The 57,671-nt window shown below is 52.2% G+C and carries 54 protein-coding genes and 1 other annotated feature (1 of these 55 cut by a window edge); of the genes, 37 read left to right on the forward strand and 17 right to left on the reverse strand.

Going from position 1 to position 57,671, the window contains the following annotated elements; all coding sequences use genetic code 11:
- Positions 1–48 precede the first annotated feature (48 nt).
- Complete coding sequence (gene arcA / locus FOB24_RS05360) at positions 49–765, reverse strand: two-component system response regulator ArcA (RefSeq protein ID WP_001194359.1); 717 nt, start codon at positions 763–765, stop codon at positions 49–51.
- 95 nt (positions 766–860) lie between these two features.
- On the opposite strand from arcA, the gene yjjY reads away from it, so the two are divergent.
- From yjjY to thrC, 6 genes are all read left to right on the forward strand, one after another.
- Positions 861–1,001: a YjjY family protein gene (gene yjjY, locus FOB24_RS05365; RefSeq protein WP_042998021.1), complete on the forward strand. Its 141-nt coding sequence runs from the start codon at positions 861–863 to the stop codon at positions 999–1,001.
- Positions 1,002–1,399: 398 nt separating this feature from the next.
- Entirely contained in the window at positions 1,400–2,086 is a 687-nt protein-coding gene (locus FOB24_RS05370; RefSeq protein WP_150344638.1) for a tRNA/rRNA methyltransferase, read from the forward strand.
- Positions 2,087–2,292: 206 nt separating this feature from the next.
- Positions 2,293–2,419 (forward strand) — a sequence feature (Thr leader region).
- Positions 2,298–2,363 (forward strand): thr operon leader peptide, encoded by a 66-nt coding sequence (gene thrL / locus FOB24_RS05375; RefSeq protein ID WP_032337689.1) that lies wholly within the window; start codon positions 2,298–2,300, stop codon positions 2,361–2,363. Its footprint overlaps the feature before it by 66 nt.
- A gap of 23 nt (positions 2,420–2,442) precedes the next feature.
- Complete coding sequence (thrA, locus tag FOB24_RS05380; protein ID WP_069324093.1) at positions 2,443–4,905, forward strand: bifunctional aspartate kinase/homoserine dehydrogenase I; 2,463 nt, start codon at positions 2,443–2,445, stop codon at positions 4,903–4,905.
- Position 4,906: 1 nt separating this feature from the next.
- Positions 4,907–5,836 (forward strand): homoserine kinase, encoded by a 930-nt coding sequence (thrB, locus tag FOB24_RS05385; RefSeq protein ID WP_038637046.1) that lies wholly within the window; start codon positions 4,907–4,909, stop codon positions 5,834–5,836.
- 3 nt (positions 5,837–5,839) lie between these two features.
- Complete coding sequence (gene thrC / locus FOB24_RS05390) at positions 5,840–7,126, forward strand: threonine synthase (RefSeq protein WP_038637048.1); 1,287 nt, start codon at positions 5,840–5,842, stop codon at positions 7,124–7,126.
- 84 nt (positions 7,127–7,210) lie between these two features.
- Here the strand turns inward: thrC and yaaA are convergent, their stop codons facing one another.
- Both yaaA and FOB24_RS05400 read right to left on the reverse strand, forming a co-directional pair.
- Positions 7,211–7,984: a peroxide stress protein YaaA gene (gene yaaA, locus FOB24_RS05395; protein ID WP_150344639.1), complete on the reverse strand. Its 774-nt coding sequence runs from the start codon at positions 7,982–7,984 to the stop codon at positions 7,211–7,213.
- A gap of 77 nt (positions 7,985–8,061) precedes the next feature.
- Complete coding sequence (locus FOB24_RS05400) at positions 8,062–9,492, reverse strand: alanine/glycine:cation symporter family protein (protein ID WP_110496084.1); 1,431 nt, start codon at positions 9,490–9,492, stop codon at positions 8,062–8,064.
- Positions 9,493–9,766: 274 nt separating this feature from the next.
- Here FOB24_RS05400 and tal point away from each other — a divergent pair, with 274 nt between their 5' ends.
- The 3 genes from tal to FOB24_RS05415 all read left to right on the forward strand — a co-directional run bounded on the left by tal (position 9,767) and on the right by FOB24_RS05415 (position 12,850).
- Complete coding sequence (gene tal / locus FOB24_RS05405) at positions 9,767–10,720, forward strand: transaldolase (protein WP_005124064.1); 954 nt, start codon at positions 9,767–9,769, stop codon at positions 10,718–10,720.
- Between the two features lie 110 nt (positions 10,721–10,830).
- Positions 10,831–11,418: a molybdopterin adenylyltransferase gene (mog, locus tag FOB24_RS05410; protein WP_044699039.1), complete on the forward strand. Its 588-nt coding sequence runs from the start codon at positions 10,831–10,833 to the stop codon at positions 11,416–11,418.
- 124 nt (positions 11,419–11,542) lie between these two features.
- Entirely contained in the window at positions 11,543–12,850 is a 1,308-nt protein-coding gene (locus FOB24_RS05415) for an MFS transporter (protein ID WP_003829746.1), read from the forward strand.
- Positions 12,851–12,884: 34 nt separating this feature from the next.
- Here FOB24_RS05415 and satP read toward each other — a convergent pair whose 3' ends face one another.
- From satP to FOB24_RS05430, 3 genes are all read right to left on the reverse strand, one after another.
- On the reverse strand, positions 12,885–13,451 hold the full coding sequence (gene satP / locus FOB24_RS05420; RefSeq protein WP_006686623.1) for an acetate uptake transporter: 567 nt from the start codon (positions 13,449–13,451) through the stop codon (positions 12,885–12,887).
- 148 nt (positions 13,452–13,599) lie between these two features.
- The gene (gene msyB / locus FOB24_RS05425) at positions 13,600–14,313 is read right to left on the reverse strand and encodes an acidic protein MsyB (RefSeq protein WP_038637060.1); all 714 of its coding nucleotides are present in this window, start codon (positions 14,311–14,313) and stop codon (positions 13,600–13,602) included.
- A gap of 32 nt (positions 14,314–14,345) precedes the next feature.
- A complete protein-coding gene (locus tag FOB24_RS05430) occupies positions 14,346–14,750 on the reverse strand; it encodes a DUF2541 family protein (RefSeq protein ID WP_137346818.1) in 405 nt (134 codons plus the stop codon).
- A gap of 384 nt (positions 14,751–15,134) precedes the next feature.
- Between FOB24_RS05430 and dnaK the strand changes: the two genes are divergently transcribed.
- The 4 genes from dnaK to FOB24_RS05450 all read left to right on the forward strand — a co-directional run bounded on the left by dnaK (position 15,135) and on the right by FOB24_RS05450 (position 19,987).
- Positions 15,135–17,057 carry a molecular chaperone DnaK gene (dnaK, locus tag FOB24_RS05435; RefSeq protein ID WP_038637064.1) on the forward strand — a complete coding sequence of 641 codons (1,923 nt, stop codon included), beginning with the start codon at positions 15,135–15,137 and terminating at the stop codon, positions 17,055–17,057.
- Positions 17,058–17,144: 87 nt separating this feature from the next.
- Entirely contained in the window at positions 17,145–18,278 is a 1,134-nt protein-coding gene (gene dnaJ, locus FOB24_RS05440; RefSeq protein ID WP_032940353.1) for a molecular chaperone DnaJ, read from the forward strand.
- A 312-nt stretch (positions 18,279–18,590) separates the two neighbouring features.
- Positions 18,591–19,520, forward strand: coding sequence for a LysR family transcriptional regulator (locus tag FOB24_RS05445; protein ID WP_150344640.1), 930 nt, complete (start codon positions 18,591–18,593; stop codon positions 19,518–19,520).
- A 116-nt stretch (positions 19,521–19,636) separates the two neighbouring features.
- Positions 19,637–19,987 carry a phage holin family protein gene (locus FOB24_RS05450; RefSeq protein WP_150344641.1) on the forward strand — a complete coding sequence of 117 codons (351 nt, stop codon included), beginning with the start codon at positions 19,637–19,639 and terminating at the stop codon, positions 19,985–19,987.
- 91 nt (positions 19,988–20,078) lie between these two features.
- Here FOB24_RS05450 and FOB24_RS05455 read toward each other — a convergent pair whose 3' ends face one another.
- On the reverse strand, positions 20,079–20,612 hold the full coding sequence (locus FOB24_RS05455; RefSeq protein WP_150344642.1) for a glycoside hydrolase family 108 protein: 534 nt from the start codon (positions 20,610–20,612) through the stop codon (positions 20,079–20,081).
- 34 nt (positions 20,613–20,646) lie between these two features.
- Positions 20,647–21,060: a winged helix-turn-helix domain-containing protein gene (locus tag FOB24_RS05460; RefSeq protein ID WP_087857638.1), complete on the reverse strand. Its 414-nt coding sequence runs from the start codon at positions 21,058–21,060 to the stop codon at positions 20,647–20,649.
- Positions 21,061–21,439: 379 nt separating this feature from the next.
- On the opposite strand from FOB24_RS05460, the gene FOB24_RS05465 reads away from it, so the two are divergent.
- The 3 genes from FOB24_RS05465 (at position 21,440) to nhaR (ending at position 25,868) form a co-directional block, all read left to right on the forward strand.
- Positions 21,440–23,515, forward strand: a complete 2,076-nt coding sequence (locus FOB24_RS05465; protein ID WP_087857639.1) for a glycosyl hydrolase family 18 protein — start codon at positions 21,440–21,442, stop codon at positions 23,513–23,515.
- 248 nt (positions 23,516–23,763) lie between these two features.
- The gene (gene nhaA / locus FOB24_RS05470; RefSeq protein WP_038637066.1) at positions 23,764–24,930 is read left to right on the forward strand and encodes a Na+/H+ antiporter NhaA; all 1,167 of its coding nucleotides are present in this window, start codon (positions 23,764–23,766) and stop codon (positions 24,928–24,930) included.
- A gap of 38 nt (positions 24,931–24,968) precedes the next feature.
- Positions 24,969–25,868: a transcriptional activator NhaR gene (nhaR, locus tag FOB24_RS05475; RefSeq protein WP_038637068.1), complete on the forward strand. Its 900-nt coding sequence runs from the start codon at positions 24,969–24,971 to the stop codon at positions 25,866–25,868.
- A gap of 58 nt (positions 25,869–25,926) precedes the next feature.
- Here the strand turns inward: nhaR and rpsT are convergent, their stop codons facing one another.
- Positions 25,927–26,190, reverse strand: coding sequence for a 30S ribosomal protein S20 (gene rpsT / locus FOB24_RS05480; protein ID WP_038637070.1), 264 nt, complete (start codon positions 26,188–26,190; stop codon positions 25,927–25,929).
- 105 nt (positions 26,191–26,295) lie between these two features.
- On the opposite strand from rpsT, the gene FOB24_RS24405 reads away from it, so the two are divergent.
- The 7 genes from FOB24_RS24405 to rihC all read left to right on the forward strand — a co-directional run bounded on the left by FOB24_RS24405 (position 26,296) and on the right by rihC (position 33,307).
- Positions 26,296–26,511: a DUF2575 family protein gene (locus tag FOB24_RS24405; protein WP_071888087.1), complete on the forward strand. Its 216-nt coding sequence runs from the start codon at positions 26,296–26,298 to the stop codon at positions 26,509–26,511.
- A gap of 7 nt (positions 26,512–26,518) precedes the next feature.
- Complete coding sequence (gene ribF / locus FOB24_RS05490) at positions 26,519–27,457, forward strand: bifunctional riboflavin kinase/FAD synthetase (RefSeq protein WP_038637072.1); 939 nt, start codon at positions 26,519–26,521, stop codon at positions 27,455–27,457.
- A gap of 37 nt (positions 27,458–27,494) precedes the next feature.
- Complete coding sequence (gene ileS, locus FOB24_RS05495) at positions 27,495–30,311, forward strand: isoleucine--tRNA ligase (RefSeq protein WP_150344643.1); 2,817 nt, start codon at positions 27,495–27,497, stop codon at positions 30,309–30,311.
- On the forward strand, positions 30,311–30,808 hold the full coding sequence (gene lspA, locus FOB24_RS05500) for a signal peptidase II (RefSeq protein WP_150344644.1): 498 nt from the start codon (positions 30,311–30,313) through the stop codon (positions 30,806–30,808). Before ileS ends, lspA begins: the two co-directional genes overlap by 1 nt.
- Positions 30,809–30,925: 117 nt before the next feature.
- Positions 30,926–31,375 (forward strand): FKBP-type peptidyl-prolyl cis-trans isomerase, encoded by a 450-nt coding sequence (gene fkpB, locus FOB24_RS05505; protein WP_038637078.1) that lies wholly within the window; start codon positions 30,926–30,928, stop codon positions 31,373–31,375.
- Position 31,376: 1 nt separating this feature from the next.
- Complete coding sequence (gene ispH, locus FOB24_RS05510; RefSeq protein WP_087857640.1) at positions 31,377–32,327, forward strand: 4-hydroxy-3-methylbut-2-enyl diphosphate reductase; 951 nt, start codon at positions 31,377–31,379, stop codon at positions 32,325–32,327.
- Between the two features lie 65 nt (positions 32,328–32,392).
- Complete coding sequence (rihC, locus tag FOB24_RS05515; protein ID WP_038637081.1) at positions 32,393–33,307, forward strand: ribonucleoside hydrolase RihC; 915 nt, start codon at positions 32,393–32,395, stop codon at positions 33,305–33,307.
- Here the strand turns inward: rihC and FOB24_RS05520 are convergent, their stop codons facing one another.
- Positions 33,308–34,216: a LysR family transcriptional regulator gene (locus FOB24_RS05520; RefSeq protein ID WP_150344645.1), complete on the reverse strand. Its 909-nt coding sequence runs from the start codon at positions 34,214–34,216 to the stop codon at positions 33,308–33,310.
- 92 nt (positions 34,217–34,308) lie between these two features.
- Here FOB24_RS05520 and FOB24_RS05525 point away from each other — a divergent pair, with 92 nt between their 5' ends.
- The 5 genes from FOB24_RS05525 to caiF all read left to right on the forward strand — a co-directional run bounded on the left by FOB24_RS05525 (position 34,309) and on the right by caiF (position 41,548).
- Positions 34,309–34,941 carry an alanyl-tRNA editing protein gene (locus FOB24_RS05525; RefSeq protein WP_150344646.1) on the forward strand — a complete coding sequence of 211 codons (633 nt, stop codon included), beginning with the start codon at positions 34,309–34,311 and terminating at the stop codon, positions 34,939–34,941.
- Between the two features lie 268 nt (positions 34,942–35,209).
- Complete coding sequence (gene dapB / locus FOB24_RS05530; RefSeq protein ID WP_038637087.1) at positions 35,210–36,031, forward strand: 4-hydroxy-tetrahydrodipicolinate reductase; 822 nt, start codon at positions 35,210–35,212, stop codon at positions 36,029–36,031.
- Between the two features lie 455 nt (positions 36,032–36,486).
- Complete coding sequence (gene carA / locus FOB24_RS05535) at positions 36,487–37,635, forward strand: glutamine-hydrolyzing carbamoyl-phosphate synthase small subunit (protein WP_150344647.1); 1,149 nt, start codon at positions 36,487–36,489, stop codon at positions 37,633–37,635.
- Between the two features lie 18 nt (positions 37,636–37,653).
- Positions 37,654–40,878 (forward strand): carbamoyl-phosphate synthase large subunit, encoded by a 3,225-nt coding sequence (gene carB, locus FOB24_RS05540; RefSeq protein WP_038637091.1) that lies wholly within the window; start codon positions 37,654–37,656, stop codon positions 40,876–40,878.
- A 274-nt stretch (positions 40,879–41,152) separates the two neighbouring features.
- Positions 41,153–41,548 carry a carnitine metabolism transcriptional regulator CaiF gene (caiF, locus tag FOB24_RS05545; protein ID WP_038637093.1) on the forward strand — a complete coding sequence of 132 codons (396 nt, stop codon included), beginning with the start codon at positions 41,153–41,155 and terminating at the stop codon, positions 41,546–41,548.
- Between the two features lie 76 nt (positions 41,549–41,624).
- Here the strand turns inward: caiF and caiE are convergent, their stop codons facing one another.
- From caiE to caiT, 6 genes are all read right to left on the reverse strand, one after another.
- Positions 41,625–42,221 (reverse strand): carnitine operon protein CaiE, encoded by a 597-nt coding sequence (caiE, locus tag FOB24_RS05550; RefSeq protein ID WP_069324082.1) that lies wholly within the window; start codon positions 42,219–42,221, stop codon positions 41,625–41,627.
- A 60-nt stretch (positions 42,222–42,281) separates the two neighbouring features.
- Positions 42,282–43,067, reverse strand: coding sequence for a crotonobetainyl-CoA hydratase (gene caiD, locus FOB24_RS05555; protein WP_121528569.1), 786 nt, complete (start codon positions 43,065–43,067; stop codon positions 42,282–42,284).
- Positions 43,068–43,120: 53 nt separating this feature from the next.
- Positions 43,121–44,674: a crotonobetaine/carnitine-CoA ligase gene (caiC, locus tag FOB24_RS05560; RefSeq protein WP_038637099.1), complete on the reverse strand. Its 1,554-nt coding sequence runs from the start codon at positions 44,672–44,674 to the stop codon at positions 43,121–43,123.
- Between the two features lie 62 nt (positions 44,675–44,736).
- Positions 44,737–45,954, reverse strand: coding sequence for an L-carnitine CoA-transferase (caiB, locus tag FOB24_RS05565; RefSeq protein WP_038637101.1), 1,218 nt, complete (start codon positions 45,952–45,954; stop codon positions 44,737–44,739).
- 82 nt (positions 45,955–46,036) lie between these two features.
- Entirely contained in the window at positions 46,037–47,179 is a 1,143-nt protein-coding gene (gene caiA, locus FOB24_RS05570) for a crotonobetainyl-CoA dehydrogenase (protein WP_003018898.1), read from the reverse strand.
- A gap of 34 nt (positions 47,180–47,213) precedes the next feature.
- Positions 47,214–48,731 (reverse strand): L-carnitine/gamma-butyrobetaine antiporter, encoded by a 1,518-nt coding sequence (gene caiT / locus FOB24_RS05575; protein ID WP_038637104.1) that lies wholly within the window; start codon positions 48,729–48,731, stop codon positions 47,214–47,216.
- A 479-nt stretch (positions 48,732–49,210) separates the two neighbouring features.
- On the opposite strand from caiT, the gene FOB24_RS05580 reads away from it, so the two are divergent.
- From FOB24_RS05580 to folA, 9 genes are all read left to right on the forward strand, one after another.
- A complete protein-coding gene (locus FOB24_RS05580) occupies positions 49,211–49,981 on the forward strand; it encodes an electron transfer flavoprotein FixA (protein ID WP_110498760.1) in 771 nt (256 codons plus the stop codon).
- A 15-nt stretch (positions 49,982–49,996) separates the two neighbouring features.
- The gene (locus FOB24_RS05585) at positions 49,997–50,938 is read left to right on the forward strand and encodes an electron transfer flavoprotein subunit alpha/FixB family protein (protein WP_085048329.1); all 942 of its coding nucleotides are present in this window, start codon (positions 49,997–49,999) and stop codon (positions 50,936–50,938) included.
- Between the two features lie 49 nt (positions 50,939–50,987).
- Positions 50,988–52,274 (forward strand): FAD-dependent oxidoreductase, encoded by a 1,287-nt coding sequence (locus tag FOB24_RS05590; protein ID WP_038637107.1) that lies wholly within the window; start codon positions 50,988–50,990, stop codon positions 52,272–52,274.
- A complete protein-coding gene (gene fixX / locus FOB24_RS05595; protein ID WP_000203731.1) occupies positions 52,271–52,558 on the forward strand; it encodes a ferredoxin-like protein FixX in 288 nt (95 codons plus the stop codon). The genes FOB24_RS05590 and fixX overlap by 4 nt, the downstream gene beginning before the upstream one ends.
- 146 nt (positions 52,559–52,704) lie before the next feature.
- Positions 52,705–54,048, forward strand: a complete 1,344-nt coding sequence (locus tag FOB24_RS05600) for an MFS transporter (RefSeq protein ID WP_085048328.1) — start codon at positions 52,705–52,707, stop codon at positions 54,046–54,048.
- Between the two features lie 90 nt (positions 54,049–54,138).
- Positions 54,139–54,372 (forward strand): YgdI/YgdR family lipoprotein, encoded by a 234-nt coding sequence (locus FOB24_RS05605; protein WP_003018880.1) that lies wholly within the window; start codon positions 54,139–54,141, stop codon positions 54,370–54,372.
- 103 nt (positions 54,373–54,475) lie between these two features.
- Positions 54,476–55,006, forward strand: a complete 531-nt coding sequence (gene kefF / locus FOB24_RS05610) for a glutathione-regulated potassium-efflux system oxidoreductase KefF (protein ID WP_038637110.1) — start codon at positions 54,476–54,478, stop codon at positions 55,004–55,006.
- Entirely contained in the window at positions 54,999–56,861 is a 1,863-nt protein-coding gene (gene kefC, locus FOB24_RS05615) for a glutathione-regulated potassium-efflux system protein KefC (RefSeq protein ID WP_085048327.1), read from the forward strand. The genes kefF and kefC overlap by 8 nt, the downstream gene beginning before the upstream one ends.
- Positions 56,862–57,059: 198 nt before the next feature.
- On the forward strand, positions 57,060–57,539 hold the full coding sequence (folA, locus tag FOB24_RS05620) for a type 3 dihydrofolate reductase (RefSeq protein WP_003018873.1): 480 nt from the start codon (positions 57,060–57,062) through the stop codon (positions 57,537–57,539).
- A 90-nt stretch (positions 57,540–57,629) separates the two neighbouring features.
- Here the strand turns inward: folA and apaH are convergent, their stop codons facing one another.
- On the reverse strand, positions 57,630–57,671 hold the 3' portion of the coding sequence (apaH, locus tag FOB24_RS05625) for a bis(5'-nucleosyl)-tetraphosphatase (symmetrical) ApaH (protein ID WP_038637114.1). 807 nt of this gene lie beyond the right edge of the window; the window shows 42 of its 849 coding nt (coding positions 808–849); its start codon lies beyond the right edge, outside the window; the stop codon is at positions 57,630–57,632.

The following is a 57,671-nucleotide window of genomic DNA, read 5'->3' on the forward strand; positions in this document are numbered from 1 at the left end:
ATGAAAAACGGCGCATAAAGCGCCGTTTTTGTACGTGTGAGGATCGAATTAATCCTGCAGGTCGCCGCAGAAACGGTAGCCTTCACCGTGGATGGTAGCGATGATTTCTGGCGTATCCGGCGTTGATTCGAAATGTTTACGAATGCGGCGGATAGTCACGTCAACGGTACGGTCATGTGGCTTCAGTTCGCGACCGGTCATTTTTTTCAGCAGTTCTGCGCGAGACTGGATTTTGCCAGGATTCTCACAGAAGTGAAGCATGGCGCGGAATTCGCTGCGTGGCAGTTTATACTGCTCGCCATCAGGACCAATCAGAGAGCGGCTGTTGATGTCCAACTCCCAGCCATTGAACTTGTAGCTCTCGACGCTACGGCGTTCTTCGCTGACGGTACCCAGATTCATGGTACGCGACAGCAGGTTACGAGCACGGATAGTCAGTTCGCGCGGGTTAAACGGCTTGGTGATGTAATCGTCGGCGCCGATTTCGAGGCCGAGAATTTTATCGACTTCGTTATCACGGCCCGTCAGGAACATCAGCGCAACGTTAGCTTGTTCGCGGAGTTCGCGCGCTAACAGGAGGCCATTTTTCCCAGGCAGATTGATATCCATAATCACAAGGTTGATGTCATATTCAGAGAGAATCTGATGCATTTCCGCGCCATCTGTCGCTTCGAATACATCATAGCCTTCTGCTTCGAAAATGCTTTTCAACGTGTTGCGTGTTACTAACTCGTCTTCAACGATAAGAATGTGCGGGGTCTGCATGTTTGCTACCTAAATTGCCAACTAAATCGAAACAGGAAGTACAAAAGTCCCTGACCTGCCTGATGCATGCCGTAAATTAACATGATCGGCGTAACATGACTAAAGTACGTAATTGCGTTCTTGATGCACTTTCCATCAACGTCAACAACATCATTAGCTTGGTCGTGGGTAGTTTCCCTCTGGACCCGACAGTGTCAAAAACGGCTGTCATCCTAACCATTTTAACAGCAACATAACAGGCTAAGACGTACCGGACACCCAATAAAACTACGCTTCGTTGACATATATCAAGTTCAATTGTAGCACGTTAACAGTTTGATGAAATCAACGCATCCAAATGTTTGCTTTCATCACAAAATTGCAATATTACAACTAGTTGCACGAGCTAATTAATAAATGTAATGAATCCAACCAATGCTATCCATTTTAAATTAAATTATCATGGATAAACAGCAGGATATACAACTTCTGTTAACATAAAAAGCAATAGTACAGGTTGGAAATAGTTTAGCATTTTTTATTAGATGCGAAATCCTTTTTCAGTGATTTCTGTTAAAAATATGTAAATTCGCGCTGCGTAATATGTTGATGTGCGTCACATTATTACCTGCCGACTGGCCAAAAGAGTATCGAAATGCGTTTAACAATTATTCTGGTTGCCCCTGCCAGAGCGGAAAATATTGGTGCGGCTGCCCGCGCGATGAAGACCATGGGATTCACTCAATTGCGGATCGTGGACAGCGAGGCCCACCTGGAGCCTGCAACGCGATGGGTCGCACATGGATCGGGCGACATTATTGATAATATTAGCGTTTTTCCAACTCTTGCCGAAGCGTTGCACGACGTTGATTTTACCGTTGCGACCACGGCACGCAGTCGGGCGAAGTTTCATTATTACGCCACGCCGGTCGAACTCGTTCCTCTGTTGCAGGAAAAATCTGCGTGGATGGATCACGCCGCGCTGGTGTTTGGGCGCGAAGATTCCGGGCTGACCAACGAAGAATTAGCACTGGCGGATGTCCTTACCGGAGTACCAATGGTGGCTGACTACCCTTCACTCAATCTGGGGCAGGCGGTGATGGTGTATTGCTATCAATTAGCAGGTTTAATACAACAACCGGCCAAAAATAGTGAGGTGACGGATGAACTTCAGTTGCAGGCGTTGCGCGCGCGCGTTTTACGTTTATTAGCCACGCTGAACGTTTCTGACGACATCAAACTCACCGACTGGCTGCAACAGCGAATGGGCTTATTAGGGCAGCGAGACACGGCAATGCTGCACCGTTTTTTACATGATATAGAAAAAAACATAACAAAATAAAATGCTGGTTAATGTTTTATCATTGGCGTTTTGTTTTGGTTTCAAGTGGGTCGGACATACTGTATTGGTTGAAAGTAAAAGGGCAAGCAGTGGCTCATGAACAAGTTTCGGAATGTGATCAATTTAAAAATTTATTGACTTAGGTCAGCAGATACTTTAACCCTAAAAGAATACAAGACAGACAGATAATAATTACAGAGCACACAACATCATGAAACGCATCAGCATCACCATTACCACAACCATCACCATTACCACAGGTAACGGTGCGGGCTGACGCGTACAGGAAACACAAGAAAAAGCCCGCACCTAAACAGTGCGGGCTTTTTTTTCGACCAAAGGCAATGAGGTAAACCATGCGAGTGTTGAAGTTCGGCGGTACATCAGTGGCAAATGCAGAGCGATTTCTGCGGGTTGCCGACATTCTGGAAAGCAATGCCAGACAGGGGCAGGTCGCGACCGTTCTCTCTGCCCCTGCCAAAATTACCAACCATCTGGTGGCGATGATTGAAAAGACCATCGGTGGTCAGGATGCTTTAGCCAACATCAGCGATGCCGAACGCATTTTCTCAGAGCTTTTAGCTGGTCTTGCCGCCGCGCAGGCGGGTTTCCCGCTGGCTCCGCTCAAAGCCTTGGTTGAACAAGAATTTGCTCAGATTAAGCACGTCCTGCACGGTATCAGCCTGTTGGGGCAGTGCCCGGACAGCATCAATGCCGCGCTTATCTGCCGTGGCGAAAAAATGTCGATCGCCATCATGGCTGGCCTGCTGGAAGCGCGCGGGCACAACGTGACGGTCATCGACCCGGTTGAGAAACTGCTGGCGGTTGGCCATTACCTCGAATCTACTGTTGATATCGCCGAGTCTACGCGACGCATTGCCGCCAGCCGTATTCCAGCGGACCATATGATTCTGATGGCCGGATTTACCGCCGGGAATGAAAAAGGTGAGTTAGTGGTGCTGGGGCGTAATGGCTCTGACTACTCCGCCGCCGTACTGGCCGCCTGTTTGCGTGCGGACTGTTGCGAGATCTGGACCGATGTCGACGGCGTATATACCTGCGATCCGCGTCAGGTACCCGATGCCCGACTGCTGAAGTCGATGTCTTATCAGGAAGCGATGGAGCTTTCTTACTTCGGCGCTAAAGTACTACATCCGCGCACCATTACCCCTATTGCCCAGTTCCAGATCCCGTGCCTGATTAAAAATACCGGCAATCCGCAAGCGCCCGGTACGCTGATCGGTGCCAGCAGTGATGACGACGACTTGCCGGTAAAAGGCATTTCTAACCTCAATAACATGGCGATGTTTAGCGTCTCCGGCCCTGGAATGAAAGGTATGGTGGGCATGGCGGCGCGCGTTTTCGCCGCGATGTCGCGTGCAGGCATCTCGGTGGTGCTGATCACGCAATCCTCTTCTGAATACAGCATCAGCTTCTGTGTCCCACAGGGCGACTGCGCGCGTGCGCAGCGCGCGATGCAGGATGAATTCTATCTCGAGCTGAAAGAAGGTCTGCTGGAGCCGCTGGCGGTGACTGAGCGTCTGGCTATCATCTCGGTGGTTGGCGATGGTATGCGCACGTTGCGCGGCATCTCGGCGAAATTCTTTGCCGCGCTGGCTCGCGCGAACATCAATATCGTGGCGATCGCCCAGGGGTCTTCTGAGCGTTCTATTTCGGTGGTGGTGAACAACGACGACGCCACCACCGGCGTACGCGTGACTCATCAGATGCTGTTCAACACCGACCAGGTGATTGAAGTGTTTGTGATTGGTGTCGGTGGGGTGGGCGGTGCGCTGCTGGAGCAGCTTAAACGTCAGCAAACCTGGCTGAAAAACAAGCATATCGATTTGCGCGTGTGCGGCGTGGCGAACTCGAAGGCCCTGCTGACCAACGTCCACGGTCTGAATCTGGAAAACTGGCAGTCTGAGCTGGAGTGTGCGAAAGAGCCTTTCAACCTTGGGCGTTTAATTCGTCTGGTGAAAGAATATCATCTGCTCAATCCGGTGATTGTCGACTGTACCTCAAGCCAGGCGGTGGCGGATCAGTATGCCGACTTCCTGCGCGAAGGCTTCCATGTGGTCACCCCGAACAAAAAGGCCAATACGTCGTCGATGGATTACTACCATCAACTGCGTTTTGCTGCGGCGAAGTCGCGACGTAAATTCCTGTACGACACCAACGTGGGCGCGGGCTTGCCGGTTATTGAAAACCTGCAAAACCTGCTCAGCGCAGGCGATGAACTGCAACGATTCTCCGGCATCCTTTCCGGTTCGCTGTCGTTTATTTTTGGCAAGCTGGATGAAGGCATGAGCTTCTCGCAGGCGACCACCATGGCGCGTGAGCTGGGCTATACCGAGCCCGATCCGCGTGATGATCTTTCCGGTACAGATGTGGCGCGTAAGCTGCTGATCCTGGCCCGTGAAACCGGCCGTGAGCTGGAGCTGTCTGACATTGTCATTGAACCGGTCCTGCCAACAGAATTTGATGATTCCGGTGATGTTCCCGCGTTTATGGCGAAGTTGTCACAACTGGATGACGCCTTTGCCGCGCGCGTGGCGAAAGCTCGTGATGAGGGGAAAGTATTGCGCTATGTTGGCAATATTGAAGAGGACGGCGTCTGTCGCGTGAAAATTGATGCAGTAGACGGCAACGATCCGCTGTTCAAAGTGAAAAACGGTGAAAACGCGCTGGCGTTCTATAGCCATTACTATCAGCCGTTACCGTTGGTGCTGCGCGGATACGGCGCAGGTAATGACGTAACGGCGGCGGGCGTATTTGCCGACCTGCTACGTACCCTTTCATGGAAGTTAGGAGTCTGACATGGTAAGAGTTTATGCCCCGGCTTCCAGCGCCAATATGAGCGTCGGATTTGATGTGCTCGGGGCGGCGGTAACCCCCGTAGACGGTTCGCTATTGGGTGATGTGGTCTCTGTTGAGCCAGCCGACCAGTTCAGTCTGAATAATCTTGGGCGCTTTGCTGACAAACTGCCTTCTGAGCCGCGAGAAAATATCGTCTATCAGTGCTGGGAGCGATTCTGTCAGGAGCTGGGTAAAACCGTTCCGGTGGCAATGACGCTGGAAAAAAATATGCCGATTGGCTCCGGGTTAGGTTCCAGCGCCTGTTCCGTTGTGGCGGCGTTAGTCGCCATGAACGAGCACTGTGGGAAACCGCTCAACGACACGCGCCTGTTGGCGATCATGGGAGAGCTGGAAGGACGTATCTCCGGCAGTATTCATTACGATAATGTTGCCCCGTGCTTTTTGGGCGGTATGCAGTTAATGATCGAAGAAAACGGCATTATCAGCCAGCAGGTGCCAGGCTTTGATGAGTGGCTGTGGGTACTGGCGTATCCGGGGATTAAAGTGTCGACGGCGGAAGCGCGGGCCATTTTACCTGCGCAGTATCGCCGTCAGGACTGCATCGCCCACGGGCGGCATCTGGCAGGGTTTATCCATGCCTGCTATTCCCGTCAGCCTCTTCTGGCCGCGAAGCTGATGAAAGATGTCATCGCTGAGCCGTATCGTACCCGCTTGCTGCCAGGCTTCAGCCAGGCGCGTCAGGCGGTAGCGGAAATCGGCGCGTTGGCCAGCGGGATCTCCGGGTCAGGGCCGACGCTGTTCGCCTTGTGCGATAAGCCGGATACGGCGCAGCGTGTCGCAGACTGGCTGGCTAAACATTATCTGCAAAATCAGGAAGGCTTTGTTCATATTTGCCGGTTGGACACGGCAGGCGCACGGGTACTGGGATAATCAATGAAACTCTATAATCTGAAAGATCATAACGAACAGGTCAGCTTTGCGCAGGCCGTCACGCAAGGGCTTGGCAAGAATCAGGGGTTGTTTTTTCCGCACGATCTGCCGGAATTCAATCTGACAGAAGTGGATGAGATGCTGAACCAGGACTTCGTTAGCCGCAGCGCTAAGATCCTTTCCGCATTTATTGGCGACGAGATCTCGCAGGAGATCCTGGAAGAGCGCGTACGCGCGGCGTTTGCGTTCCCGGCGCCGGTTGCTCAGGTTGCAGCGGACATTGGCTGTCTGGAGCTGTTCCACGGTCCTACACTGGCATTTAAAGATTTTGGCGGGCGCTTTATGGCGCAGATGCTGACGCACATCAGCGGCGACAAACCGGTAACGATTCTGACGGCGACCTCCGGCGATACCGGTGCTGCCGTGGCGCATGCGTTTTATGGTCTGCCGAACGTTCGCGTGGTGATCCTCTACCCGAGCGGCAAGATCAGCCCATTACAGGAAAAACTGTTCTGTACGCTGGGCGGTAACATTGAAACCGTCGCTATTGATGGTGATTTTGATGCTTGCCAGGCGTTGGTGAAACAGGCGTTTGATGACGAAGAACTGAAGGTGGCGCTGGGGCTGAACTCGGCTAACTCAATCAATATCAGCCGTCTGCTGGCGCAAATCTGTTACTACTTTGAAGCTGTGGCTCAACTGCCGCAAGAAGCGCGCAACCAGCTGGTTATTTCCGTTCCCAGCGGCAACTTTGGCGATCTGACCGCCGGACTGCTGGCGAAATCGCTGGGCTTGCCGGTGAAGCGCTTTATTGCGGCGACCAACGTCAACGATACGGTTCCACGCTTCCTTGCAGAAGGCGAGTGGGCGCCGAAGGCGACGCAGGCGACGTTATCCAACGCGATGGATGTCAGCCAGCCGAACAACTGGCCGCGTGTGGAAGAACTGTTCCGCCGTAAAATCTGGCGTCTGAATGAGCTGGGGTATGCCGCCGTTGACGATGCTACCACTCAGGATACGATGCGCGAGCTGCATGAAATGGGGTACACCTCAGAACCGCATGCGGCGGTGGCTTACCGTGCGCTGCGTGACCAGTTGAATCCTGGCGAGTATGGCTTGTTCCTCGGCACCGCGCATCCGGCGAAGTTTAAGGAAAGCGTTGAAGAGATTCTTGAGCTTACGCTGGCTCTGCCAAAAGAGCTGGCGGAGCGCGCTGATTTGCCGCTGCTCTCTCATCACCTGCCTGCTGATTTTGCTGCGCTGCGTAAGCTGATGATGACCCGCGGTTAACGGTAGTGCCCGCTGGCGTTGTGCTTAGCGGGCCTGCAAAACCTGTAGGCCGGATAAGGCGTTAGCCGCCATCCGGCATGTACACTACTGCTCGTGGCGTTTAAACACCAGTTCGCCATTCCCTGACGCTTCTTCATCAAAGAAATAGCCTTCACTGTTAAATGCCGTCAGTTGCTCTGGCTGAGTTAAGCGATTTTCAATGATGTAGCGGCTCATCAGGCCACGCGCTTTTTTGGCATAAAAGCTGATGACTTTGAACTTACCGTTCTTCTCATCGAGGAAGACCGGTTTGATAAGTTCGGCGTTCAGTTTTTTCGGCTTCACGGATTTAAAATATTCATCTGATGCGAGGTTAATCAACACGCTGTCGCCTTGTGCTTCCAGCGCTTCGTTAAGTTTGTCGGTGATGGTATCGCCCCAGAACTGGTAAAGATCTTTCCCCTTTGGATTGGCCAGACGAATGCCCATCTCCAGACGGTAAGGCTGCATCAAATCCAGCGGACGCAACACGCCGTACAGCCCGGACAACATGCGTAAATGCTGCTGAGCGAAGTCAAAATCCGCTTCGCTGAAGGTTTCAGCCTGCAGCCCGGTATAAACGTCGCCTTTAAACGCCAGAATAGCCTGACGCGCATTCTCCGGTGTGAAATCGGGCTGCCAGTCATGGAAACGGGTGGCGTTCAGATCCGCCAGCTTGTCGCTAATTCCCATCAGCTTGCCAATCTGCGGCGCGGAGAGTTGTCGCGCCACGTGAATAAGCTGCTGCGAGTGATCCAGCAGTTCGGGCAGCGTGTGGCGTGTGGTTGCCAGCGGACTTTGGTAGTCGAGCGTTTTTGCAGGTGAAATCAGAATCAGCATATCCAGTCCTTGCAGGAAATTTACTGCGACTTTAGCAAAAAAATGGACAGAATTGATCGATGGTTGCGATTGCCGCGTTAATCACGCGGCGTTTCATCCCAGCTTTCGGGCGCAAGCTGCTGCCTGATATCAGGATAACGGCGCGGATCAAATTCCGGGCGCACCCCGAGTTTACGCTGGCGCAGATAGTCGCTGGCGAGGGTATGGACAACCGGTGAGAGCAGTAAAATCGCCGTCAGGTTAGTGATGGCCATACAGGCCATGATGATGTCGGCAAGTTGCCAGAGCAGCGGGAAGCTGAGTAATGTGCCGCCGACAACGGTGCTCACGGTCGCGATACGTAATAGCCAAATTACCCGGATATTGTCCAGCTTCAGGAAAATAAGGTTGTTTTCCGCGTAGATGTAGTTGGCGACGATAGAGCTAAAGGCAAACAGGATCACAATAAAGGCGACGAATCCGGCGCCCCATTCCCCCGTCAGCGAGACCATCGCTCTCTGCAGCAACTGGATGCCTTCAATGGGGATAGAACTGGTGCCATTACCCGCCAGCAGAACGATCATCGCACTGGCCGTACAAAGAATCAGCGTATCGCCTAAAACACCGATCATTTGCACAATGCCTTGTGCCGCAGGATGCGGAGGCCATGACGCAGCCGAGGCGGCGGCGTTCGGGGTTGAGCCCATTCCGGCCTCATTCGAGAACATACCGCGTTGAAAGCCGCTGGCAATGGCCTGGCTTAGCGTATACCCGGCGGCGCCGGCGGCGGCTTCCTGCCAGCCAAAGGCACTTTTAACGATGGTTATGATAATGTCGGGAAGCTGAGCGAAATGCCAAAGGCAGATGACGAGGCTACAACCGACCCACAACAGAGCCATCACCGGAACAAACCATTGCATCAGACGGGCAACGCCTTTAATACCGCCGACGATGACCAGTAATGATGTGATAGCCAGGGCGATACCGGAGAAGAGAGGAGGGATATCGAAAGCAAAAGCAAGTGCGCGCGAGACCGAGTTTGCCTGCACGCTGTTAAAAATCAGTCCATATGCGATGAGTAAAAAGATGGCAAAAAGCACGCCCATCCAGCGCATACCCAGTCCACGCGCCATATACCACGCAGGACCGCCGCGAAACTGTCCCTTGCTGTCGCGTTCTTTATACAGTTGCGCAAGTGAGCATTCGGCAAACGAGGTTGCCATCCCAATGACTGCCGAGACCCACATCCAGAAAACGGCTCCCGCGCCGCCTGCGGCGATTGCCAACGCCACGCCCGCCAGATTTCCGCTGCCGATCCGCGCGGCAAGACTGGTGCATAAAGCCTGAAAGGAAGTTAAACCGCCCGGTTGCGGGCTGATGCTGTTTTTAAGACTTCTGCCAAACTGGCGAATGTAGCGAAACTGGATGAACCCCGTACGCCAGGTGAACCAACATCCTGCGCCAAGCAGGAGGTAGATCATTACCGAGCCCCAGAGTATTTCATTAATAAATGCGAAAAAATCAGGCATTAACATCCCTCTTGTTGATGCCGGTAAGCGCGAATAATCCCATGTAAGCGCTACCAATTATCGACCAGTATATACCTTCTAAGTAGATTGATTACGGGAGTTTATCATAACAACAGGTATATCCCTTAATTGCGCATCTCAGGCTTTGAGCTGCGTAATCAGGGCTGAGCGGCAGGTCGGACAATACAGGCGGTTGCGCTGAGAGTGCGTCGTGCTATCATCAGGGAAGATCGGTTACATCCCCCTAACAAGCTGTTTAAAGAGAATCACTATCATGACGGACAAATTGACCTCCCTTCGTCAGTTCACCACAGTAGTGGCCGACACCGGAGACATCGCGGCAATGAAGCTGTATCAGCCTCAGGATGCCACAACTAACCCTTCTCTCATTCTTAACGCAGCGCAGATCCCGGAATATCGCAAGCTGATTGATGACGCTGTAGCCTGGGCTAAGCAGCAGAGCAACGACCGCGCGCAGCAGGTCGTCGACGCGACCGACAAACTGGCGGTAAACATTGGTCTGGAGATCCTGAAACTGGTCCCGGGTCGCATTTCCACAGAAGTTGACGCTCGCCTGTCCTACGACACCGACGCATCCATCGCGAAAGCAAAACGTCTGATTAAACTGTACAACGATGCTGGCATCAGCAACGATCGCATTCTGATCAAACTGGCTTCAACCTGGCAGGGCATTCGTGCCGCTGAGCAGCTGGAAAAAGAAGGCATCAACTGTAACCTGACTCTGCTGTTCTCTTTCGCGCAGGCGCGCGCTTGTGCAGAAGCTGGCGTATACCTGATTTCTCCGTTCGTTGGTCGTATTCTTGACTGGTACAAAGCCAACACCGACAAGAAAGAGTATGCACCGGCAGAAGATCCGGGCGTGGTTTCCGTAACGGAAATCTACGAGTACTACAAACAGCACGGTTACGAAACCGTAGTTATGGGCGCGAGCTTCCGTAACATCGGTGAAATCATCGAGCTGGCGGGCTGCGATCGTCTGACGATTGCACCGGCGCTGCTGAAAGAGCTGGCGGAAAGCGAAGGCGCTATCGAACGTAAACTGTCCTTCTCTGGCGAAGTGAAAGCGCGTCCTGCACGTATCACTGAAGCTGAGTTCCTGTGGCAGCACAACCAGGATCCAATGGCTGTAGACAAACTGGCGGACGGTATCCGTAAGTTTGCTGTAGACCAGGGCAAACTGGAAAAAATGATCGGCGATCTGCTGTAATCATTTCGGCGTGGCCCTGACAGGGGTCACGCTACCTCTTCTGAAACCTGTCTGTCCTTCCTTTCGCAGTGTATCATTCTGTTTAACGAGACTGTTTAAACGGAATAATCATGAATACTTTACGCATTGGCCTGGTGTCCATTTCTGATCGTGCTTCCAGCGGCGTTTACCAGGATAAAGGTATCCCGGCCCTTGAAGAGTGGCTGGCATCAGCCCTAACAACCCCTTTTGAGCTGCAAACACGGCTGATCCCGGATGAACAGGCGATCATCGAACAAACCTTATGCGAGCTGGTTGATGAAATGAGCTGTCATCTGGTACTGACGACCGGCGGAACGGGGCCGGCACGTCGCGACGTAACGCCAGACGCTACGCTGGCCGTAGCCGACCGCCAGATGCCTGGTTTTGGTGAGCAAATGCGCCAGATAAGTCTGCACTTTGTGCCAACCGCAATCCTTTCCCGTCAGGTTGGCGTGATTCGCAAACAGGCGCTGATCCTGAATCTGCCTGGGCAGCCGAAATCGATCAAAGAAACGCTGGAAGGCGTGAAAGATGCCGATGGTAAGGTCATCGTGCCAGGCATTTTTGCAAGTGTACCGTATTGTATACAGCTGTTGGATGGACCTTATGTTGAGACTGCACCGTCAGTAGTAGCATCTTTTCGCCCTAAAAGCGCGATCCGCGATACAAACGCCTGAAAGTAGCCTGGTTGTGATATAAGTAACAATGAAGGTGGAGTATTGAATTGTTTACGATATAGTAATTTTTGATTTACATATATCGACAGACATATTCAATTACTCCACTGACTCATGGCTTGCTATGTCACAACACACTCGACCTCTGAATCGACAGGATTATAAAACCCTTACGCTTGCTGCCCTCGGCGGGGCGCTTGAGTTTTATGATTTCATTATCTTCGTCTTCTTTGCCGCGGTTGTTGGCGAACTTTTCTTCCCGGCCGATATCCCTGAATGGCTACGTCAGGTTCAAACCTTCGGCATTTTTGCCGCCGGATACCTGGCGCGTCCATTGGGCGGCATCATTATGGCGCATTTTGGCGACCTGGTCGGACGCAAGAAAATGTTTACCCTGAGCATTTTGCTGATGGCGATACCGACGCTGGCGATTGGCTTGTTGCCTACCTATGCCTCAATGGGGATCCTTGCGCCGTTACTGTTATTACTGATGCGCATTTTGCAGGGCGCAGCCATTGGGGGCGAAGTGCCGGGGGCGTGGGTGTTCGTGGCGGAACACGTACCGGAGCGTCGCATCGGTATCGCCTGCGGCACGCTGACTGCCGGACTTACTGTGGGGATTCTGTTGGGGTCGGTTGTTGCAACGCTGGTGAACACCAGCCTGACGCAGCAAGCGGTGCATGACTACGGCTGGCGTATTCCTTTCCTGCTGGGCGGCGTGTTTGGGCTGGTGGCGATGTATCTGCGCCGCTGGCTGCAGGAAACGCCCATCTTCCTCGAAATGCAGCAGCGTAAGGCGTTGGCGCAAGAGCTACCGGTAAAGTCGGTGGTGAGCAAACATAAAAAAGCGGTGGTCATTTCCATGCTGCTGACCTGGCTGTTATCGGCTGGGATCGTGGTGGTGATCCTGATGTCGCCAGTCTGGCTGCAGAAACAGTATGGCTTTGCGCCAGCATTGACATTACAAGCCAACAGTGTCGCGACCATTATGCTGTGCGTCGGTTGTCTGCTGGCCGGGTTTATTGTCGACCGGGTTGGCGCCAGCAAAACCTTTATTGTCGGTAGCCTGCTGCTGGCCTGTTCGAGCTGGTTTTTCTATCATCTGACCGGTAGCCATCCTCAGCATTTGTTCTTGTTGTATGGGCTGGTGGGCTTGTGCGTTGGCGTGGTGGGGGCTGTGCCTTATGTCATGGTACGAGCGTTTCCAGCGGAAGTCCGCTTTACCGGCATCTCGTTTTCTTACAACGTTTCGTACGCCATTTTTGGTGGTCTGACGCCAATCGCTGTGACGATGTTAATGAGCGTGTCGCCAATGGCTCCAGCCTGGTATGTACTGGCGTTATCGCTGGTGGGGTTAGGGCTGGGGATTTGGCTGCGACAGGATATTTATCATCGCGATACCAGCGTGCAGGGAGAGTTACAGCGCTTGTAAGGAATATCCCCCCGTCCGGGGGGATAGCGTCAGATTAGTGCGCTTCACCAATCGGCAGGATGGTACGGCCAAACTGTTCGTTCAGCACTTCGCCCATCGCCAGGTAAATGGCGCTTGCACCACACACTAAGCCAACCCAGCCGGCAACATGGATGATCGCTTCGTTACCTGCAATGTTGCCCACGGCCAGTAGCGCGAACAGCACCGTCAGGCTCAGGAAGACAAACTGCAGCGCACGCGCAGCTTTCAGCGTGCCGAAGAACATGAACAGTGTGAACACGCCCCACAGACCCAGGTATACGCCCAGGAACTGACCGTTGGTTGCATCCGCCAGGCCCATTTTCGGCATGATCAGGATCGCAACCAGCGTCAGCCAGAACGAGCCGTAGGAGGTAAAGGCGGTTAAACCGAAGGTGTTGCCTTTTTTATATTCCAGCAGCCCGGCAAAAATTTGCGCGATACCGCCGTAGAAAATGCCCATCGCCAGAATAATAACGTCAAAGGCGAAGAAACCCGCGTTATGCAGGTTAAGCAGAATGGTGGTCATGCCAAAGCCCATCAGGCCCAGCGGTGCCGGATTAGCCAACTTAGTGTTGCCCATAATTCCTCAAAATCATCATTGATTGAATGGTGAAATAGTTTCCCCGAATAACGATCACTGTCTTCGGGGCGCGGCATGATAATCAGGGGAGAGCGGACTGTCTATGATCTAACAAAGGGAAAATGAATTATTTTCCCTGTGATGGACATCACGCTTGTGTGTTGTTGATCATTCTGCGCAGACAGGCGATTTGTAGCACCGCCGGAATCGTCACGCGATAGGCGCTGCCGCTCACCGCTTTAACCCCGTTTAAAGCCGCGCCGACCGGGCCGCCAAGCCCAGCGCCGCGTAGCAATCCATGCCCGATGACGCTAACTGCGGCATGGGTACGCAGGATCTGCGTAAGCTGACCGGAGAGCAAATGAGCAACGCCAGTCGCCAGATGGCGATCCTTCATTAATAGCGGCAGTAACTCTTCCAGTTCAGAGACTTTTGCCTCAACGGCCTGCAAAAATTCCTGCTTATGGTCCGCATCCATTTTTTGCCAGGCATTCCGTAGAAAGTGTTCCAGCAAATACTGTTCAATTTCATACGTGGGCATCGCTTTGTCGGCTTTAAGCTTCAGGCGCTTCGAAACATCCAGCAAAATCGCCCGATACAGCTTTCCATGGCCACGAAGTTTATTGGCAATGCTGTCGCCACCATAATGCTGAAGTTCGCCGGCGATCAGTTGCCAGTTGCGGCGGTGCTGTTCCGGGTGTCCTTCCATCGATTTAAATAATTCGTTGTGGCTCAGAACGCTCGACAGACGGGCTTTCCCTTTTTCATTATGCGTTAACAGGCGAGTAATCGTGGCGAGTTGTTCCTCACTGCAATGCTGCAGAAAGTCGAGGTCGTCGTCATGCAAATACGTGACATTCATGTTTTCTATGGCTTCTGAATAAAAGGGCGGAATTAGTCGTCGCCGATGACTTTAAGCGTCGCCATGTCAGAGGAGTTTACCGACTGGCCTGAAAAAGTGATTTTGGATACGCAGCGTTTATTGTCGTTGTCGCTATTAATATTGATCCAATTAGTGGTTTGTCCCTCTTTAATGGATGACGGGACGTTCAGGCTTTGGCTGGAGGTGCGCGCAGCTTTGAAGTAAACGGATGCGCCGTTAAGGTTAATATCGCCTCGATCGGCGGTGAGTTGAATACGCTTCACCACCCGACAAACGGGAATTTTGAGCGTGAGATCGTTAGTTGCGTTGCGGGGCATAGCAATCATCCCCAGAACTTTATGATCGTTAGCGTGAGCGGCGCTGCTCAACACCAGGCCCATAAGCAGGGTGGCGGAAAGGGTTAAAACGGATTTCATGAAATTTCTCTTTGACGGCTGCAAAAGTGCGTGGCTTCGCGCTAGTTTACCGCCGACAGAAAAACGATTCATTCACGTAATCTTTTCTTTTTATTACAATTTTTATGTGAATAACAGCGCTTTATTAATTGGCTTTATGAATTAATTTTGATTGGCGATTATTCATTTTTTGTAGTTTTGTGCCTTTTTTCGGCAAATTTATTGCTTCTGCGCTAAAAAAATTTTTCATGCCCCCCTTGATGAAGTGGGTTACGACCCCACTTAGTAGTCAACCGCAGTGGTGAGTCTGAAAAAAAACGATTCAGGGTAGTTGAAACCGCACGTTTCGCCCTTATTACAGATTCACAACCACATGATGACCGAATTTTTAGTGGAGACGTTTAGATGGGTAAAATTATTGGTATCGACCTGGGTACTACCAACTCTTGTGTAGCGATTATGGATGGCACTACTGCACGTGTGCTGGAGAACGCCGAGGGCGATCGCACCACGCCTTCTATCATTGCTTATACCCAGGATGGTGAAACTCTGGTTGGTCAGCCGGCTAAACGTCAGGCAGTGACAAACCCGCAAAACACCCTGTTTGCGATTAAACGCCTGATTGGTCGCCGCTTCCAGGACGAAGAAGTACAGCGTGATGAAGCCATCATGCCGTACAAAATCATCGGTGCTGACAACGGTGATGCATGGATTGACGTAAAAGGTCAGAAAATGGCACCGCCGCAGATCTCTGCAGAAGTGCTGAAGAAAATGAAGAAAACGGCTGAAGATTACCTGGGTGAACCGGTAACTGAAGCGGTTATCACCGTACCTGCATACTTTAACGATGCTCAGCGTCAGGCAACCAAAGACGCCGGCCGTATCGCAGGTCTGGAAGTAAAACGTATCATCAACGAACCAACCGCAGCTGCACTGGCTTACGGTCTGGATAAAGAAGTTGGCAACCGTACTATCGCGGTTTATGACCTCGGCGGTGGTACTTTCGATATCTCTATTATCGAAATCGACGAAGTTGACGGCGAAAAAACCTTCGAAGTTCTGGCAACCAACGGTGATACCCACTTGGGTGGTGAAGACTTCGACAGCCGCATGATCAACTACCTGGTTGACGAGTTTAAGAAAGATCAGGGTATCGACCTGCGTAATGACCCGCTGGCGATGCAGCGTCTGAAAGAAGCCGCTGAGAAAGCGAAGATCGAGCTGTCTTCCGCTCAGCAGACCGACGTGAACCTGCCGTACATCACTGCAGACGCGACTGGTCCGAAACACATGAACATCAAAGTGACCCGTGCGAAACTGGAAAGCCTGGTTGAAGACCTGGTTAACCGTTCTATCGAGCCGCTGAAAGTTGCTCTGCAGGACGCTGGCCTGTCTGTTTCTGATATCAACGACGTTATTCTCGTTGGTGGTCAGACGCGTATGCCGATGGTGCAGAAGAAAGTTGCTGAATTCTTCGGTAAAGAGCCGCGTAAAGACGTTAACCCGGACGAAGCCGTGGCAATCGGTGCTGCCGTTCAGGGTGGTGTATTGACTGGTGATGTGAAAGACGTACTGCTGCTGGACGTTACCCCGCTGTCTCTGGGTATCGAAACCATGGGCGGCGTGATGACGCCACTGATCGCGAAAAACACCACTATCCCGACCAAGCACAGCCAGGTGTTCTCTACCGCTGAAGACAACCAGTCTGCGGTAACCATCCATGTGCTGCAGGGTGAACGTAAACGTGCTGCCGATAACAAAGATCTGGGTCAGTTTAACCTGGATGGTATCAGCCCGGCTCCGCGCGGTATGCCGCAGATCGAAGTTACCTTTGATATCGATGCCGACGGTATCCTGCACGTTTCCGCGAAAGACAAAAACAGCGGTAAAGAGCAGAAGATCACCATCAAGGCTTCTTCTGGTCTGAACGAAGAAGAAATCCAGAAAATGGTTCGCGAAGCAGAAGCGAACGCAGAATCTGACCGTAAGTTCGAAGAGCTGGTTCAGACTCGTAACCAGGGCGACCATCTGCTGCACAGCACTCGTAAGCAGGTTGAAGAAGCAGGCGACAAGCTGCCGGCTGACGACAAAACTGCCATTGAGTCTGCACTGACCGCGCTGGAAACGTCTCTGAAAGGCGAAGACAAAGCGGATATCGAAGCGAAAATGCAGGCACTGGCTCAGGTTTCCCAGAAACTGATGGAAATCGCTCAGCAGCAGCACGCACAGCAGCAGGCTGGTGCAGCAGGCGCTGATGCTTCTGCAAACAATGCGAAAGATGACGACGTTGTCGACGCTGAGTTTGAAGAAGTGAAAGACAAAAAATAATCGCCCTGATGCAGGGTAGTTAATCGGCACGGGCGTAGAGGTTTCCTCTTCGCCCGTGCTTGTATGTTAAGGGGCTTAAAAAAACCAATGGCAAAGCAAGACTATTACGAGATTTTAGGCGTTTCCAAATCAGCGGAAGAGCGTGAAATCAAAAAGGCCTACAAGCGCCTGGCCATGAAATATCACCCGGATCGCAACCAGGGTGATAAAGAGGCTGAAGCCAAGTTTAAAGAGATCAAAGAAGCGTACGAGATCCTGACCGATGCGCAAAAACGCGCGGCTTACGATCAGTACGGTCATGCCGCGTTTGAGCAAGGCGGCATGGGCGGCGGCGGCGGTTTTGGCGGCGGGGCTGACTTCAGCGATATCTTTGGTGACGTGTTTGGCGATATCTTTGGCGGCGGTCGTGGTCGTCAGCGCGCCTCACGTGGTGCTGATTTACGTTACAACATGGATCTCACTCTGGAAGAAGCCGTGCGTGGCGTCACCAAAGAGATCCGTATTCCGACGCTGGAAGAGTGTGACGTCTGCCATGGCAGCGGCGCGAAGTCAGGTACTCAGCCGCAAACCTGTCCAACCTGTCACGGTTCCGGCCAGGTGCAGATGCGCCAGGGCTTTTTTGCCGTACAGCAGACCTGTCCACATTGTCAGGGTCGCGGTACGCTGATCAAAGATCCGTGCAACAAATGTCACGGTCATGGTCGCGTTGAGAAAAGCAAAACGCTGTCCGTTAAAATCCCGGCAGGCGTTGATACCGGCGACCGTATTCGTTTAGCGGGTGAAGGTGAAGCCGGTGAGCATGGCGCGCCAGCAGGCGATTTATACGTTCAGGTGCAGGTAAAACAGCACCCAATTTTTGAGCGTGAAGGTAATAACCTGTACTGCGAAGTACCGATTAACTTTGCGATGGCAGCGCTGGGCGGCGAGATTGAAGTCCCGACGCTGGACGGTCGCGTGAAGTTGAAGATTCCGGGCGAGACGCAGACCGGCAAACTGTTCCGCATGCGTGGAAAGGGCGTCAAGTCTGTACGCGGTGGCGCTCAGGGCGATCTGCTGTGTCGTGTCGTTGTTGAAACCCCTGTGGGTCTGAACGACAAGCAGAAGCAGTTGCTGAAAGACCTGCAGGACAGTTTTGGCGGCCCGACCGGCGAGCAAAACAGCCCGCGCTCCAAAAGCTTCTTCGACGGCGTGAAGAAGTTCTTTGACGATTTGACCCGCTAATTAAAAATGAAAAACCCGGATTTGATTCCGGGTTTTTAGCACTATCTTATTCATTTCCCATCATTAATCCTTTTCTTATAGATAAATAATCTTTTTTTAAAACTTTATTAATTATTAAAATCTTTTAAGGTTTTCTTAAAACGACATTGCTTCCTATTAAATTGTCTGCCTCTTAACCAATGGTATCATCATGATCTATTTTCAGTTTGATGTTAATTGATATCAATTATGTTACACATTGAATAATAATGATTTGTATTATTGTTTTCTTTGTATTTTACTTTGAAGCCATTGGCAAATGGGAGTTATTGTATGAAAAAAGAGTTTGATTATAATTTGATAAAGGTGCTTGATGCGGTTATTTCTGCCGGAAATGTCACGAAAGCGTCTAAAAGGCTGGCTGTGACACCCGCAGCGGTTTCGATTGCGCTGACGCGACTGCAGGGCTTTTATAATGAAGCCCTGTTTGTCAGAGGGCGCAACGGTTTGACGCCAACTGTGAAGGCGCTTGAAATCCACGAACGTTTTTGTCAAGTTATTGATTTAATAAGGTTGACGTTAGCCCCTGAAAAATATAGCGCTGAACGAAATAAAATAACCATATTAGGTGGTGATATAACCGAGCATTATTATTTGTCCCAGCTATATGATGATAAGCTCTTTGAAAAATTTTCATTTCGTCATTTCTCCAGTCGTAACCGAGACTGGGAAGAGATGAAAAGATTGTTAATTATGGAAGAGTGCAATATTTCGATTAGCCCGGAATTAATCAATGACAGTGACTTTGAATGTATACCGATTGATAATTTTAAACATTTTTGTGTCATCTGCGGTAAAAATAATATGCTAAGTGAGCTGCCGCAACTGTCTCTGCATAACTTCTTTTCAGCCCATCATGCGATTTTTAAAAGTAGTGACTATGCCTCAGTGCTGATACAGGATAATGACTTGTATAGTAATGTTGATTATAGAGAACGCAGAAGGGTTGGTTATAAAAGTGATTCTTTAACCGGTCTTATCAGTATTGTTGAACGAACGCAGTTGGTGGCATTGATGCCGTTAAAGTTAGCCACCTTCTTTAAAAATCAACGAAAATTTAATATCACAATTGTTCAGCCTCCCCGGGAAATGAAAGTTAAACAAATTAATATGTACGCCTGCTGGCATAAAAGGAGTACTAAAATCCAGCATATCGAAGAAATAGTCACCATGCTTCATACCTTATCAACGTTTCGCCATTAATATTGCCTGAGCAAACCTCTTTTCCATTTACGACGTTTTTTGAGTGTTTATGATTTTTCTCTTTTTCTGAATAGCTCTATGTTGGTAAAACCAACTTCATAGAAAAGGAGTTTATTATGTCATTACCGGGTCAGTTAGAAACGCCAAAGGCGATACTGCTGGAGGTTGAAATTCTTGCGACAGTCATTGCCACAGGAGCATGGGGTGGTTTTGTAAGTTTTTTGTTAAAGTCGGAAAAGTTTAAAACGACTGATTTCCACAAGCGTATCATGCAGTGCATTATCCAAATCATCATTTCTTGCTTCACCAGTTTTTTGCTGAGTGCTGTGGCGGTAGAAAAAGGTCTTAGCTTTAACATGATACTTGTGTTTGCCGGTGTCGGCGGGGTTTTTGCCGTCCCGATACTTAAAATACTCGGGACACGAATTAAACGCATTGTGAATGGAAATGATGACCTTACAAGTTAGACGGAACGATTTTTACATCGTTCACAGCTTATCAACCTGATGAACTAAAGAAAATTATCGTGGGGCAGTGTATATTGTCCCACGATATATCTTATGCAACACGCTTGTTTAACCAGCCATAGATAAACTGCTCATTTTGTACTTTCTCCTCGGTGATAGTAAGGTAATAGGCGCCCTGGCTACAATTCAACGCTTTGAGTAAGACTTCTTCACCCTCACTTCCCCGAGCCTGCAGAAATTGTTCCAGCGCTTTTAGCGTCATGGTGCCGATGTGACCATCCACTTTTAAGTCATGATAAAGATGCTGCTCTTTATTAAGAGCGTTGAGCCATCGCTGTAACCAGATGCAGGGAAAATGTGGGCCAATGTTGACAGCGGCGTCACATAATTCAAACGAGATTGGCCATGACAGGTGCGAAATACTTTCGAAACCAGGTTTAATCCAGTACGAATTTTCGAGAATAGCGTAGGCTTCTTCGCGGGTCAGTTCTTTCATCTCGCCCTGGTAGCCATTTTCCCGTGCTACAGCTTCAGTGATCCCCCAATTGGTCTCGCCACCGCGATCGTGGGGATTATTCGTATAGCCGCCTTCTAATGAGAGAATTCCATCGATAATAGGATTCATAATAACCTTCCGTGATAATATTAATCTGAAAAATTTAATGGTGAAATAAAGAGGTGATGATTCGTTTAACCTGAGAAAAAAAGAGGGGCTGGGGCGCGCGTTGTGTTTTGTCATCAGCCGGCTCAATCGAGATCAGATCGTTTACCTGGATACCTTTACGGGGTATCGTAATCAGCAGGTCATTTATCCCGAATGACTTGAGGTCCTTACGGATCAGATAGAGGATTTGCGTGAGATTGGCATCATTGACAAACTGTCCTCGATTCCCCCATAGCGCGTTAGTCAACTCCTGACGCTCAATGACTTCACTTTGCGCATGTTCAATGAGGAAGCACAGGCATCGTGCCCGCATTGCCGTCATTCTGATGACTAATGAATTACTGATATTCCGCAATTCGTATTTGCGTTCATTGAAGATGCAATCATTGTTGATGATATAAGTTTTCATCGTTCCCTCCTTGAGTAAGACTGTTCTGGTTCGCTGAAATATTAATTATGAGAACTTACTTAATCCATATAATAAAAATAACTAGATCTAATTTAAGGCTCATTTTTATGCCTGCATCACACCCTTGTGGCTTTTTTAAATGAAATTTAAAATGGTTTTTAACGGCGTTTAAATACACCTCAAAAGGTATTTAAATGATCAATAAGTAAATAAATTGTTGATCTGTGCTCTCACTTTAATTAATTGTTATCAGTGACGTGTATAAATTAAAAGTCATCGGCTTTAATGATGTTTAATGATTAGCCATTTTACTCCTGCTCAAGGATTATTGACCTCGCAGAACGAACTGCGAATACATTTACATTTAAAAGGAACTATCATGGCTACCAGCAAATTAATTAAAGGCGATACCCTGACTGAAACCAGTAATGCAGCGGATGGTTTTAATCCTGCAACCGAGGTCAGCAAATACAGCTATACCTCAGCCCGTGTAGCAAATCCGGTTTATAACGTATATAAAGCAGATGCGAAAAAACCGAAAGTATTTGGTTATTATACCGACTGGTCTCAATATGATGGCCGCCTGCAGGGCGGGGATAACCCAGCTGACCGTGGTCGTGGTTACGATCTGGCGAATGTTGATCCGTTGGCCTATGACAAAATTATTTTTGGTTTCATTGGCATTGTCGGTGATAAAGGTGAAAAGCAGTACACTATTGAGAATGCTGCTGCTCAAATGGGTAAGAAGACTGGCGAACCGACCTTCCTGGATCCATGGGGTGATTTTCAATCCTATGTTAACTGTAATCAGGAGACCAGCGGCTGGGACGTCGATCCGATGACGGTAACACAGCAGAACACACACGGCTTATTAGGTGGGTTGCGCGATCTGCAAGCGAAAGCAAAACAGTTGGGACATACTCTGGCATTGTCTATGAGTATCGGTGGCTGGACAATGAGTAACGGCTTCCATGAAATGGCAAAAACGGAAGCGGCGCGCAAAACCTTCGCCGCAGGCGTGGTGAAACTGTTCAAACAGTTCCCAATGTTTAGCGAAGTGGATATCGACTGGGAATATCCGAATGCTGCGGGTAACAATAACCCTTACGGCCCGGAAGATGGCGCAAACTATGCGCTGGTTATTAAAGAGCTGAAAACTCAACTTGATGCTGCGGGTCGTAGCGACGTTAAAATTTCAATCGCCAGCTCTGCGGTAGTAGAAACCCTGGGTTACTCCAACGTTAAAGCTTTACTGGATGCGGGTCTGTATGGCATCAACGTGATGACCTATGACTTCTTTGGTACGCCATGGGCAGAAACGCTGACGCATCATACGAACCTTTCACCTCTGTCTGCGGGCGGCTGGAGCATTGAAGCTGTTATCGATTATCTGATTGCGGAAGGTTTCCCATCCGATCGTATTAACATTGGTTATGCAGGTTACACCCGTAATGCGCGTAACGCCGAAATCGAAAGCTTCTCTCCGCTGAAAGGTTCTTACAGCGCAGGTGAAGGCATGACCACTGGCTCCTTTGAGTCAGGCTGCACCGAATGGTACGACACCATTTATAACTACCTGGATCTGGAAAATCAGAAAGGCCGTAACGGCTTCAATGTCTATACCGATAAGGTCGCAAATGCGGATTACCTGTATAACCCACAATCTAAATTGTTCATGTCTCTGGATACGCCACGTAGCGTCAAAGTGAAAGGCGAGTATGCGGCGAAGCTGGGCTTGGGTGGATTGTTTACCTGGACCATCGACCAGGATAACGGCGTACTGCTTAACGCCGCGCGTGAAGGTCTGGGCTATGAAATCACCAAAGAAGTGGTTGATATGGAACCGTTCTACTTTGAAGGGATCAATGTTGAACCTGCCGATGAAGACGAAGATGAAGGTGAAAAAGTTAACCACGCACCGAAAGCAACAATCGAAATGCGTGTTGTTGGCGGCTCCCGGATCCAGCTTTCTGGCGAAGGTTCAAGCGATGAAGACAACGATGCGCTGAGCTTTAGCTGGGGTGTGCCGGCAGCCATTGATGTTGCTGATAAAACAACTGCGGTTATCGAATTTGCGGTGCCGGTTGTTGAAGCATCCACTGAATTCCAGTTCACCTTATTTGTCCGTGATGCGCAGGGAGAACCTTCCACTCAACAGCGTTTTATCCTGACAGTTGTGCCTGCTGCCAGCACCATCGAACCGACGCCATCTGATGACGAAGGTGACGTGACTCCGGATCCGGTACCGGCTGATGATACTGATGAACAGCCAGATGATTCCGCATCAGCTTACCCACAGTGGAATGCGACAACCATCTACGGTGCCAATTGGGGTGAATTCGAAATCGTTAGCTGGAAAGGTCACAACTACCAGGTTAACTGGTGGTGTGAGGGACTGCAGCCAGATCTGAACTGCGGCGCGGGCCAAGCCTGGACCGACCTGGGCGCTTACTAATCCCCAGTCTTTTTCTACCCAATAGTACGTTACTTACCCCGGTGATTGATTCACCGGGGTTTTTTTCGTCTGGTCATTTCCCCCGCAAATCAAAAGATCGTCAAGGATGGCCCTTTATTTAGCGGGCATTTATTGATGCGATATTTCGTAAAAAACGAACTGTTCATCATGAATAATCTAATTTTAACGAGCTTTTTGAGGGTGTAAGATAGTATTTACGAAGTATTCACCCAATAGAGAGAATAAAAGTGAAACATCTGCATCGTTTTTTTAGTAGTGACGCCTCGGGGGGCATCATCCTGATCATCGCAGCCGTCATCGCTATGTTGATGGCAAATATCGGGGTCACCAGTGGATGGTACCATGCCTTTCTGGAAACGCCCGTTCAACTGCGGGTTGGCGCGCTTGAGATCAACAAAAATATGCTGCTGTGGATCAACGACGCGTTGATGGCGGTGTTCTTCTTGTTGATTGGTCTGGAGGTAAAACGCGAGTTAATGCAAGGCTCGCTGGCCAGTCTGCGTCAGGCGGCATTTCCGATCATTGCCGCTATTGGGGGGATGATTGTCCCGGCGCTGCTGTATCTGGCATTCAACTATGCTGACCCTATTACCCGTGAAGGGTGGGCGATCCCGGCTGCAACGGATATCGCTTTTGCATTAGGCGTGCTGGCACTGTTGGGCAGTCGTGTTCCATTGGCGCTGAAAATCTTTCTCATGGCGCTGGCGATTATCGATGATCTTGGCGCTATCGTGATCATCGCGCTGTTCTACACCAGCGATCTCTCGCTGCTGTCGCTGGGCGTTGCCGCGTGTGCCATTCTCGTCCTGGCGGCCTTGAATCTGTGTGGCGTGAGACGTACCGGGATTTATATTCTGGTGGGCGTGGTGCTGTGGACGGCAGTCCTGAAGTCCGGTGTGCATGCGACGCTGGCGGGCGTGATCGTCGGTTTCTTCATTCCGTTAAAGGAAAAACATGGACGTTCACCGGCAAAGCGTCTGGAGCATGTTTTGCATCCGTGGGTGGCATACCTGATCCTGCCGCTGTTTGCCTTCGCTAACGCGGGTGTTTCACTGCAGGGTGTCACCATTGATGGGCTGACCTCCGTATTACCGCTGGGGATTATTGCAGGTCTGTTGATCGGTAAACCGCTGGGTATCAGCCTGTTTTGCTGGCTGGCGTTACGCTTAAAGCTGGCGCAATTACCTGAAGGAACGAATTTCCAGCAGATCATGGCGGTCGGGATTCTGTGCGGTATTGGCTTTACGATGTCGATTTTCATCGCCAGCCTGGCGTTTGGTAATGTCGATCCTGAGCTGATTAACTGGGCGAAACTGGGGATCCTGATTGGCTCCTTGCTGTCGGCGGTAATTGGTTATTGCTGGTTACGCACCCGGTTAAACGCATCCGCCTGACAGGATAACCCTTTCGTGACAATTTTCAGGGAGAGAGTATGTCTCATATAAATTACAACCACCTGTATTACTTTTGGCATGTCTATAAAGAAGGTTCGGTGGTTGGTGCAGCAGAAGCGCTTTATCTGACACCGCAGACCATTACCGGGCAGATCAAAGCGCTTGAAGAACGTTTACAAGGAAAGTTGTTCAAGCGGAAGGGGCGTGGGCTGGAGCCAAGCGAGTTAGGCGAGTTAGTCTTTCGTTATGCGGATAAAATGTTCACGTTAAGCCAGGAAATGCTGGATATCGTGAACTACCGCAAAGAGTCTAACTTGCTGTTTGATGTCGGCGTGGCGGATGCGCTATCCAAACAGCTGGTCAGCCGTGTGTTGAATGCCGCGGTGGTGGAAGATGAACAAATCCATCTGCGCTGTTTTGAATCAACGCACGAGATGCTGCTGGATCAACTCAGTCAGCATAAGCTGGATATGATTATCTCTGACTGTCCGATTGATTCTACGCAACAGGAAGGGTTGTTCTCGGTGCGCATAGGCGAATGCGGCGTAAGTTTTTGGTGCACCCAGCCTTTGCCTGAGAAGCCGTTTCCGGCCTGTCTGGAAGAGCGCCGATTGCTGATCCCTGGACGTCGTTCGATGCTCGGTCGTAAGCTGTTGAACTGGATTAACTCACAAGGCTTGAATGTTGAAATCCTCGGCGAATTTGATGACGCAGCGCTGATGAAAGCTTTTGGTGCAACGCATAACGCTATTTTCGTTGCCCCGACGCTCTATTCGAACAACTTCTATGCCGACGATTCAATTGTGGAGATTGGGCGGGTGGAGAATGTGATGGAGGAGTATCACGCTATATTTGCGGAAAGAATGATCCAGCATCCGGCGGTGCAGCGTATTTGTAATGCGGACTACTCGGCGCTCTTTACGCCAATGAACAAATGACAGCCATAAAAAAACCCGCTTGCGCGGGTTTTTTCACAAAGCGACAACAAGCAGGCGATTAAGCCAGTTTGTTGATCTGTGCAGTCAGGTTTGCTTTATGACGTGCAGCTTTGTTTTTGTGGATCAGACCTTTAGCAGCCTGACGGTCCACGAGTGGTTGCATTTCGTTAAATGCTTTCAGTGCAGTAGCTTTGTCGCCAGCTTCGATAGCTGCGTATACTTTCTTGATGAAAGTACGCATCATAGAGCGACGGCTAGCGTTGTGCTTGCGGGCCTTTTCAGACTGAACGGCGCGCTTCTTAGCTGATTTGATATTAGCCAAGGTCCAACTCCCAAATGTGTTCTATATGGACAATTCAAAGGCCGAGGAATATGCCCTTTTAGCCTTCTTTTGTCAATGGATTTGTGCAAATAAGCGCCGTTTAAATTGCAGCACTCGTTGCGTAGTGATGGCGCAGGATTCTACCAGCTTGCGTGGCGTGAATACAGCTTTTCCACGAGAAAAATTGCATTGGATTGCCCGTTAAGGTCTGCAATTTGTTTCATAACAATGAAAACCATCCTCTTTCTGTTTCGGAGAAACAATCGCCGGTTAACCTTGACCGCGGTACAGGGTATACTTTCACGATTTTCACTGTTTTGAGCCAGACATGAAGCTGATACGAGGCATACATAATCTCAGCCAGGCCCCGCATGGGTGTGTGCTGACTATTGGTAATTTCGACGGCGTGCACCGTGGTCACCGTGCGTTGCTGCAGGGCTTACGGGAAGAAGGGCGCAAACGCAATTTGCCGGTGATGGTGATGATTTTCGAGCCACAGCCATTAGAGCTGTTTGCAACGGACAAATCACCTGCGCGCCTTACTCGCCTGCGAGAAAAACTGCGTTATCTGGCGGAGTGTGGCGTAGATTACGTATTGTGCGTGCGTTTTGACAGGCGCTTCGCGGCATTAACGGCGCAGACTTTTATCAGCGATCTGCTGGTTAAGCGCCTTGGTGTACAATTTCTTGCCGTGGGCGATGATTTCCGCTTTGGCGCTAGCCGTGCGGGCGATTTCTTGTTATTACAGGAAGCGGGCGCTGAGTATGGTTTTGATATCACCAGTACCCAAACCTTCTGTGAAGGCGGTGTTCGTATCAGCAGCACCGCGGTACGTCAGGCGCTGGCTGAAGATAACCTGCAGTTGGCCGAAAGCCTGCTTGGGCACCCTTTTACCATCTCAGGACGGGTGGTGCATGGTGACGAGTTAGGACGCACCATTGGCTTTCCGACGGCAAACTTACCGCTTCGTCGCCAGGTTTCTCCGGTGAAAGGGGTTTATGCGGTTGAAGTTATGGGGCTGGGTGACAAACCTTTTCCCGGTGTTGCCAACATCGGCACCCGCCCGACGGTAGCCGGCGTACGTCAGCAGTTGGAAGTGCATCTACTGGACGTTGTAATGGACCTCTATGGTCGCCATATAGATGTAGTGCTGCGTAAAAAAATTCGCAGCGAGCAGCGATTTGCTTCGCTGGATGAACTAAAAGCGCAGATTGCGCGTGATGAGTTGACTGCCCGCGATTTTTTTGGGCTAACAAAACCGGCTTAATGCCTATACGAGTTTTAAATACGGAACCGAGAATCTGATGAGTGACTATAAATCAACCCTGAATTTGCCGGAAACAGGGTTCCCGATGCGCGGCGATCTCGCCAAGCGTGAACCGGGAATGCTGGCGCGTTGGACTGATGATGACCTGTACGGCATCATTCGTGCGGCCAAAAAAGGCAAAAAAACCTTCATTCTGCATGATGGCCCTCCTTATGCGAATGGCAGCATTCATATTGGTCACTCGGTTAACAAGATTCTGAAAGACATTATCGTGAAGTCCAAAGGACTCACGGGCTATGACTCGCCTTACGTTCCGGGCTGGGACTGCCACGGTCTGCCGATCGAGTTGAAAGTAGAGCAGGAATATGGCAAACCGGGCGAGAAGTTTACCGCCGCTGAGTTCCGCGCTAAATGCCGTGAATACGCTGCTACACAGGTTGACGGTCAGCGTAAAGACTTTATCCGTCTTGGCGTGCTGGGCGACTGGTCGCATCCGTACCTGACCATGGACTTCAAAACCGAAGCCAACATCATTCGCGCGCTGGGTAAAATCATCGGCAACGGTCACCTGCATAAGGGTGCGAAGCCGGTGCACTGGTGCGTTGACTGCCGTTCCGCGCTGGCGGAAGCGGAAGTTGAGTATTATGACAAAACCTCCCCGTCCATCGACGTGGCGTTCCACGCCGCCGATCAGGACGCGGTGAAAGCGAAATTTGCCGTTTCTGACGTTAACGGCCCGATCTCGCTGGTTATCTGGACCACCACCCCGTGGACGTTGCCGGCGAACCGCGCGATCTCCCTGGCGCCTGATTTTGACTATGCGCTGGTGCAGATCGACGGCCAGGCCGTGATTCTGGCGAAAGATCTGGTTGAAAGCGTCATGCAGCGCATTGGTGCGGCTGACTACACCATTCTGGGCACCGTTAAAGGCGCAGAGCTGGAACTGTTGCGCTTTACCCACCCGTTTATGGGTTTTGACGTACCGGCGATTCTGGGCGATCACGTCACGTTGGATGCGGGTACCGGGGCGGTACATACCGCGCCTGGCCACGGCCCGGACGACTATGTCATCGGTCAAAAATACGGTCTGGAAGTGGCGAACCCGGTGGGTCCGGACGGCGCTTATCTGGCGGGCACCTACCCGACCCTGGACGGTGTGAACGTCTTTAAAGCCAACGATATTGTTGTCGCTCTGCTGAGCGAAAAAGGCGCGTTGCTGCACGTCGAGAAGATGCAGCATAGCTATCCGTGCTGCTGGCGCCACAAAACGCCGATCATCTTCCGGGCGACCCCGCAGTGGTTCGTGAGCATGGATCAGAAAGGCCTGCGCGCGCAGTCCCTGAAAGAGATCAAAGGCGTGCAGTGGATCCCTGACTGGGGCCAGGCGCGTATCGAATCCATGGTTGCCAACCGTCCTGACTGGTGTATCTCCCGTCAGCGTACGTGGGGTGTGCCGATGTCTCTGTTCGTTCACAAAGACACCGAAGAGTTGCATCCGCGCGCTATCGAACTGATGGAAGAAGTGGCTAAACGCGTTGAAATTGACGGCATCCAGGCGTGGTGGGATCTCGATCCGAAAGATATCCTCGGCGACGAAGCTGACCAGTATGTCAAAGTCCCGGATACGCTGGACGTTTGGTTTGACTCTGGTTCCACCCACTCATCTGTCGTAGACGTGCGTCCTGAATTTGCCGGTCACGCAGCGGATATGTATCTGGAAGGCTCTGACCAGCACCGTGGCTGGTTCATGTCATCTCTGATGATCTCCACCGCGATGAAAGGCAAAGCGCCGTATCGCCAGGTACTGACTCACGGTTTCACCGTGGATGGTCAGGGCCGTAAGATGTCCAAGTCTATCGGTAACACCGTTTCTCCGCAGGACGTGATGAACAAACTCGGCGCGGATATTTTGCGTCTGTGGGTGGCGTCTACCGACTACACCGGTGAAATGGCGGTTTCTGACGAAATTCTGAAACGTGCTGCCGACAGCTATCGTCGTATCCGTAACACCGCACGCTTCCTGCTGGCGAACCTGAACGGGTTCGATCCGGTAAAAGACATGGTGAAACCGGAAGAGATGGTGGTGCTGGACAGGTGGGCGGTTGGCTGTGCGCAAGCGGCACAGGAAGAGATCCTGAAAGCTTACGAAGCCTATGACTTCCACGAAGTAGTGCAGCGCCTGATGCGTTTCTGCTCCGTCGAAATGGGTTCGTTCTACCTCGACATCATCAAAGACCGCCAGTACACCGCGAAAGCGGAAAGCCGGGCGCGTCGTAGCTGCCAGACTGCGCTGTTCCATATCGCAGAAGCGCTGGTTCGCTGGATGGCGCCGATCATGTCCTTCACCGCGGATGAAATCTGGGGTTACCTGCCGGGCGAACGTGAAAAATACGTCTTTACCGGTGAATGGTACGAAGGCCTGTTTGGCTTAGGTGAAACCGAGGCGATGAACGATACCTTCTGGGACGAGCTGCTGAAAGTACGCGGCGAAGTGAACAAGGTCATCGAGCAGGCGCGTGCGGATAAGAAAGTCGGCGGTTCTCTGGAAGCGGCAGTCACCCTGTACGCTGAACCCGAACTGGCGGCTAAACTGACCGCGCTCGGCGAAGAGTTGCGCTTTGTGCTGCTGACCTCCGGCGCGAGCGTTGCGGACTATGCCGCGGCGCCAGCTGATGCTCAGCAGAGCGAATTGCTCAAAGGTCTGAAAATCGTACTGAGCAAAGCCGAAGGTGAGAAGTGCCCGCGCTGCTGGCATTACACTACCGACGTCGGCCAGGTGGCGGAACATGCAGATATCTGCGGACGCTGTGTCAGCAACATCGCCGGTGATGGCGAACAACGTAAGTTTGCCTGATGAGTAAGCCTATTTGTTCAACAGGGCTACGCTGGCTGTGGCTGGTGGTAGTCGTGCTGATTATCGATTTAGGCAGCAAGTACCTGATCCTCCAGAATTTTGCTCTGGGGGATACGGTATCGCTGTTCCCGTCGCTTAATCTGCACTACGCGCGAAACTATGGCGCGGCGTTTAGCTTCTTAGCCGACAGCGGCGGCTGGCAACGTTGGTTTTTTGCCGGTATCGCTATTGGTATCTGCGTCATCCTGATGGTGATGATGTATCGCTCGAAGGCGACGCAGAAGCTGAACAACATCGCGTATGCGTTAATCATTGGCGGTGCGCTGGGCAATCTGTTCGATCGCCTGTGGCACGGCTTCGTGGTTGATATGATTGACTTTTACGTTGGCGACTGGCATTTCGCGACATTCAATCTGGCTGATACGGCAATCTGTATCGGCGCGGCATTGATTGTTCTCGAAGGCTTCTTACCGTCGAAAGAGAAAAAAGCCGCATAAAAAAATGCCGGATGGCGCTATGCTAATCCGGCTTACAATCTATCGCGAACCTTGTAGGCCCGGTAAGCGTAGCGCCACCGGGCAAACAGGCGGCAGCAATTTTAAAGAGCAACCTGCATGTCTAAATCAGTACAGAGTAACAGTGCGGTGCTGGTGCACTTCACCCTTAAGCTCGACGATGGCTCCACCGCAGAGTCAACCCGCAATAACGGCAAGCCTGCGCTGTTTCGCCTGGGCGATGGTTCTCTGTCTGAAGGACTGGAACAACACCTGCTGGGGCTAAAAGAGGGTGATAAAACCACTTTTTCCCTGGAGCCGGATGCCGCCTTTGGCGTGCCAAGCCCGGACTTGATTCAGTATTTCTCGCGTCGGGAATTTATGGACGCGGGCGAGCCAGAAATTGGCGCTATCATGCTCTTTACCGCAATGGACGGCAGTGAGATGCCTGGCGTGATTCGTGAAATCAACGGTGACTCGATCACGGTTGATTTCAACCATCCGCTGGCCGGGCATACCGTTCATTTTGATATTGAAGTGCTGGAAGTCGAACCAGTACTGGAGGCGTAAAATGCAGATCCTGTTGGCTAACCCGCGCGGTTTTTGCGCTGGCGTAGACCGCGCTATCAGCATTGTAGAAAACGCGCTGGCTATTTATGGCGCGCCGATTTATGTCCGTCATGAGGTGGTGCATAACCGCTATGTGGTGGATAGCCTGCGCGAGCGCGGCGCTATTTTTATTGAGCAAATCAGTGAAGTGCCTGACGGCGCAATCCTGATCTTCTCCGCCCACGGTGTCTCTCAGGCGGTACGTAACGAAGCCAAAGGTCGTGATCTCACGGTTTTCGACGCCACCTGTCCGTTAGTCACCAAAGTGCATATGGAAGTGGCGCGCGCCAGCCGTCGCGGTGAAGAGTCAATTCTGATTGGTCACGCCGGGCACCCGGAAGTCGAAGGCACAATGGGCCAGTACAGTAACCCACAGGGGGGGATGTATCTGGTTGAATCACCGGAAGATGTACTGAAACTGACCGTGAAGAATGAAGGTAAATTGTCCTTCATGACACAGACCACGCTTTCCGTTGACGACACTTCTGACGTCATTGACGCGCTGCGCCAACGCTTCCCGAAAATTGTCGGGCCGCGCAAAGACGATATCTGTTATGCCACCACCAACCGTCAGGAAGCGGTTCGCGCGCTGGCGGAACAGGCTGATGTGGTGCTGGTGGTCGGCTCGAAAAACTCCTCTAACTCTAACCGTCTGGCTGAACTGGCCCAGCGAATGGGGAAAGCGGCGTATTTGATTGACGATGCGACCGACATCCAGGAAACGTGGGTAAAAGACGCTAAGTGCGTAGGCGTGACGGCCGGAGCCTCGGCGCCGGATATCCTGGTGCAAAACGTGATCGCTCGCCTGCAGGAACTTGGCGGTGGAGAGGCTATCCCACTGGAAGGCCGTGAAGAAAATATTGTTTTCGAAGTGCCCAAAGAGCTGCGTGTGGATGTTCGTGAAGTAGAGTAAGTCTTTCACGATACGATTATGAGAAGATGCCAGACTTAACGTCTGGCATTTTTTATGGAGAAACCATGCGCTTACCGATCATTCTTGATACCGATCCCGGCATTGATGATGCCGCCGCTATTGCCGCCGCGCTGTTTGCCCCTGAGCTGGATCTGCAACTCATGACCACGGTAGCAGGCAATGTTTCGGTGGAAAAAACCACCCGCAATGCGTTGCAGTTGCTGCACTTCTGGAATGCGGATATTCCGCTGGCGCAAGGGGCATCAATGCCGCTGGTGCGGCCGCTGCGTGATGCTGCTTCCGTGCACGGCGAGTCCGGTATGGAAGGGTATGAATTTGTCGAACACGACCGACAGGCGATGGCAAAACCCGCCTTCCAGGCTATTCGTGACGCGCTGATGCATGCCCCGCAGCCCGTGACGCTGGTAGCGATTGGTCCGCTGACCAACATTGCGCTGCTGCTGACCCATTATCCTGAATGCATATTCAATATTCACCGTCTGGTGATGATGGGCGGTTCAGCCGGGCGCGGGAACTTTACGCCAAATGCCGAGTTTAATATTGCTATCGATCCTGAGGCCGCCGCGAAAGTTTTTCAGAGTGGGCTGGAGATCGTGATGTGTGGGCTGGATGTCACTAATCAGGCCATGCTGACGCCGGAGTATCTGGCGACGCTTCCCGCGCTCAATAAGACCGGCAGCATGCTGCACGCACTATTTAGCCATTACCGCAGCGGCAGTATGAATACAGGACTGCGGATGCATGATCTGTGCGCGATTGCCTGGCTGGTGCGCCCGGAACTCTTTACCCTGCAGCCGTGCTTCGTGGCGGTGGAAACTCAGGGGGAATATACCTCGGGTACCACGGTGGTGGATATTGAAGGGCGTTTGGGGCATCCGGCAAATGCCCAGGTTGCACTGGATCTTGACGTTGAGGGGTTCCAGCAGTGGGTGGCAGAGGTGCTGGCGCTGGCGCCATAATCAGGTGTTGTGTAGCGGTACCTTTTCGCCGAGATAATCAATCATCGCCCGCATTCTGGCGGGCATATGTTGATTGCGCGTCCATAGTAGCCACAGTTCCCCGCTGTAGTCGCTGATAAATTCCCATTCCGGCAGTACCTGGACAATCTCGCCATTGGAGAGTGCCGCGCGGGCGGTGAACAGCGGCAGGCTGCCGATTCCGAGGTTATTTTTCACCGCATCCAGATGTACGCCGGTATGGTTGGCGGCGTAGCGACCGTGAGTCTGAATGGTCTCCACACGTTCACCGCGGCGAAACTTCCAGCGTGAATCCGCAGGGGTCTCGCCAAGGCTGATACAGCTATGTTCACGCAGTGCCTGCGGGTGCTCTGGCGTACCGTGCTCGCGTAGGTACGCAGCGGTTGCGCATATCACATGGCTGACCGGCATCAGTGGTTTCCCATACAGGCCCGGGGAGGGCGACTGACTGATGCGCAGCGCAAGGTCGACGCCGTCGTCGATTAAATCCATATAACGGTCTTCCAGCCGAAGGCGGACGTCCACCTGTGGGTAGCGCGTAAAGAATTCGGCCATCAGTGGATGAATGACAAATCGCCCCACCGCTTTCGGCACGCTGAGGGTCAGTTGCCCCTGAGCGATGGCTTGTCGACTGCTGCCTGAGTCGACAGCCATTTGCGCCGCATGCAGCATTTCCTGCGCGTGCGCATACACTATTTTGCCCGTTTCGCTAAGCGCCAGCTTGCGCGTCGTACGGTGCAGCAGTTTGCTGCCCAGTGCCTTCTCGAGGCGTGATGCGCTGCGGCTAATAGCGGAAGGCGTAGCACCTGAGACTTTGGCGGCGGCAGAGAAGCTCCCCTGGTCGATAATCAACACAAAGGTGGCAAGGTCAGGAAGAAGGTTAGGGTTCATTTGTGCGTACCAGGCAAAGATGCATTGAACCGGCGCAGGATTATCGCCGTCAGTAAAGTGAATATACTCTTCCTATCAAGAGGAGAGCAATCATGACCGAACGTCTTTATTACACTTGTGATAACACCGAAGGCCAGGCCACGGTGATGAGCTGTACAGCGCGAGCGGAAGGAGGCTATGCGGTGGTGCTGGATGGCACGCTATTTCACCCACAGGGCGGTGGGCAACCCGCGGATGCTGGCTGGATTGATGAGATCCCCGTCGAGACGGTGATCGTGCGTGATGACGATGTGCTGCATATCGTGGAGACACCGATTGCGCCTGGCGTAATCAGCCTGAGAGTTGATGCGACACAGCGTCAGCTGCATGCGCGGCTGCACTCTGCGGGGCACCTTATCGGGTTGGCGGGTACAGAGTACGGATGGCAACCGGTAAAAGCGCACCACTGGCCTGGCGAAGGGCGGATTACGTTTTCCGCAAAAGGCAGCAGTACGCTGCCGGACGGCGCCTCACTGCTGGCGAAAATCAACGCCTGGCAGGCGGAGGATCTTCCTCGCCGGGTGACATTCGACGGCGGTTTGCGCGAAGTCGGGTTCGGTGAGCTGCCCGCTTACCCTTGCGGCGGTACGCATGTTGCGCGTTTATCCGACATTGGGCAGGTGACGATTACTCAGGTGAAGATGAAAAAAGGGCAGATGATCGTCACCTACACGCTCGTGCCATAAAACCGCACTCGCGAAAATATCTACGCAGATTGGCTGGTTTCTGCTCGGTTTTCCATCGTTTTCCCATCACCTTGCGCCATACTGAGTAAGTTTGACTTCTTTCCAGTGCTCCAGCAATGATTCATCCTGCGGGATGAATCATGTCTTTTACTGATATTCCCCTCTGTTTATCATTAAATTCTAATTATCGACGTTTTCGGCTGGCGGCGCAGCGATGCGCTGGTTACTCTGAAAACGATTTACGCAAAATTAACAAAAGAGAATAGCTATGCATGATGCACAAATCCGCGTTGCCATCGCGGGAGCCGGAGGACGCATGGGGCGTCAGTTGATTCAGGCCACACTTGGCATGGATGGCGTACAGCTTGGCGCGGCGCTGGAGCGCGAAGGCTCTTCCTTACTGGGAAGCGATGCCGGAGAGTTAGCGGGAGCCGGGAAAACGGGGGTTACCGTACAAAGCAGCCTTGAGGCGGTGAAAGATGATTTCGATGTTTTCATCGATTTCACGCGACCGGAAGGTACGCTGACGCATCTGGCGTTTTGCCGCCAGCACGGTAAGGGAATGGTGATTGGTACCACCGGGTTCGATGATGCCGGTAAACAGGCTATTCGCGATGCCGCGCAGGAGATTGCTATCGTCTTCGCTGCGAATTTTAGCGTCGGCGTTAACGTCATGCTGAAACTGCTTGAGAAAGCAGCAAAAGTGATGGGGGACTATACCGATATTGAGATTATCGAAGCGCATCACCGCCACAAAGTGGACGCCCCATCGGGGACCGCGCTGGCGATGGGTGAGGCGATCGCCGGGGCGTTGGATAAAGATCTGAAAGACTGCGCTGTCTACTCGCGCGAAGGTTATACCGGCGAGCGTGTGCCGGGCACTATTGGTTTTGCGACCGTACGCGCCGGTGACATTGTCGGCGAACATACCGCGATGTTTGCCGATATTGGCGAGCGTATTGAAATCACCCATAAAGCGTCCAGCCGCATGACTTTTGCCAATGGCGCAGTGCGATCGGCGGTTTGGCTGAAATCTAAGTCAAATGGTCTTTTTGATATGAAAGATGTACTTGATTTACGCAGTTTATAGATTTTATTACCCTTCGTGATGTGGTTATGGTAATCATAATTATTTGATTACATGGGGCAATATTTTATTGCCCTTTAATTTTTTGGCTTTTGGTTTTATTTTTTATCTAAGCTGGTTTTTATATATGTTTTTATGCTTCATTCTGTTATCTGAATGTAAATTTTGACCAAGTGGTCCACTTTTTTCTCTCGCTGCTCCCCTTTTTACACTCTTTATCTACCGCAAGCGTTTTCCACCCTGAGTTAGCTGATCTTTTTGCCTGTTAAATCGAGTGATTTATCCCAGTGGCGTAAAATAATAATAAAAATTGCCCTTTTGGGTAGACTTTTACGTGGGCTATCTCTAGAATGCCGCCGTTTGCCAGAAATCCATAGGTAAGCAAATTTGCATTGATTCATGAGGTGTTAATGAATTAATATGCAAATAAAGTGAGTGAATATTCTCTGGAGGGTGTTTTGATTAAGTCAGCGCTATTGGTTCTGGAAGACGGAACCCAGTTTCACGGTCGGGCCATAGGGGCAACAGGTTCGGCGGTTGGGGAAGTCGTTTTCAATACTTCAATGACCGGTTATCAAGAAATCCTCACTGATCCTTCCTATTCCCGCCAAATCGTCACTCTTACTTATCCTCATATCGGTAATGTCGGCACCAATGAAGCCGATGCAGAATCTTCTCAGGTACATGCGCAAGGCCTGGTCATCCGCGACCTGCCGCTGATTGCCAGCAACTACCGCAACACCGAAGACCTCTCTTCTTACCTCAAGCGCCATAATATTGTGGCGATTGCCGATATCGATACCCGTAAGCTGACGCGACTGCTGCGCGAGAAGGGTGCTCAGAACGGCTGCATCATTGCAGGCGATAATCTGGATGCTGCGCTGGCCTTAGAAAAAGCCAAAGTGTTCCCGGGCTTAAATGGGATGGACCTGGCAAAAGAAGTGACCACCGCTGAATCCTACAGCTGGACCCAGGGTAGCTGGACGCTTTCGGGTGACCTGCCGGAAGCGAAGTCTGCAGAAGAGCTGCCGTTCCACGTGGTGGCCTACGATTTTGGCGCCAAGCGCAACATTCTGCGTATGCTGGTGGATCGCGGCTGCCGCCTGACGGTGGTACCGGCGAAAACCTCTGCGGAAGACGTTCTGAAGATGAATCCGGACGGTATCTTCCTGTCTAACGGCCCAGGTGACCCGGCCCCGTGCGACTACGCCATCGAAGCGATTGAGAAATTCCTCCAGACCGATATTCCGGTATTTGGCATCTGCCTCGGCCATCAACTGTTGGCGCTGGCGAGCGGTGCGAAGACCATCAAGATGAAGTTTGGTCACCACGGTGGTAACCACCCGGTGAAAGACATGGATAAGAATGTGGTGATGATTACCGCGCAGAACCACGGCTTTGCGGTGGATGAAGACTCGCTGCCAGCCAACCTGCGCGTGACCCACAAATCCCTGTTCGACGGTACCCTGCAAGGGATTCACCGTACCGATAAACCGGCGTTCAGCTTCCAGGGCCACCCGGAGGCGAGCCCAGGCCCGCATGATGCGGCGCCGCTGTTCGACCACTTTATCGAGCTTATTGAGCAATACCGTCAGTCCGCGAAATAATCAGGAGTAATAAAAGCCATGCCAAAACGTACAGACATAAAAAGTATCCTGATTCTGGGCGCGGGCCCGATTGTTATCGGTCAGGCGTGTGAGTTTGACTACTCCGGCGCCCAGGCGTGTAAAGCGCTGCGCGAAGAGGGTTACCGCGTTATTCTGGTGAACTCTAACCCGGCAACCATTATGACCGACCCGGAAATGGCCGATGCGACCTACATCGAGCCGATCAATTGGGAAGTGGTACGCAAAATCATCGAAAAAGAGCGTCCGGATGCGGTTCTGCCAACCATGGGCGGCCAGACCGCGCTGAACTGCGCGCTGGAGCTGGAGCGTCAGGGCGTGCTGGAAGAGTTCGGTGTAACCATGATTGGTGCGACCGCTGATGCGATTGATAAAGCAGAAGACCGCCGTCGTTTCGACGTGGCGATGAAGAAAATCGGCCTCGACACCGCGCGTTCCGGTATCGCGCACACCATGGAAGAAGCGCTGGCGGTTGCCGCTGACGTGGGCTTCCCGTGCATCATCCGTCCATCTTTCACCATGGGCGGCACCGGCGGCGGTATCGCCTACAACCGTGAAGAGTTCGAAGAAATCTGCGAACGCGGCCTGGACCTCTCGCCAACCAACGAGCTGCTGATTGATGAATCGCTGATCGGCTGGAAAGAGTACGAGATGGAAGTGGTGCGTGATAAGAACGACAACTGCATCATCGTCTGCTCTATCGAAAACTTCGATGCGATGGGCATTCACACCGGTGACTCGATCACTGTTGCTCCGGCGCAGACCCTGACCGACAAAGAATACCAAATCATGCGTAACGCCTCGATGGCGGTACTGCGTGAAATCGGCGTAGAAACCGGCGGTTCCAACGTTCAGTTCTCGGTGAACCCGAAAGATGGTCGCCTGATCGTTATCGAAATGAACCCGCGCGTCTCCCGCTCCTCGGCGCTGGCGTCCAAAGCCACCGGCTTCCCGATTGCCAAAGTGGCGGCCAAGCTGGCGGTGGGTTACACCCTCGACGAGCTGATGAACGACATCACCGGTGGCCGTACTCCGGCCTCCTTCGAGCCGTCTATCGACTACGTTGTCACCAAGATTCCTCGCTTCAACTTCGAGAAATTCGCCGGTGCAAACGACCGTCTGACCACCCAGATGAAATCCGTCGGCGAAGTGATGGCGATTGGCCGTACGCAGCAGGAATCCCTGCAGAAAGCGCTGCGCGGCCTGGAAGTAGGCGCCACCGGTTTCGACCCTAAAGTGAGCCTCGACGACCCGGAAGCGCTGACCAAAATCCGCCGCGAGCTGAAAGACGCGGGCGCCGAGCGCATCTGGTATATCGCCGATGCCTTCCGCGCGGGCCTCTCCGTCGACGGCGTGTTCAACCTGACCAACATCGACCGCTGGTTCCTGGTACAGATTGAAGAGCTGGTGCGTCTGGAAGAAAAAGTGGCGGAAGTGGGCATCAACGGCCTCGACGCTGACTTCCTGCGTCACCTGAAGCGCAAAGGCTTCGCCGATGCGCGTCTGGCAAAACTGGCGGGCGTTCGCGAAGCGGAAATCCGCAAGCTGCGCGACCAGTACAACCTGCACCCGGTCTACAAGCGCGTGGATACCTGCGCGGCGGAATTCGCCACCGATACCGCCTACATGTACTCCACCTATGAAGAAGAGTGCGAATCTAACCCATCCGTCGACCGCGACAAAATCATGGTCCTCGGCGGCGGCCCGAACCGTATCGGCCAGGGTATCGAATTTGACTACTGCTGCGTCCATGCCTCGCTGGCGCTGCGCGAAGACGGTTACGAGACCATCATGGTCAACTGTAACCCGGAAACTGTCTCTACCGACTACGACACCTCCGACCGTCTGTATTTCGAGCCGGTAACGCTGGAGGACGTACTGGAAATCGTGCGCATCGAGAAGCCGAAAGGCGTCATCGTGCAGTACGGCGGCCAGACCCCGCTGAAACTGGCGCGTGAACTGGAAGCCGCAGGCGTACCGGTTATCGGTACCAGCCCGGACGCGATTGACCGCGCGGAAGACCGTGAACGCTTCCAGCACGCGGTTGACCGTCTGAAGCTGAAACAGCCAGCCAACGCCACCGTGACCGCCATTGAACAAGCGGTTGAGAAGGCGAAAGAAATTGGCTACCCGCTGGTGGTGCGCCCGTCCTACGTACTGGGCGGCCGCGCGATGGAAATCGTCTACGACGAAGCCGACCTGCGTCGCTACTTCCAGACCGCGGTTAGCGTCTCCAACGACGCGCCGGTGCTGCTGGACCGCTTCCTCGACGATGCCATCGAAGTGGACGTTGACGCCATCTGCGACGGCGAAATGGTGCTGATTGGCGGCATCATGGAGCACATCGAGCAGGCGGGCGTACACTCCGGCGACTCCGCCTGTTCTCTGCCAGCCTACACGCTGAGCAAGGAAATTCAGGATGTGATGCGCCAGCAGGTGCAGAAGCTGGCCTTCGAACTGCAGGTGCGCGGCCTGATGAACGTGCAGTTTGCGGTGAAAGACAACGAAGTCTACCTGATTGAAGTCAACCCGCGTGCGGCGCGTACCGTACCGTTCGTCTCCAAAGCCACCGGCGTACCGCTGGCGAAAGTGGCGGCGCGCGTGATGGCTGGCAAATCGCTGACCGAGCAGGGCGTGACCAAAGAAATTATCCCGCCGTACTACTCGGTGAAAGAAGTGGTGCTGCCGTTCAACAAATTCCCGGGCGTTGACCCGCTGTTAGGGCCAGAAATGCGCTCTACCGGGGAAGTGATGGGCGTGGGCCGTACCTTCGCGGAAGCGTTCGCCAAGGCACAGCTGGGCAGTAACTCCACGATGAAGAAACAGGGCCGTGCGCTGCTCTCGGTTCGCGAAGGCGACAAAGAGCGCGTCGTGGACCTGGCCGCTAAGCTGCTAAAACAGGGCTTCGAGCTGGATGCGACTCACGGTACCGCGATTGTGCTGGGTGAAGCCGGTATCAACCCGCGTCTGGTGAACAAGGTACATGAAGGTCGTCCGCACATTCAGGACCGTATCAAGAATGGCGAATATACCTACATTATCAACACCACCGCAGGTCGTCAGGCGATTGAAGACTCCAAGCTGATTCGCCGCAGCGCCTTGCAGTACAAAGTGCATTACGACACTACCCTGAATGGCGGTTTCGCAACGGCTATGGCGCTGAATGCGGATGCCACCGAGAAGGTGACCTCGGTGCAGGAAATGCACGCGCAGATCAATAAATAATAAACAGAAGGTCCGGTGATATTTGCGTTAATCGGATCTGCAATATAAATTTGAAACGGTTCCTGAGAAGGAGCCGTTTTTTTTACCCTATCAGGTCATCCCTGGAGATGTCCGTTTCCTTAACCACATTTTCAATGTAATAAGCACGATATTGCTCACACTAATCAACATTCAAGTCGCATACTATCTTTATATCCACAATTTTAATATGGCTTAGTTTTTATTAATTTGGACAGGCCGTAGCCAGATTTTTAATTTGTGAAATGGTGTGCTTATGTGTGAAAAATATGTTGAAAGACCGCTTTATTTGTTAATTGCTGACTGGATGATGGCAGAGGACCGATGGATCACTGCCAAGGAGATTTCCCGTCAATTTGATATTGAACACTGCAAAGCAATTAATACGCTCTCCTATATTCTGTCAGAAGTTGGGGAAATTGTTTGTGAAGTGAAGATGATCCCTAACCAGATTGCAGGACGAGGCTGTCAGTGCCAGCGTCTGGTGAAAGTCGTGAGTATTGATTCTCATCTCTATCGCCGATTGAATCATAATTTGCAGGAAAGAAAAGTGAGTGTGGCGAAAGCGCCACGACTGTCTGCCGTTCCCCCAACAGAGCTCAACCGTGAGCAGAAATGGCAGATGATGCTGTCAAAAAGTATGCGTCGCTAATGGTTAGTTTGCCTGATGGCAGCGTTGACGGGGATTGACGCGTAGGCCGGATAAGCGTCAGCGCATCCGGCATCAATTATTGGGCTGATTTTGGCTTCACGTCCGTCGTGCCTTTCAGGCGCGGCCGGTTTTTTTCGACCTGGGTTAACGGCTTCGTTTCAGATAGCCCCGTTCGGCAGCGGACCGCAAGATCCTGATATTCTTTGGTGTTGAGGCGTTTCCAGTGCAGCTCCTGGTCTGTGACCTGGCGTAGTACTCGCGCAGGTGAACCCACCAGCAGTTGCCTTGCCTCACCCTGAAATCCGGCTTTGACGAAACTCATGGCGGCGACAATGCTCTCTTCGCCAATCACTGCGCCGTCCATAATCACGCTGTTCATGCCGACCAGGGCGTCCCGGCCCACCACGCAGCCATGCAAAATAGCGCCGTGGCCGATATGGCCGTTCTCATGCACGACGGTATCGGTATCGCAGTAGCCATGCATAATGCAGCCATCCTGCAGATTAGATCCTGCCTTAAGGATCAGGCGCCCATAATCCCCACGCAATGACGCGAGTGGGCCAATATAAACACCGGCACCCACGATGACATCGCCAATCAGCACGGCGCTGGGATGGACAAACGCGTCCGGGTGTACCACCGGGATCAGTCCTTCAAAGGCGTAATAGCTCATGGTTGTACCTCGGTTTTTTTGCCGGACGACGGCGTAAACACCTTATCCGGCATAGTCACATTAACGACCTTTCCACACCGGATCGCGTTTTTCGGCAAATGCCTGCGGTCCTTCGAGCGCATCTTCCGAATGCAGTACCGACGGATAATGCTTCAGTACGCCGCTGCGGATGTAGCGGTAGCCTTCTTCTACCGGCATTTCGCTGGTCGTACGATAAATCTCTTTCAGCGCCGCGATCGCCAGCGGGGCGCTATTAACCAGTTGTTGCGCCAGTTCGCGCGCGCTATCCATCAGTTCGCTCTGGCTGACAACGCGGTTCACGATCCCCCAACGCAGCGCTTCTTCGGCGCTCATTCGTCTACCGGTCATCACCATTTCGTTGACGATAGCCGGTGGCAACAGCTTAGGCAGGCGCAAAACGCCGCCGCTGTCAGGCACGATGCCGAGCTTGGCTTCAGGTAGCGCGAAGCTGGCGTTTTCCGCGCAGACAATAAAGTCCGCCGCCAGCGCCAGCTCAAAACCGCCGCCAAACGCATAGCCGTTTACCGCGGCGATGACCGGCTTATCCAGATCAAATATTTCAGTTAAACCGGCAAAGCCGCCGGGACCAAAATCGGCATCCGGCGCTTCACCTTCCGCTGCCGCTTTTAAGTCCCAGCCAGCAGAAAAGAATTTCTCCCCGCCGCCAGTAATGATTGCTACGCGTAATTCCGGATCGTCACGGAAATTAAGAAAAGCCTGGCCCATTGCAAAGCTGGTTTTGGCGTCAATGGCATTGGCTTTAGGTCGGTCGAGGGTAATTTCCAGGATCGGGCCATTACGGGTCAGATGTAATGATTCACTCATGGTTCATCTCCAGATAAATAGTTTCCCGGCGGGAGGGATTCCTGCCGGAAGGTTTATTTCAGATTTTTTTTGATTATTTTTCCTGAACAGTTGCGCGGCAGGTCGGTTCTGATCTCCATAAAAGAGGGAACCTTGAATTTCGCCATATTGTTTTCGCAGAAGCTGAAAAACTCGGCTTCGCTTAATGTTTCACCTTCATTAAGGACAATAAACGCTTTAATGGCTTCATCACGGATCGCGTCTTTAATACCAACAACCACAATGTCCTGAATTTTCGGATGCGCAGAAATAATATTTTCCAGCTCGACGCAGGAGACATTTTCCCCGCCGCGTTTAATCATGTTGCAGCGTCTGTCGACAAAATAGAAATACCCATCCTCATCCTGGTAACCCGAATCACCGGTATGTAACCAGCCCTCTGGTTCCAGCGCCCTGGCGGTTGCTTCCGGCTGCATGTAATACTCTTTGAAGATGGTCTTGCCGGGGACGCCTTTAATACAGATTTCGCCAATTTCTCCGGCGGGGAGCGGGCGATTTTGATCGTCGCGAATTTCAGCTTCATAGCTAAATCCCACGCGACCAATGGAAGGCCAGCGTCGTTTGTCTCCGGGACGGTCGCCAATTATTCCGACAATGGTTTCAGTCATACCATAAGAGGTCAGCAGCCTGACGCCAAAGCGTTCGATAAAGGCGTCTTTTTCCTGCGCGGATAGATTGAGATAGAACATCACTTCGCGCAGATGATGCTGCCTGTCCGTTGGCGCGGCGGGCTGGACCATCAGCGTGCGGATCATCATCGGGATGCACTCGGTCACCGTCGCCTGATATTTACGTACCTGATCCCAGAATGCCCGGGCGCTGTACTTCTCCAGGAGCACAAAGGTGCTGCCGGCGGAAAAGGCCGGCATTGCGGCGGTACACTGACAGTCGATATGAAAAGCGGGCATCACCGTCATGTATACGTCATCATCGCGCAGGGCGATTTGCCAGGCAGAGTAATAGCCCGCAAAGCGCAGGTTATAATGGGTAATCACCACCCCTTTTGGACGCGAGGTGGTACCGGAGGTAAACAGAATTTCCGCCGTATCGTCAGTGGATAACGCAGGCGTATAGCACAGGGTGGTCGACTGACGAGCCTGCAGTTGGGTAAAGTGGCTCACGCCATCGTCAGCCGGAAGCTGCTCGCCAATCAGACAGATATGATTAAGCGGAGTGCTATTTTCCTGGCGTATTTCACGGTACATAGGATAAAACTGGGCGCTGGTAACCAGCAGGCTCACCTGGCTGTTTTGCAGGATCCAGGCACTTTCTTCGCCCAGTAAGCGAGCATTAATCGGCACCATAATGGCGCCGATTTTTGCCAGTCCAAACCAGCAAAAGATGAATTCCGGACAGTTATCCAGATGCAGTGCGACCCTATCGCCCTTGCGGATCCCTAAGGAATGAAAAAGGTTCGCCGTGCGATTAATCTCTTCATTGAGCGAGGCATAGCTAAATTGCCGAACGATTCCTTCACAGGATTCGAAAATTAACGCCGTTTTATTTCCGTACACCCCGGCCAGGTCGTCCCACATCTGACGTAAGTTTTGTCCGCCAACGATATCCATATTGCTTTATCCACTGAAATCAGGCGTGAGCGCTAACCCACGAGCGGGTTAGCGCGTCGCGTTTATTCCTCAACCCTGGCCAGGCCTTTGCCGACCAGCTCATTTATGTCTGCTTCGCTATAACCAATGTTTTTCAGAATGGCGGCGGTATCCATGCCGTGTGATGGCATGCCACGCCAGATTTTCCCCGGGTTGTTTTTAAATTTCGGCATGATGTTCGGCCCTTTGCAGGTGCGGCCGTCCATTGTTTGCCACTGAGTAATGGATTCGCGGGCAACGTACTGCGGATTGCCTTCCAGTTCCGGAATGGTTAGCACCTTCGCACAGGCGATATTCAGCTCAGCAAAGCGCGCCTGGACTTCGGCGATGGTATGCGCTGCCAGCCAGGCGTCCAGTTTCTCTTCGACGAGCGGGCCGTAAGGGCATTCCACGCGATGGATTAGCTGCGTGCCTTCCGGAACTTCCGGCGTACCGAGAATGTGGGCCAGGCCGATATCTTTAAAACACTCGTTGATTTGCGTGATGCCGACCAACTCCATGACGATGTAACCATCGGCGCATTTATACAGACCGCAACCGGCGTAGTAGGGATCTTTCCCTTTCGTCATACGTGGACAGATTTCGCCGCCGTTGAAGTAGTCCATCATGAAGTACTGACCCATGCGCAGCATCACTTCGTACATGGCGATATCGATGCTTTCACCTTTACCCGTTTCGCGCACTTTGTGCAGGGCCGCCAGCGCTGCTGTCGTTGCGGTCATCCCGGAGAAGTAATCCGCGGTATACGGGAAGGCTGGCATCGGTTGGTCAACGTCGCCGTTTTGGATCAGATAACCACTGAACGCCTGCGCGATGGTGTTATACGCCGGAAGATTGGTGTACTCCTCCGTACCAAACTGGCCAAAACCGGAAAGGTGGGCAATGACCAGTTTCGGGTTATGTTCCCACAGCACTTCATCAGTAATACCGCGGCGTGCAAAGGCCGGGCCTTTACTGGCTTCAATGAAAATATCGGTGGTTTCCATCAGTTTCAGAAACGCTTCCCGACCTTCATCTTTGAAAATATTGAGCGACAGGGCGTGCAGGTTGCGGCGTGAGAGCTGCGGGTAGTTAGGCTGTACGCGGATGGTATCGGCCCATGCGACGTTTTCAATCCAGATAACCTCGGCGCCCCATTCGGCGAACATCTGTCCGGCGAATGGACCGGCGATTTCGATCCCTGAAAAAACAACGCGTACTCCAGCAAGAGGGCCAAAGGTTGGCATTGGTAAATGATTCATAATTTTTCTCCTGGCATTTATGGGGGCCACGTAGGCCGGATGGCGACGCGAGCGTCTCATCAGGCCTACAGGTTGCGCCGTTCTATCGGTATTGCTTGAGTACCGCACGGCCTAACGTCAGGATCTGCATTTCATCAGAACCACCAGAAACGCGGTCAACACGCAGGTCACGCCAGAAACGCGTGATGCGGTGGTTGCCCGCGATACCAACACCTCCCAGTACCTGCATGGCGGTGTCTACCACTTCAAACGCGGCGTTGGCGCAGAAGTATTTGCACATTGCCGCGTCGCCGGAGGTAATAGTGCCGTTATCTGCTTTCCACGCGGCTTCCAGCAGCATGTTTTTCATGGAGTTCAGTTTGATCGCCATATGCGCAAACTTCTCCTGAATCAGTTGGAAGCGGCCAATAGTTTCACCAAACTGCACGCGCTGATTAGCGTAACGCGCGGCATCTTCAAAAGCGCACATTGCGGTGCCGTAGTTGGTCAGCGCGACGAGGAAGCGCTCATGGTCAAACTCTTCTTTCACGCGGTTGAAGCCGTTACCTTCCCGACCGAACATGTCTTTTTCGTCCAGTTCAACGTCGTCAAAGGTGATTTCACAGCAGCTGTCCATGCGCAGACCGAGTTTCTCCAGTTTGTTGACCTTGATACCCGCTTTGCTCATGTCGACAAACCATTCGGTGTAAACAGGCTTATCCGGCGATGCACCGTCTCTCGCCATGACCACGATGTACGGGGTATAGGCGCTACTGGTGATAAAGCACTTACTGCCATTAAGATAAACCTTACCATTTTTGCGTGTATAAGTGGTTTTCAGACTGCCGACATCCGATCCCGCTCCCGGTTCGGTGATAGCAGAGTTCCACATCTGCTTACCGGTACCCTGGAACGCCATTATTTTATCAATTTGCTCCTGAGTCCCTTCACGCAGGAAAGTGTTAAAACCTCCCGGCAATTGGTACAACACGTAAGTTGGTGCGCCAAGACGTCCCAGCTCCATCCAGACGGCGGCGACGGTAACAAAACCCGCTTCCAGACCGCCATGTTCTTCCGGGATCAGCAGGCTATCAATGCCCATATCCGCCAGCGCTTTTACAAAACGCTCAGGGTAGACGCTGTCACGATCGCACTCGGCAAAATAAGCTTCCCAGTTCTCACTGGCCATCAGTTCACGAATACCGGCGACAAACAGTTCCTGCTCGTCATTTAAGTTGAAATCCATCTTTCAGCCTCTTGATCAATTGGGTTAATAAGAATTACTTGTCTTTCCAGTGCACTTTGGCGTCTTTAATAAAGGACAGCGTCACCATAATGTTGACGAAGAACAGCGGGCATCCTCCGGCGATAATTGCGGTCTGAATCGGCTTCAACCCACCCAGCGCCAGCAGAACGATACCGATGATGCCGACCAGCACCGACCAGCCGATACGCACTAACAGAGGCGGTTCTTCACCATCGCGAACTTCGCGACAGGTGGACATCGCCAGGGTGTAAGAGCAGGCGTTAATCAGCGTTACGGTGGCGATAAAGCAGAGGATAAAGAAACCCCACATGGTGGCGGTGCTGAGCGGTAAGGCGGCCCAGGTTTCGATAATGGCGCGCGCCACGCCGTGTTGTTCAATCAACTGCGGAATGTTGAGGATGTTTTTATCCATCAGCAGCAGCGTGTTGCTGCCAAGGACAGTCCACAGGATCCAGGTAGACGCGGTCAGACCCAGTACCATCCCGAAGCACAGTTCGCGTACGGTGCGACCACGAGAAATACGGGCGAGGAAGATGCTCATCTGGATGGCGTAAATCACCCACCACGCCCAGTAGAAGACGGTCCAGCCCTGCGGGAATCCGCCTTTACCGATGGCATCGGTATAGAACAGCATGCGCGGCAGGTGCATCAACAGCATCCCGACGGAGTCGGTGAAGTAGTTCATGATGAAGCTGGCGCCGCTGACGATAAACACCCAGCCGAGCATCAGGAAGCTCAGATAGCTACGTACGTCACTGGCGATCTTGACCCCTTTTTGCAGGCCACAGGCCACGCAAATGGCGTTCAGAATGATCCAGCAGGTAATGATGATGGCGTCGAGTTGCAGCGTATGCGGAATACCGAACAGGTACTGCATACACTCGGTGACCAGCGGGGTAGCCAGACCGAGGCTGGTGCCCATTGCGAAGATCAGCGCCACCAGGTAGAAGTTATCAACGATGGTACCGAACAACCCTTTCGCATGTTTCTCACCGACGAGCGGTACCAGCGTGGAGCTGGGACGGATGACATCCATCTTACGTACAAAGAAGAAGTAGGCAAAGGCTACAGAAAGGAAGCTATAGGTTGCCCACGGCAGCGGCCCCCAGTGGAACAGGCTGTACGCCAGACCTATCTCTTTCGCGCCCGTGGAATTTGGTTCCAGGCCGAACGGCGGTGTGGAGATATAGTAGTAGATCTCAATAGAGCCCCAGAACAGCACCGCAGCGGATGTACAGGACGCGAACATCATAAAAATCCAGCTGGCGGTGCTAAACTCCGGTTTTTCGTCACCTAATCTCTTTTTGGCATAGGGGCCAAAAACCAGCCAGAACCAGCCGAATAGCATGATGACCATATACCATTCAAATGCCCATCCCCAGACGTTGGTGACATAACTGAATACCGCATTAATAACGACGTTAGCGGCATCAAGATCTCTTACTGTTAGCCAGCAAAGTATTCCGACAATTATTAATGGCGGAAAAAAAACCTTCGGTTCAATTCCCGATTTTCTCTTTTCATTTTTCATAAGTGAATTCCAGTGTGAAAACGAAATTTATTTAGCGTGCCCGTTTTTGAACGTTTGTTTATTTATTATTAATGGTTTGTTGATAACTTATTAACCTCTGGACACCTCAACGAGTAACTCATAATGGGTATTCATTTCGCGTGATTCTGTTACTTGTGTCACACTTTTTTGTGCTGGTTATTTTGTCTTGAAATGTCTGTTTTTTATTTATAAATCATATAGTTGGTATTGGTTTTTTAACTTTTTTAAGTGTCTGGCGTTCAATATTGTTGAACCAGCAAGCAATATTGAAAATTTTCATATTTGACGTGTTTCTTTCAATATTGGTGAGGCATGTAACACTATTGAAAGTTACGAATTTCAATGTGTGACATTTTCAATATTGGTGATTAAGGTTTTATTTCCGAATTAAAGAGCGTGATATCTGTATTTAACACCGCCGATATAAATACGTTTCCTTCATGATTTCTGGAGATGCAATGAAGATAATTACTTGCTACAAATGCGTACCTGATGAACAGGATATTGCGATTAATAATGCTGATGGTTCACTCGATTTCAGCAAAGCGGATGGCAAAATCAGCCAATATGATTTGAATGCAATTGAAGCTGCTTGCCAGTTAAAACAGCAGGTGGGAGACGCTCAGGTTGTCGCCATGAGCGTTGGCGGCAAAGCGCTGACTAATGCAAAAGGGCGCAAAGATGTTCTTTCTCGTGGCCCTGATGAACTGATTGTGGTGATTGACGATCAATTTGAGCAGGCGCTGCCGCAACACACCGCTACCGCGCTGGCCGCCGCGGCGCAAAAATCAGGTTTCGATCTGCTTATTTGCGGCGACGGTTCTTCCGATCTTTATGCTCAGCAGGTTGGTTTGCTGGTAGGCGAAGCGCTGAACGTTCCGGCGATTAACGGCGTGAGTAAGATCCTCTCTCTTACTGACAGTACGCTGACGGTAGAACGCGAACTGGAAGATGAAGTTGAAACGCTGAGCATCCCGCTCCCGGCGGTGATCGCGGTTTCCACCGACATCAACACTCCACAAATCCCTTCGATGAAAGCCATTCTTGGCGCGGCGAAAAAACCGGTTCAGGTCTGGTCGCCTGCGGATATCGGGCTGAACAGCGTACCCGCGTATTCCGTACAACAGGTTGCCGCACCGAAGCAGCGCGAGCGTCAGCGTGTGGTGATTGAAGGTGACGGTGAAGAACAAATCGCCGCGTTTGTCGAGAATCTGCGCAAAATCATTTAATTATCAGGGGATGTTATGAACAAATTTTCCAGTGTCTGGGTATTCAGCGATACCCCTTCTCGTCTGCCCGAACTGATGAGTGGCGCGCAGGCTGTAGGTGAAAAAGTTAACGCGTTCGTACTGAACGAAGCGGATAGCGCGACAGCATGTCATTTGGGCGCGGATCATGTCTGGCTGCTCAGCGGCAAACCAGAAGACCGCATGATCGAAGACTACGCTGATGTGATGGCTGAGACTGTTCGTCAGCATAGCGAGGGCGGCGCGGTACTGCTGCCGAATACGCGCCGGGGCAAACTGTTGGCGGCAAAGCTGGGCTTTCGCTTGTCGGCTGCGGTTTCCAACGACGCCAGCGAAGTCGCCCTGCAGGATGGAAAAGCGGCGGTTAAGCATATGGTCTACGGCGGTCTGGCGATAGGGGCAGAAACCATTGCTTCGCCGTTTGCCGTGATCACGCTCAGTAGCGGAACGTTTGACGCACAAGACCCGGACACTTCTCGCAGCGGTGAGATGCACACCGTGCAGTGGCAGGCTCCGGCCAATGCTGTGACCCGCACCGCAACCCAGGCACGTCAGAGCAACAGCGTCGATCTCGATAAAGCGCGTCTGGTGGTCAGTGTGGGACGCGGTATAGGCAGCAAAGAGAATATCTCGCTGGCCGAAGCGCTGTGCCAGACGATTGGCGCTGAGCTGGCCTGTTCTCGCCCGGTAGCGGAAAACGAGAAGTGGATGGAGCACGAGCGCTACGTCGGTATCTCCAACCTGATGCTCAAGCCTGAACTGTATCTGGCGGTGGGGATCTCCGGTCAGATCCAACACATGGTCGGCGCCAACGGCGCGCAGACGATTTTCGCCATCAATAAAGATAAAAATGCGCCGATCTTCCAGTATGCGGATTTTGGCATCGTTGGCGATGCGCTGAAGATCCTGCCTGCGCTGACGGCTGCCTTAGCGCGATAAATCATTTCGGGCAGGATGCGAAGGTATCCTGCCGCTGACAGGAGTACGTATGTCCGAAGATATCTTTGATGCCATCATCGTGGGTGCAGGTCTGGCCGGTTCGGTTGCGGCGCTGGTGCTTGCTCGCGAAGGTGCACAGGTGCTGGTTATCGAGCGCGGCAATTCTGCTGGCGCGAAGAATGTCACCGGTGGGCGTCTGTATGCGCATAGCCTGGAACGCATCATTCCCGGCTTTGCGGATCAGGCCCCCATTGAACGCATGATCACCCACGAAAAACTCGCCTTTATGACCGACAACGGGGCGATGACTATCGACTACTGCAATGGTGAAGAGGCCGCCGCGTCGCAGGTTTCTTATTCCGTCTTGCGCAGTAAATTTGACGCCTGGCTGATGGAGCAGGCCGAAGAGGCGGGGGCGCAACTGATCACCGGTATTCGCGTCGATAACGTCGTTCAGCGCGAGGGTAAAGTCGTGGGCGTGGAAGCCGATGGCGATATTCTGGAAGCCAAAGTCGTGATCCTCGCCGATGGGGTGAATTCTCTGCTGGCTGAAAAGCTGGGCATGGCCAAGCGTGTTGAGGCATCGCATGTTGCCGTCGGCGTGAAGGAACTGATCGAATTGCCGAAGTCGGTAATTGAAGATCGTTTCCAGCTACAGGGCAACGAAGGCGCCGCCTGTCTGTTTGCCGGGGCGCCAACCGATGGTCTGATGGGCGGTGGCTTTCTTTATACGAATGAAACAACCCTTTCTCTGGGGCTGGTCTGCGGCCTTCATCATCTGAAAGATGCGAAAAAATCGGTCCCGCAAATGCTGGAAGATTTCAAACAGCATCCGGCAGTCGCTCCGCTGATCGCTGGTGGCAAGCTGGTGGAATATGCCGCGCACGTTGTACCCGAGGCGGGAATGAATATGCAGCCTGAACTGGTGGGCGATGGCGTACTGATTGCCGGAGACGCTGCCGGCATGTGTATGAACCTCGGTTTTACCATCCGTGGTATGGATCTCGCCATATCCGCAGGCGAAGCGGCGGCGAAGACGGTGCTTTCGGCGATGAAGCGCGACGATTTTAGCAAGCAGTCGCTGGGTGAATACCGTCAGCATCTGGACGAAGGTCCGATGCGCGATATGCGCATGTATCAGAAACTGCCGGCTTTTCTTGATAATCCCCGCATGTTTACCGCTTATCCCGAAATGGCGGTCAGTATCGCGCGCGACCTGTTCACCGTGGATGGCTCCGCTCCGGTGCCAATGCGTAAAAAAATCCTGCGCCATGCGAAGAAAGTGGGCTTCATCAACCTGATGAAAGATGGCCTGAAAGGAGTGACCGTATTATGACATCTCCCGTCAATGTGGACGTCAAACTGGGCGTCAATAAGTTCAATGTGGATGAAGATAGCCCACACATCATTCTCAAAGCCGATCCTGATAAACAGGCGCTGGAGGTGCTGATTAAGGCCTGTCCGGCGGGACTGTATAAAAAGCAGGACGACGGTAGTGTTCGTTTTGATTACGCCGGGTGCCTGGAGTGCGGAACGTGCCGGATCCTCGGCCTTGATACGGCGCTGGAGAAATGGGAATACCCACGCGGGACGTTTGGCGTGGAGTTCCGCTACGGCTAATAAGTACGAGGTTGTGCACCCGTAGGCCGGATAAGATGCGGTAGCATCGCCATCCGGCAATCATGTGGTGCCATGCCGGATGGCGGCGTAAACGCCTTATCCGGCCTACAGATGACGCTTTGCCCGTGTTGAAACAGGACATCACCATGCAGCAGCCCAGGAACTTTGATGACATCAAATTTACCTCTATTCACCGCAGGATAATGCTATGGGGAAGCGGTGGGCCGTTTCTGGATGGTTATGTGCTGGTAATGATTGGCGTGGCGCTGGAACAACTCACGCCAGCATTGAAACTGGATGCTCAGTGGATTGGCTTGCTGGGTGCGGGCACGCTGGCCGGACTGTTTGTTGGTACGTCGTTGTTTGGCTACATTTCCGATAAGGTCGGGCGGCGAAAAATGTTTATTATCGATATCATCGCCATTGGCGTGATATCGGCAGCGACCATGTTCGTTACCTCGCCCGTTGAACTCCTGGTGATGCGTGTGTTGATCGGCATTGTGATTGGCGCCGATTACCCGATCGCCACCTCGATGATTACCGAATTTTCCAATACCCGCCAGCGTGCCTTCTCTATCGGTTTTATCGCGGCTATGTGGTATGTCGGCGCAACCTGTGCCGATCTGGTCGGTTACTGTTTGTATGATGTTGAGGGCGGATGGCGCTGGATGCTAGGTAGCGCGGTGATCCCTTGTATTTTGATCCTGATTGGACGCTTCGACCTGCCTGAATCGCCGCGCTGGCTGCTGCGTAAGGGGCGGGTGAAAGAGTGCGAGGCGATGATGATCAAGCTGTTCGGCGAACCGGTGGTGTTCGATGAAGAAGCGCCGCAGGAGACGCGTTTTCTCCAGCTGTTTAATCGTCGTCATTTCCCGTTTGTGCTGTTTGTTGCCGCCATCTGGACCTGTCAGGTGATCCCGATGTTCGCCATCTATACCTTTGGCCCGCAGATTGTTGGGCTACTGGGACTGGGTGCCGGGAAAAGCGCCGCGTTGGGCAACGTGGTGATTAGCTTGTGCTTTATGCTGGGGTGTATTCCGCCGATGTTTTGGCTCAATAGCGCGGGGCGGCGACCGCTGTTGATTGGCAGCTTTATTATGATGACGCTGGCGCTGGCCGTACTGGGGTTAATTCCTGATATGGGGGCGTGGCTGGTGGTGCTGGCCTTTGCCGTATACGCATTTTTCTCTGGTGGTCCGGGGAATCTGCAGTGGCTATATCCCAACGAACTGTTTCCTACCGATATTCGCGCGTCTGCCGTCGGGGTGATTATGTCGTTAAGCCGCATCGGGACCATTGTTTCCACCTGGGCGCTACCGGTGTTCATTAGCAAATACGGCATCAGTAATGTCATGCTGATGGGGGCCGGGATTTCGCTGATTGGCCTGCTCGTGTCCATTGCTTTTGCACCAGAAACACGCGGCCTGACGTTGTCTCAAACCAGTCAGATGACGATTCGCAGTAAGCCCGTGACCAGGGCAGGCTATTAGGAGTGTTCTGTATTTTCCCTGTAACTCAGTCAGTTAGCCTACAGTTAATCTATATTTCACTGAAAACGACTGAAAAGCAGGGAGAACACCATGCAAAAACATATCCTGATCACCTCTATTTTTACCGCAGCAGCACTGTTTACCGTCGCCGGTTGTTCCTCAAACCAGGCGGTGAAAACCACCGACGGCAAAACCATCGTTACCGACGGCAAACCGCAAGTGGATGATGATACTGGCCTGGTGTCATATAAAAATGCGCAAACAGGTAAGACGGAGCAGATTAACCGCGACCAGGTTAAAGATATGAGTGAGCTGGACAACTAACTCAGATTTTTCCATTTATCTACTCAATAATATTGACTGTTAGCCTGTGGATTAACTGACTAAACTCACTGTTATTACAATAATGCAGTGACACAGGCTAATCATGATTCTCATCATTTATGCGCATCCCTATCCGCAGCATTCGCATGCGAATAAGCGGATGCTTGATCAGGCAAGGACGCTGGAGGGCGTGGAGATCCGCTCGCTCTACCAGCTCTACCCCGATTTCAATATCGATATTGCCGCTGAACAGGATGCGTTGGCACGCGCTGATTTAATTATCTGGCAGCATCCTATGCAGTGGTATAGCACGCCTCCGTTACTCAAATTGTGGATGGATAAAGTCCTCTCTCACGGCTGGGCCTATGGCCATGGCGGAACAGCGCTGCACGGTAAACATCTGCTGTGGGCTGTGACGACCGGCGGCGGTGAAAACCACTTTGATATCGGCTCCCATCCTGGCTTTGATGTACTTTCTCAGCCCCTACAGGCAACGGCTTTATATTGCGGCCTCAAATGGCTGCCGCCGTTTGCGATGCACTGTACGTTTATTTGTGATGATGAAACGCTGCAGGCGCAGGCGCGCCACTATAAGCAGCGTCTGCTGGAGTGGCAGGAGGTGCATCATGGATAGTCATACGCTAATACAGGCGCTGATTTACCTCGGTTCGGCGGCGCTGATTGTCCCCATCGCCGTACGGCTGGGCTTAGGGTCAGTGCTGGGCTATCTCATCGCCGGGTGCATCATCGGTCCTTGGGGCTTGAGGCTGGTGACAGATGCCGAATCAATCCTCCATTTTGCCGAGATCGGCGTGGTATTGATGCTGTTTGTCATCGGCCTGGAACTGGATCCGCAACGTTTGTGGAAGCTGCGAGCCTCGGTGTTTGGCGGTGGTGCATTACAAATGGTGGTTTGCGGGGGGCTGATCGGTCTGTTCTGTATGTTCCTCGGCCTGCGCTGGCAGGTAGCGGAACTGATCGGCATGACGCTGGCGCTTTCCTCAACGGCCATCGCTATGCAGGCGATGAATGAACGTAACCTGATGGTGTCGCAACTCGGACGCAGCACATTTGCCGTGCTGCTGTTCCAGGATATCGCCGCTATTCCACTGGTCGCGATGATCCCATTACTCGCGGCGAGCGGCGCATCGACAACGCTTGGGGCATTTGCGCTCTCTGCGCTTAAGGTGGCGGGGGCACTGGTGCTGGTGGTGCTGTTAGGTCGCTATGTGACGCGTCCAGCGTTACGTTTTGTTGCCCGTTCAGGCCTGCGGGAAGTGTTTAGCGCCGTCGCGCTATTCCTCGTTTTTGGCTTCGGTCTGCTGTTGGAAGAGGTCGGACTGTCGATGGCGATGGGGGCGTTCCTGGCCGGTGTGCTGCTGGCCAGTTCTGAGTATCGCCACGCGCTGGAAAGCGATATTGAACCGTTCAAAGGACTGTTGCTGGGACTGTTCTTCATCGGCGTGGGGATGTCTATCGATTTTGGCACGCTGGTAGATAACCCATTACGCATCGTTATTCTGCTGGTCGGTTTCCTGGTTATCAAAACCGTCATGCTGTGGCTGATAGCGAAACCGTTGCAGGTGCCGAATAAGCAACGTCGCTGGTTTGCCGTATTATTAGGGCAGGGCAGTGAATTTGCCTTCGTGGTGTTTGGCGCGGCGCAAATGGCAGACGTGCTTGATCCTGATTGGGCGAAATCGCTGACCCTGGCTGTCGCGTTGTCGATGGCGGCGACGCCGATTTTACTGGTGATTTTGACACGACTGGAAAAATCAGCGACCGGTGAAGAGCGGGAAGCGGATGAAATCGACGAAGAACAACCGCGAGTGATCATCGCCGGGTTTGGGCGATTTGGTCAGATTACCGGTCGTTTGCTGTTGTCGAGCGGCGTCAAAATGGTGGTTCTTGATCATGACCCGGACCATATCGAAACGCTACGTAAATTCGGCATGAAGGTTTTCTATGGCGATGCGACCCGGATGGATCTGCTGGAGTCTGCAGGGGCGGCTAAAGCTGAAGTCATTATTAACGCCATTGACGATCCGCAAACCAGCCTGCAATTAACCGAAATGGTGAAGGAGCATTTCCCTCATCTGCAAATTATTGCCCGCGCGCGCGATGTGGATCATTACATTCGCCTGCGCCAGGCAGGGGTGGAAATGCCGGAACGTGAAACCTTTGAAGGCGCGCTGAAGACCGGGCGTCTGGCGCTGGAAGGTCTTGGGCTTGGTCGCTATGAAGCGCGTGAGCGGGCCGACGTATTCCGCCGCTTCAATATGCTCATGGTTGAGGAGATGGTGAAAGGGGAAAATGACGCGATTTCCCGCGCAGCGGTTTATAAACGCACCAGCGCAATGCTGAGTGAAATTATTGCGGAAGATCGCCAACACTTATCGTTAATTCAACGCCATGGTTGGCAAGGCACGGATGAAGGTAAACATACGGGCGACGTCGCCGATGAGCCGGAAGTGAAACCGTCAGCATAGAGTAAAAAATGTGATGTTCTGCAAACTTTACTGCTAATTGGCTGTTTTTGAACTACTGTAATGCTGGCGTACCACCTTAAATAGGTCGGTTCGCCAGCAGAACGGAAAATTTTCATGCTCATCCTCTTTCCGCCAGTCGACGAAAGATTGCGCTTTCCGTATAGTGGCGACAATTTTTTTGTATCCGGGAAACATTCAATGATCAGTCTGATTGCGGCGTTAGCGGTAGATCGCGTCATCGGTATGGAAAACGCCATGCCATGGAACCTACCTGCCGATCTCGCCTGGTTTAAACGTAATACCTTAAACAAGCCGGTTGTCATGGGACGCCATACCTGGGAATCCATCGGGCGACCGTTGCCAGGGCGTAAAAATATTGTCATCAGCAGCAAGCCAGGCACCGACGATCGCGTGCAGTGGGTGAAGTCTGTTGATGAAGCAATAGCGGCCTGCGGCGATGAACCTGAAATTATGGTGATTGGCGGTGGACGCGTGTATGAGCAGTTCCTGCCGAAAGCGCAAAAACTGTATCTGACACACATTGATGCGGAAGTTGAAGGGGATACGCATTTCCCGGACTACGAACCGGACGACTGGGAATCGGTGTTTAGCGAATTTCACGATGCCGACGCACAAAACTCCCACAGCTACTGCTTCGAGATTCTGGAACGTCGTTAATACCGTAAGCGCCGGATGGCGGCGAAACGCCTTATCATCCAGCTAATGTAGGCCGGATAAGGTGCGAGCACCGCATCCGGCAAACGACTATCAGGCGTTGACCGCCTCGCCGGGATCCAGATTCAAATGGCG

Origin of the sequence: Citrobacter werkmanii, assembly GCF_008693645.1 — a bacterium.
In the GTDB taxonomy this organism is placed as follows: Bacteria; Pseudomonadota; Gammaproteobacteria; order Enterobacterales; family Enterobacteriaceae; genus Citrobacter; species Citrobacter werkmanii.

Excerpts from the sequence above, each read along its gene's own strand:
- arcA (WP_001194359.1), bottom strand. The coding sequence starts at position 765 with ATGCAGACCCCGCACATTCTTATCGTTGAAGACGAGTTAGTAACACGC.
- yjjY (WP_042998021.1), top strand. The coding sequence starts at position 861 with ATGACTAAAGTACGTAATTGCGTTCTTGATGCACTTTCCATCAACGTC.
- FOB24_RS05370 (WP_150344638.1), top strand. The coding sequence starts at position 1,400 with ATGCGTTTAACAATTATTCTGGTTGCCCCTGCCAGAGCGGAAAATATT.
- thrA (WP_069324093.1), top strand. The coding sequence starts at position 2,443 with ATGCGAGTGTTGAAGTTCGGCGGTACATCAGTGGCAAATGCAGAGCGA.
- thrB (WP_038637046.1), top strand. The coding sequence starts at position 4,907 with ATGGTAAGAGTTTATGCCCCGGCTTCCAGCGCCAATATGAGCGTCGGA.
- thrC (WP_038637048.1), top strand. The coding sequence starts at position 5,840 with ATGAAACTCTATAATCTGAAAGATCATAACGAACAGGTCAGCTTTGCG.
- yaaA (WP_150344639.1), bottom strand. The coding sequence starts at position 7,984 with ATGCTGATTCTGATTTCACCTGCAAAAACGCTCGACTACCAAAGTCCG.
- FOB24_RS05400 (WP_110496084.1), bottom strand. The coding sequence starts at position 9,492 with ATGCCTGATTTTTTCGCATTTATTAATGAAATACTCTGGGGCTCGGTA.
- tal (WP_005124064.1), top strand. The coding sequence starts at position 9,767 with ATGACGGACAAATTGACCTCCCTTCGTCAGTTCACCACAGTAGTGGCC.
- mog (WP_044699039.1), top strand. The coding sequence starts at position 10,831 with ATGAATACTTTACGCATTGGCCTGGTGTCCATTTCTGATCGTGCTTCC.
- FOB24_RS05415 (WP_003829746.1), top strand. The coding sequence starts at position 11,543 with ATGTCACAACACACTCGACCTCTGAATCGACAGGATTATAAAACCCTT.
- satP (WP_006686623.1), bottom strand. The coding sequence starts at position 13,451 with ATGGGCAACACTAAGTTGGCTAATCCGGCACCGCTGGGCCTGATGGGC.
- msyB (WP_038637060.1), bottom strand. The coding sequence starts at position 14,313 with ATGAATGTCACGTATTTGCATGACGACGACCTCGACTTTCTGCAGCAT.
- FOB24_RS05430 (WP_137346818.1), bottom strand. The coding sequence starts at position 14,750 with ATGAAATCCGTTTTAACCCTTTCCGCCACCCTGCTTATGGGCCTGGTG.
- dnaK (WP_038637064.1), top strand. The coding sequence starts at position 15,135 with ATGGGTAAAATTATTGGTATCGACCTGGGTACTACCAACTCTTGTGTA.
- dnaJ (WP_032940353.1), top strand. The coding sequence starts at position 17,145 with ATGGCAAAGCAAGACTATTACGAGATTTTAGGCGTTTCCAAATCAGCG.
- FOB24_RS05445 (WP_150344640.1), top strand. The coding sequence starts at position 18,591 with ATGAAAAAAGAGTTTGATTATAATTTGATAAAGGTGCTTGATGCGGTT.
- FOB24_RS05450 (WP_150344641.1), top strand. The coding sequence starts at position 19,637 with ATGTCATTACCGGGTCAGTTAGAAACGCCAAAGGCGATACTGCTGGAG.
- FOB24_RS05455 (WP_150344642.1), bottom strand. The coding sequence starts at position 20,612 with ATGAATCCTATTATCGATGGAATTCTCTCATTAGAAGGCGGCTATACG.
- FOB24_RS05460 (WP_087857638.1), bottom strand. The coding sequence starts at position 21,060 with ATGAAAACTTATATCATCAACAATGATTGCATCTTCAATGAACGCAAA.
- FOB24_RS05465 (WP_087857639.1), top strand. The coding sequence starts at position 21,440 with ATGGCTACCAGCAAATTAATTAAAGGCGATACCCTGACTGAAACCAGT.
- nhaR (WP_038637068.1), top strand. The coding sequence starts at position 24,969 with ATGTCTCATATAAATTACAACCACCTGTATTACTTTTGGCATGTCTAT.
- ribF (WP_038637072.1), top strand. The coding sequence starts at position 26,519 with ATGAAGCTGATACGAGGCATACATAATCTCAGCCAGGCCCCGCATGGG.
- ileS (WP_150344643.1), top strand. The coding sequence starts at position 27,495 with ATGAGTGACTATAAATCAACCCTGAATTTGCCGGAAACAGGGTTCCCG.
- lspA (WP_150344644.1), top strand. The coding sequence starts at position 30,311 with ATGAGTAAGCCTATTTGTTCAACAGGGCTACGCTGGCTGTGGCTGGTG.
- fkpB (WP_038637078.1), top strand. The coding sequence starts at position 30,926 with ATGTCTAAATCAGTACAGAGTAACAGTGCGGTGCTGGTGCACTTCACC.
- ispH (WP_087857640.1), top strand. The coding sequence starts at position 31,377 with ATGCAGATCCTGTTGGCTAACCCGCGCGGTTTTTGCGCTGGCGTAGAC.
- rihC (WP_038637081.1), top strand. The coding sequence starts at position 32,393 with ATGCGCTTACCGATCATTCTTGATACCGATCCCGGCATTGATGATGCC.
- FOB24_RS05520 (WP_150344645.1), bottom strand. The coding sequence starts at position 34,216 with ATGAACCCTAACCTTCTTCCTGACCTTGCCACCTTTGTGTTGATTATC.
- FOB24_RS05525 (WP_150344646.1), top strand. The coding sequence starts at position 34,309 with ATGACCGAACGTCTTTATTACACTTGTGATAACACCGAAGGCCAGGCC.
- dapB (WP_038637087.1), top strand. The coding sequence starts at position 35,210 with ATGCATGATGCACAAATCCGCGTTGCCATCGCGGGAGCCGGAGGACGC.
- carB (WP_038637091.1), top strand. The coding sequence starts at position 37,654 with ATGCCAAAACGTACAGACATAAAAAGTATCCTGATTCTGGGCGCGGGC.
- caiF (WP_038637093.1), top strand. The coding sequence starts at position 41,153 with ATGTGTGAAAAATATGTTGAAAGACCGCTTTATTTGTTAATTGCTGAC.
- caiE (WP_069324082.1), bottom strand. The coding sequence starts at position 42,221 with ATGAGCTATTACGCCTTTGAAGGACTGATCCCGGTGGTACACCCGGAC.
- caiD (WP_121528569.1), bottom strand. The coding sequence starts at position 43,067 with ATGAGTGAATCATTACATCTGACCCGTAATGGCCCGATCCTGGAAATT.
- caiC (WP_038637099.1), bottom strand. The coding sequence starts at position 44,674 with ATGGATATCGTTGGCGGACAAAACTTACGTCAGATGTGGGACGACCTG.
- caiB (WP_038637101.1), bottom strand. The coding sequence starts at position 45,954 with ATGAATCATTTACCAATGCCAACCTTTGGCCCTCTTGCTGGAGTACGC.
- caiA (WP_003018898.1), bottom strand. The coding sequence starts at position 47,179 with ATGGATTTCAACTTAAATGACGAGCAGGAACTGTTTGTCGCCGGTATT.
- caiT (WP_038637104.1), bottom strand. The coding sequence starts at position 48,731 with ATGAAAAATGAAAAGAGAAAATCGGGAATTGAACCGAAGGTTTTTTTT.
- FOB24_RS05580 (WP_110498760.1), top strand. The coding sequence starts at position 49,211 with ATGAAGATAATTACTTGCTACAAATGCGTACCTGATGAACAGGATATT.
- FOB24_RS05585 (WP_085048329.1), top strand. The coding sequence starts at position 49,997 with ATGAACAAATTTTCCAGTGTCTGGGTATTCAGCGATACCCCTTCTCGT.
- FOB24_RS05590 (WP_038637107.1), top strand. The coding sequence starts at position 50,988 with ATGTCCGAAGATATCTTTGATGCCATCATCGTGGGTGCAGGTCTGGCC.
- fixX (WP_000203731.1), top strand. The coding sequence starts at position 52,271 with ATGACATCTCCCGTCAATGTGGACGTCAAACTGGGCGTCAATAAGTTC.
- FOB24_RS05600 (WP_085048328.1), top strand. The coding sequence starts at position 52,705 with ATGCAGCAGCCCAGGAACTTTGATGACATCAAATTTACCTCTATTCAC.
- FOB24_RS05605 (WP_003018880.1), top strand. The coding sequence starts at position 54,139 with ATGCAAAAACATATCCTGATCACCTCTATTTTTACCGCAGCAGCACTG.
- kefF (WP_038637110.1), top strand. The coding sequence starts at position 54,476 with ATGATTCTCATCATTTATGCGCATCCCTATCCGCAGCATTCGCATGCG.
- kefC (WP_085048327.1), top strand. The coding sequence starts at position 54,999 with ATGGATAGTCATACGCTAATACAGGCGCTGATTTACCTCGGTTCGGCG.
- folA (WP_003018873.1), top strand. The coding sequence starts at position 57,060 with ATGATCAGTCTGATTGCGGCGTTAGCGGTAGATCGCGTCATCGGTATG.